This is a genomic window from Sporosarcina sp. JAI121 (assembly GCF_013408665.1).
Lineage (GTDB): Bacteria > Bacillota > Bacilli > Bacillales_A > Planococcaceae > Sporosarcina.
On the sequence record NZ_JACCCL010000001.1, the window covers coordinates 1,850,564 to 1,908,234 of the forward strand.

General features: G+C 43.8%; 59 protein-coding genes and 2 other annotated features (2 of these 61 running past the window's edge). Of the genes, 3 read left to right on the forward strand and 56 right to left on the reverse strand.

All coding sequences use genetic code 11. The features are described from left to right. The 5 genes from HDC33_RS08690 to HDC33_RS08710 form a co-directional block, all read right to left on the reverse strand. Positions 1-237, reverse strand: partial view of an adenine phosphoribosyltransferase gene (locus tag HDC33_RS08690; protein WP_179392056.1) — the beginning only. It extends 276 nt beyond the left edge of the window; the window shows 237 of its 513 coding nt (coding positions 1-237); it begins with the start codon at positions 235-237; its stop codon lies beyond the left edge, outside the window. Further along, the gene (gene recJ / locus HDC33_RS08695; protein ID WP_179392057.1) at positions 237-2,576 is read right to left on the reverse strand and encodes a single-stranded-DNA-specific exonuclease RecJ; all 2,340 of its coding nucleotides are present in this window, start codon (positions 2,574-2,576) and stop codon (positions 237-239) included. Before recJ ends, HDC33_RS08690 begins: the two co-directional genes overlap by 1 nt. Positions 2,577-3,243: 667 nt before the next feature. Continuing rightward, positions 3,244-3,588, reverse strand: a complete 345-nt coding sequence (locus HDC33_RS08700; protein WP_179392058.1) for a LapA family protein — start codon at positions 3,586-3,588, stop codon at positions 3,244-3,246. Positions 3,589-3,685: 97 nt separating this feature from the next. Then, positions 3,686-5,956, reverse strand: a complete 2,271-nt coding sequence (gene secDF, locus HDC33_RS08705; protein WP_179392059.1) for a protein translocase subunit SecDF — start codon at positions 5,954-5,956, stop codon at positions 3,686-3,688. Between the two features lie 180 nt (positions 5,957-6,136). Further along, a complete protein-coding gene (locus HDC33_RS08710; protein WP_179392060.1) occupies positions 6,137-6,457 on the reverse strand; it encodes a post-transcriptional regulator in 321 nt (106 codons plus the stop codon). Between the two features lie 96 nt (positions 6,458-6,553). On the opposite strand from HDC33_RS08710, the gene HDC33_RS08715 reads away from it, so the two are divergent. Beyond that, positions 6,554-8,074 (forward strand): putative polysaccharide biosynthesis protein, encoded by a 1,521-nt coding sequence (locus tag HDC33_RS08715; RefSeq protein ID WP_179392061.1) that lies wholly within the window; start codon positions 6,554-6,556, stop codon positions 8,072-8,074. On the opposite strand, the gene HDC33_RS08720 is transcribed toward HDC33_RS08715, so the two are convergent. From HDC33_RS08720 to HDC33_RS08915, 40 genes are all read right to left on the reverse strand, one after another. Further along, on the reverse strand, positions 8,065-8,706 hold the full coding sequence (locus HDC33_RS08720) for a DUF421 domain-containing protein (RefSeq protein WP_179392062.1): 642 nt from the start codon (positions 8,704-8,706) through the stop codon (positions 8,065-8,067). The two genes, HDC33_RS08715 and HDC33_RS08720, sit on opposite strands and share 10 nt — an antisense overlap. Positions 8,707-8,840: 134 nt before the next feature. Then, positions 8,841-9,107 (reverse strand): preprotein translocase subunit YajC, encoded by a 267-nt coding sequence (gene yajC, locus HDC33_RS08725; protein ID WP_179392063.1) that lies wholly within the window; start codon positions 9,105-9,107, stop codon positions 8,841-8,843. Between the two features lie 40 nt (positions 9,108-9,147). After that, a complete protein-coding gene (gene tgt, locus HDC33_RS08730) occupies positions 9,148-10,287 on the reverse strand; it encodes a tRNA guanosine(34) transglycosylase Tgt (RefSeq protein ID WP_179392064.1) in 1,140 nt (379 codons plus the stop codon). 1 nt (position 10,288) lies between these two features. Further along, positions 10,289-11,338 (reverse strand): tRNA preQ1(34) S-adenosylmethionine ribosyltransferase-isomerase QueA, encoded by a 1,050-nt coding sequence (gene queA, locus HDC33_RS08735; RefSeq protein ID WP_179392065.1) that lies wholly within the window; start codon positions 11,336-11,338, stop codon positions 10,289-10,291. Positions 11,339-11,367: 29 nt separating this feature from the next. Next, positions 11,368-12,378, reverse strand: a complete 1,011-nt coding sequence (gene ruvB, locus HDC33_RS08740; RefSeq protein WP_179392066.1) for a Holliday junction branch migration DNA helicase RuvB — start codon at positions 12,376-12,378, stop codon at positions 11,368-11,370. Between the two features lie 29 nt (positions 12,379-12,407). Then, positions 12,408-13,013, reverse strand: coding sequence for a Holliday junction branch migration protein RuvA (gene ruvA / locus HDC33_RS08745; protein WP_179392067.1), 606 nt, complete (start codon positions 13,011-13,013; stop codon positions 12,408-12,410). 174 nt (positions 13,014-13,187) lie between these two features. Next, positions 13,188-14,426 (reverse strand): ATP-binding protein, encoded by a 1,239-nt coding sequence (locus tag HDC33_RS08750; RefSeq protein ID WP_179392068.1) that lies wholly within the window; start codon positions 14,424-14,426, stop codon positions 13,188-13,190. Positions 14,427-14,699: 273 nt separating this feature from the next. After that, on the reverse strand, positions 14,700-15,428 hold the full coding sequence (locus HDC33_RS08755; RefSeq protein ID WP_179392069.1) for a YebC/PmpR family DNA-binding transcriptional regulator: 729 nt from the start codon (positions 15,426-15,428) through the stop codon (positions 14,700-14,702). Between the two features lie 13 nt (positions 15,429-15,441). Then, positions 15,442-16,311, reverse strand: coding sequence for an aminoglycoside phosphotransferase family protein (locus HDC33_RS08760; protein ID WP_179392070.1), 870 nt, complete (start codon positions 16,309-16,311; stop codon positions 15,442-15,444). Positions 16,312-16,318: 7 nt separating this feature from the next. After that, positions 16,319-17,458 (reverse strand): LysM peptidoglycan-binding domain-containing protein, encoded by a 1,140-nt coding sequence (locus HDC33_RS16720; protein ID WP_179392071.1) that lies wholly within the window; start codon positions 17,456-17,458, stop codon positions 16,319-16,321. A 197-nt stretch (positions 17,459-17,655) separates the two neighbouring features. Then, positions 17,656-18,546 (reverse strand): prephenate dehydratase, encoded by an 891-nt coding sequence (pheA, locus tag HDC33_RS08770; RefSeq protein WP_179392072.1) that lies wholly within the window; start codon positions 18,544-18,546, stop codon positions 17,656-17,658. Positions 18,547-18,561: 15 nt separating this feature from the next. Then, positions 18,562-19,017: an ACT domain-containing protein gene (locus HDC33_RS08775; RefSeq protein WP_304625747.1), complete on the reverse strand. Its 456-nt coding sequence runs from the start codon at positions 19,015-19,017 to the stop codon at positions 18,562-18,564. Between the two features lie 64 nt (positions 19,018-19,081). Continuing rightward, positions 19,082-20,374: a GTPase ObgE gene (obgE, locus tag HDC33_RS08780; RefSeq protein WP_179392073.1), complete on the reverse strand. Its 1,293-nt coding sequence runs from the start codon at positions 20,372-20,374 to the stop codon at positions 19,082-19,084. 11 nt (positions 20,375-20,385) lie between these two features. Next, entirely contained in the window at positions 20,386-20,904 is a 519-nt protein-coding gene (locus tag HDC33_RS08785; RefSeq protein WP_179392074.1) for a Spo0B domain-containing protein, read from the reverse strand. Positions 20,905-21,009: 105 nt separating this feature from the next. After that, on the reverse strand, positions 21,010-21,300 hold the full coding sequence (gene rpmA, locus HDC33_RS08790) for a 50S ribosomal protein L27 (protein ID WP_179392075.1): 291 nt from the start codon (positions 21,298-21,300) through the stop codon (positions 21,010-21,012). A 15-nt stretch (positions 21,301-21,315) separates the two neighbouring features. Further along, positions 21,316-21,642 (reverse strand): ribosomal-processing cysteine protease Prp, encoded by a 327-nt coding sequence (locus HDC33_RS08795; protein ID WP_179392076.1) that lies wholly within the window; start codon positions 21,640-21,642, stop codon positions 21,316-21,318. A 6-nt stretch (positions 21,643-21,648) separates the two neighbouring features. Continuing rightward, entirely contained in the window at positions 21,649-21,957 is a 309-nt protein-coding gene (gene rplU, locus HDC33_RS08800; protein WP_179392077.1) for a 50S ribosomal protein L21, read from the reverse strand. 14 nt (positions 21,958-21,971) lie between these two features. Continuing rightward, positions 21,972-22,045, reverse strand: a sequence feature (ribosomal protein L21 leader region). Between the two features lie 42 nt (positions 22,046-22,087). After that, the gene (locus HDC33_RS08805) at positions 22,088-22,699 is read right to left on the reverse strand and encodes a site-2 protease family protein (RefSeq protein WP_179392078.1); all 612 of its coding nucleotides are present in this window, start codon (positions 22,697-22,699) and stop codon (positions 22,088-22,090) included. Continuing rightward, complete coding sequence (locus tag HDC33_RS08810; protein ID WP_179392079.1) at positions 22,696-23,247, reverse strand: M23 family metallopeptidase; 552 nt, start codon at positions 23,245-23,247, stop codon at positions 22,696-22,698. The genes HDC33_RS08805 and HDC33_RS08810 overlap by 4 nt, the downstream gene beginning before the upstream one ends. Before the next feature lie 210 nt (positions 23,248-23,457). After that, the gene (gene minD / locus HDC33_RS08815; RefSeq protein ID WP_179392080.1) at positions 23,458-24,255 is read right to left on the reverse strand and encodes a septum site-determining protein MinD; all 798 of its coding nucleotides are present in this window, start codon (positions 24,253-24,255) and stop codon (positions 23,458-23,460) included. A 1-nt stretch (position 24,256) separates the two neighbouring features. Then, entirely contained in the window at positions 24,257-24,928 is a 672-nt protein-coding gene (gene minC, locus HDC33_RS08820) for a septum site-determining protein MinC (protein WP_179392081.1), read from the reverse strand. A 22-nt stretch (positions 24,929-24,950) separates the two neighbouring features. After that, positions 24,951-25,475 (reverse strand): rod shape-determining protein MreD, encoded by a 525-nt coding sequence (mreD, locus tag HDC33_RS08825; RefSeq protein WP_179392082.1) that lies wholly within the window; start codon positions 25,473-25,475, stop codon positions 24,951-24,953. Continuing rightward, positions 25,472-26,362, reverse strand: a complete 891-nt coding sequence (gene mreC / locus HDC33_RS08830; protein ID WP_179392083.1) for a rod shape-determining protein MreC — start codon at positions 26,360-26,362, stop codon at positions 25,472-25,474. The genes mreD and mreC overlap by 4 nt, the downstream gene beginning before the upstream one ends. Before the next feature lie 19 nt (positions 26,363-26,381). Then, on the reverse strand, positions 26,382-27,398 hold the full coding sequence (locus HDC33_RS08835; protein WP_179392084.1) for a rod shape-determining protein: 1,017 nt from the start codon (positions 27,396-27,398) through the stop codon (positions 26,382-26,384). 146 nt (positions 27,399-27,544) lie between these two features. Further along, complete coding sequence (radC, locus tag HDC33_RS08840; protein ID WP_179392698.1) at positions 27,545-28,216, reverse strand: RadC family protein; 672 nt, start codon at positions 28,214-28,216, stop codon at positions 27,545-27,547. A gap of 16 nt (positions 28,217-28,232) precedes the next feature. Then, positions 28,233-28,847, reverse strand: coding sequence for a Maf family protein (locus HDC33_RS08845; protein WP_255457324.1), 615 nt, complete (start codon positions 28,845-28,847; stop codon positions 28,233-28,235). A 95-nt stretch (positions 28,848-28,942) separates the two neighbouring features. Then, a complete protein-coding gene (locus HDC33_RS08850; RefSeq protein WP_179392085.1) occupies positions 28,943-29,578 on the reverse strand; it encodes a hypothetical protein in 636 nt (211 codons plus the stop codon). Positions 29,579-29,702: 124 nt separating this feature from the next. After that, the gene (locus HDC33_RS08855; RefSeq protein WP_179392086.1) at positions 29,703-30,458 is read right to left on the reverse strand and encodes a prepilin peptidase; all 756 of its coding nucleotides are present in this window, start codon (positions 30,456-30,458) and stop codon (positions 29,703-29,705) included. Next, positions 30,455-31,138, reverse strand: a complete 684-nt coding sequence (locus tag HDC33_RS08860) for a hypothetical protein (protein WP_179392087.1) — start codon at positions 31,136-31,138, stop codon at positions 30,455-30,457. Before HDC33_RS08860 ends, HDC33_RS08855 begins: the two co-directional genes overlap by 4 nt. Then, positions 31,131-31,772, reverse strand: a complete 642-nt coding sequence (locus HDC33_RS08865) for a fimbrial assembly protein (RefSeq protein WP_179392088.1) — start codon at positions 31,770-31,772, stop codon at positions 31,131-31,133. The genes HDC33_RS08860 and HDC33_RS08865 overlap by 8 nt, the downstream gene beginning before the upstream one ends. Positions 31,773-31,774: 2 nt before the next feature. Beyond that, positions 31,775-32,728, reverse strand: coding sequence for a type IV pilus biogenesis protein PilM (gene pilM / locus HDC33_RS08870; RefSeq protein WP_179392089.1), 954 nt, complete (start codon positions 32,726-32,728; stop codon positions 31,775-31,777). 62 nt (positions 32,729-32,790) lie between these two features. Further along, the gene (locus HDC33_RS08875; protein ID WP_179392090.1) at positions 32,791-33,216 is read right to left on the reverse strand and encodes a prepilin-type N-terminal cleavage/methylation domain-containing protein; all 426 of its coding nucleotides are present in this window, start codon (positions 33,214-33,216) and stop codon (positions 32,791-32,793) included. 130 nt (positions 33,217-33,346) lie between these two features. Beyond that, entirely contained in the window at positions 33,347-34,552 is a 1,206-nt protein-coding gene (locus HDC33_RS08880) for a type II secretion system F family protein (RefSeq protein ID WP_179392091.1), read from the reverse strand. Positions 34,553-34,554: 2 nt separating this feature from the next. Further along, positions 34,555-35,592: a type IV pilus twitching motility protein PilT gene (locus HDC33_RS08885; protein ID WP_179392092.1), complete on the reverse strand. Its 1,038-nt coding sequence runs from the start codon at positions 35,590-35,592 to the stop codon at positions 34,555-34,557. 11 nt (positions 35,593-35,603) lie between these two features. Further along, on the reverse strand, positions 35,604-37,262 hold the full coding sequence (locus HDC33_RS08890) for a GspE/PulE family protein (protein ID WP_179392093.1): 1,659 nt from the start codon (positions 37,260-37,262) through the stop codon (positions 35,604-35,606). A gap of 26 nt (positions 37,263-37,288) precedes the next feature. Then, positions 37,289-38,647, reverse strand: a complete 1,359-nt coding sequence (locus tag HDC33_RS16820) for a VanW family protein (RefSeq protein WP_179392094.1) — start codon at positions 38,645-38,647, stop codon at positions 37,289-37,291. Further along, positions 38,637-39,041, reverse strand: a complete 405-nt coding sequence (locus HDC33_RS08900) for a hypothetical protein (protein WP_179392095.1) — start codon at positions 39,039-39,041, stop codon at positions 38,637-38,639. Before HDC33_RS08900 ends, HDC33_RS16820 begins: the two co-directional genes overlap by 11 nt. Positions 39,042-39,271: 230 nt before the next feature. Further along, on the reverse strand, positions 39,272-40,996 hold the full coding sequence (locus HDC33_RS08905) for a GGDEF domain-containing protein (protein WP_179392096.1): 1,725 nt from the start codon (positions 40,994-40,996) through the stop codon (positions 39,272-39,274). Positions 40,997-41,017: 21 nt separating this feature from the next. After that, the gene (locus HDC33_RS08910; RefSeq protein WP_179392097.1) at positions 41,018-42,721 is read right to left on the reverse strand and encodes a sensor domain-containing diguanylate cyclase; all 1,704 of its coding nucleotides are present in this window, start codon (positions 42,719-42,721) and stop codon (positions 41,018-41,020) included. Positions 42,722-42,827: 106 nt separating this feature from the next. After that, the gene (locus tag HDC33_RS08915; protein ID WP_179392098.1) at positions 42,828-44,045 is read right to left on the reverse strand and encodes a bifunctional folylpolyglutamate synthase/dihydrofolate synthase; all 1,218 of its coding nucleotides are present in this window, start codon (positions 44,043-44,045) and stop codon (positions 42,828-42,830) included. Positions 44,046-44,107: 62 nt separating this feature from the next. On the opposite strand from HDC33_RS08915, the gene HDC33_RS08920 reads away from it, so the two are divergent. Further along, entirely contained in the window at positions 44,108-44,974 is an 867-nt protein-coding gene (locus HDC33_RS08920) for an ATP-grasp domain-containing protein (protein ID WP_179392099.1), read from the forward strand. Continuing rightward, entirely contained in the window at positions 44,971-45,765 is a 795-nt protein-coding gene (locus HDC33_RS08925; RefSeq protein WP_179392100.1) for an ATP-grasp domain-containing protein, read from the forward strand. The genes HDC33_RS08920 and HDC33_RS08925 overlap by 4 nt, the downstream gene beginning before the upstream one ends. A 414-nt stretch (positions 45,766-46,179) precedes the next feature. On the opposite strand, the gene HDC33_RS08930 is transcribed toward HDC33_RS08925, so the two are convergent. From HDC33_RS08930 to hemA, 11 genes are all read right to left on the reverse strand, one after another. After that, positions 46,180-47,391, reverse strand: a complete 1,212-nt coding sequence (locus HDC33_RS08930) for a hypothetical protein (protein WP_179392101.1) — start codon at positions 47,389-47,391, stop codon at positions 46,180-46,182. Positions 47,392-47,406: 15 nt separating this feature from the next. After that, on the reverse strand, positions 47,407-47,856 hold the full coding sequence (locus HDC33_RS08935; RefSeq protein WP_179392102.1) for a PulJ/GspJ family protein: 450 nt from the start codon (positions 47,854-47,856) through the stop codon (positions 47,407-47,409). A 28-nt stretch (positions 47,857-47,884) separates the two neighbouring features. After that, positions 47,885-48,313 (reverse strand): type IV pilus modification PilV family protein, encoded by a 429-nt coding sequence (locus HDC33_RS08940; RefSeq protein ID WP_179392103.1) that lies wholly within the window; start codon positions 48,311-48,313, stop codon positions 47,885-47,887. A gap of 242 nt (positions 48,314-48,555) precedes the next feature. After that, a complete protein-coding gene (locus tag HDC33_RS08945; RefSeq protein ID WP_179392104.1) occupies positions 48,556-51,204 on the reverse strand; it encodes a valine--tRNA ligase in 2,649 nt (882 codons plus the stop codon). A 45-nt stretch (positions 51,205-51,249) separates the two neighbouring features. Continuing rightward, positions 51,250-51,495: a binding site (T-box leader), on the reverse strand. Between the two features lie 226 nt (positions 51,496-51,721). Next, positions 51,722-52,300: a hypothetical protein gene (locus HDC33_RS08950; RefSeq protein WP_179392105.1), complete on the reverse strand. Its 579-nt coding sequence runs from the start codon at positions 52,298-52,300 to the stop codon at positions 51,722-51,724. A gap of 225 nt (positions 52,301-52,525) precedes the next feature. Beyond that, the gene (hemL, locus tag HDC33_RS08955) at positions 52,526-53,818 is read right to left on the reverse strand and encodes a glutamate-1-semialdehyde 2,1-aminomutase (RefSeq protein WP_179392106.1); all 1,293 of its coding nucleotides are present in this window, start codon (positions 53,816-53,818) and stop codon (positions 52,526-52,528) included. Then, on the reverse strand, positions 53,819-54,799 hold the full coding sequence (gene hemB / locus HDC33_RS08960) for a porphobilinogen synthase (protein WP_179392107.1): 981 nt from the start codon (positions 54,797-54,799) through the stop codon (positions 53,819-53,821). It lies immediately after the preceding gene. A gap of 5 nt (positions 54,800-54,804) precedes the next feature. Continuing rightward, positions 54,805-55,560 carry a uroporphyrinogen-III synthase gene (locus HDC33_RS08965; RefSeq protein ID WP_179392108.1) on the reverse strand — a complete coding sequence of 252 codons (756 nt, stop codon included), beginning with the start codon at positions 55,558-55,560 and terminating at the stop codon, positions 54,805-54,807. Next, a complete protein-coding gene (hemC, locus tag HDC33_RS08970) occupies positions 55,553-56,482 on the reverse strand; it encodes a hydroxymethylbilane synthase (RefSeq protein WP_179392109.1) in 930 nt (309 codons plus the stop codon). The genes HDC33_RS08965 and hemC overlap by 8 nt, the downstream gene beginning before the upstream one ends. 100 nt (positions 56,483-56,582) lie before the next feature. After that, entirely contained in the window at positions 56,583-57,413 is an 831-nt protein-coding gene (locus HDC33_RS08975; protein ID WP_179392110.1) for a cytochrome c biogenesis protein, read from the reverse strand. A gap of 91 nt (positions 57,414-57,504) precedes the next feature. Continuing rightward, a protein-coding gene (gene hemA / locus HDC33_RS08980) for a glutamyl-tRNA reductase (RefSeq protein ID WP_179392111.1) crosses the window boundary here: on the reverse strand, positions 57,505-57,671 show its end. Its footprint extends 1,198 nt past the window's final position; the window shows 167 of its 1,365 coding nt (coding positions 1,199-1,365); the start codon falls outside the window, past its right edge; it ends in the stop codon at positions 57,505-57,507.

Below are 57,671 nucleotides of genomic sequence, written 5' to 3' on the forward strand. Positions count from 1 at the left end.
TTTACGTACAGGAGCAAATCCAACTTCAAGCGCATAAGCAACCGGGCAGCCGATGATGAATCCCCGTGCTTCAGGACCTACGATGATATCAGTACCAACTTCCTTCGCGAACTTGACGATTTCATCCGTTGCGAACTTATAAGCTTTCCCATTATCCATGATTGTAGAAATATCCTTAAAGCTGATACCCTTTTTCGGATAATCCGGTACAATCGTTACATAATCTTTCAAATCCATTATTGTTCCTCCCTGTCGACAATTCCATTTCGCACTGTATCGAACCATTGTTTCAATTCTATATAAGGCGCGTATAGCAGTCTTTTTTCTAGCTCAATCTGACGCTCACGTTCTTTGTAAGATGGCGCTTCAGTCAAATCCTTTTTACCTACCGTCTCCATGACGGAAACAAAACCATCCTTAATCTTAACAAATCCAAGCTCGGAAAACACCTTTGACATGAAATAAACCGTATCTTTTTTCCACGCTTTATGTTTTGTGAGCTGTTCCCCGTTATTTACAATGTCGAATCCTCCGCGTTTTTTCAAGAAACTGTAATACCAGCCGAATTGATCACGTCCGGGAAGACCATCAAAATATCTAGATTCCATTGTATGGAAATGCGCATAGATACGATCCGGATTGACGGATGCAATCAGTTCTTCAAGTTGACGTTCTTCATCCGGGATATCCAATAGGACGAGATTATCCAGATTCGCTACTGTTCCTTGGCCGAAAAGCGAAATCGCAATCCCTTTCATGGATGATTGAAAATGTGCCACTGTCTGTTCATGGAATGCGACAAACAATGTATTTTGAGGTGGAATCGACGGTAGCCACCTTGCCGCTTCGCGTACACCACGAAGGTCGAATAACTGCCATTCATCGGATTTGATATCCCCGATCAGTAGCTGGGGCTTCTTATTTCCGTTCCATTCATTCACCTGCAAGTCACCCGTAACCGATAATTCCACTCCAGGCGTCAGCTGATCGGCGATATGACCCAGTCCGAATCCGATAGCGTCAAGTGATAAATTCCCTTCCGCTAATTCGAGCTTCATATGGTTCTTTGCCGCACCGATTTTCCGCACAGTTTTGGCTGTCAGATTTTCAAGCATATAGACAGGTTTTTCAAATGCCATTCCAAACGGACGGAGCAGTTCCAACGATTCAAGAACGGCAACATCAATTTCACTAATTGATAGCGGTACATCGATATGCACTTCCGGTGTTAATGTTTCCTGTGTCAGTACCTGCTCGGCCTGTTGATTAAGATTTTCACGCAGCGTTACAACATCGGTAATCGCAAGCGACATGCCGGCCGCCATTTGATGACCCCCAAAATGCGGGAGTATGTGGGCGTTTTTCGAAAGTTCCACAAACATATCAAAACCATCTATACTTCTCGCGGAACCTTTTGCAATTCCTGTTTCCATGTCAATTGACAACACGATTGCAGGCCTATAATATTTCTCGGTCAATCGCGAGGCGACAATACCGACAACGCCGGCATTCCAACCTTCTCCGCCAATGACGAAGACAAGCGGGACAGTATCTCCGTACATTTGCGCAATCATTTCTTCCGCCTCTTTGGTAATTTCAGAAACAATCGCTTGCCGCTCTTTATTCAACGCATCAAGTTCTTTTGCCAATGCCGCGGCAATCGCTGTATCTTCCGTCTTCAACAATTCCACTGCTGGCGAAGCGTCGCCCAGACGTCCTGCCGCGTTCAGTCGGGGGCCAATCATAAAACCAATTGACTCCTCTGTAAGTGTCGCTTGCTCAGTGCCAGCAACTCGTGTCAGCGCCTGAATCGCTGGTCGCTTCGTCACTCGCATCCGCCTGATGCCCTCTTTGACTAAATATCTGTTTTCGCCGCGCAGTGGAACTAAATCCGCCACCGTACCAATTGCAACCAGTTCAAACAACTCTTCCAAGACTTCTCCGAGTAACGCGCACGCAAGTTTAAACGCCACACCGACACCGGCAAGTTCTCCGAACGGGTAAGCCCCTTGCGGATGACGCGGATGAATAATGGCATCTGCAGGAGGCATTTCTTCACCAATTTCATGGTGATCTGTAATGATGACATCCATACCGAGGGATTTCGCATACGCTATTTCATCGATGCCAGAGATGCCGTTATCGACAGTAATAATAAGCGAAGCCCCTATTTCATAAAGGTCCAAAAAAAGTTCTTTATTCGGCCCATAACCATGCTCAAAGCGATCAGGGATAGAAAAGAATACATCTGCGCCTAAACGCTCCAATGCGGTTGTCAGAACGGACACACTAGTAACTCCGTCCGCATCGTAGTCCCCATACACAGCTATTTTTTTATCGGTAGCAATTGCTTTTTTTATAAGCGACACCGCTTTATCCATATCATATAGTAAAAAGGGGTCATGCATACTGGATGAATCCATATGTAAAAATGCTTTTGCTTCTTCGGAATCGATTATTCCCCTTGAAGCAAGTATTTTTGCCTGGACGGATGAAATGCCGAGGTCCTTCGTCAGTGAGGCTACCAGTTGTTCGTCCGGGCGTTCCACTTTCCATCTTTTCATTGATTCGATCAAATTCCTTCACATCCTCATGTTCATTATAGCGGATGAGCTTCGACTCTAAAAGAAAAGACTTTTCATATCCAGAATTGAAGGTTATTGAGAAAGTACACTATTATTGTCAGGATTAAGGTTTGCCCATCCTAGACGCTCCGGCTACTCCTTTTAAGGCGCCTCCGCTTGCTACCACTTTTGAGCTTTGCCTACAAAAAGGCGAGCGTTTCCTCAGTATCATCGAGGGAAGGTCAGCTTTTAATCTCAAAACTCTATAATGATGAGTAGTTATTATCACTATAACGAGGAATAACCAGCAAAGGCATCTTTTCTATGGTAACCGGAGGTCACTGAAAAACCTACATCATTAAAGTTGGTGAGTAAATCTGATGGAAGTAAAATCCCGCCTGTTTTCTGTATAACCTTTATAGATGAATTCGGTATATTAAGGGGAAACTAGCGTATGCGCCTTACTGGGGTAGCCGAAGTCATAAGACTGACGACGAAGTTGTCTGGCTTATGGCGGGAGGCATCTCGAAGCGTTTATTATGGGAATTCCATGGCCAGTCTCTATCAGCGGGCTTTTTCAGTAGCCTGGTTTTTCCTAAGGATATCTTCGTTTAAACTTATATGAGAAAACTTCACAAAAAATTCTCTTGGCAATACTCCCAAGAGAATCTTTTTCTAATTACACAATTTTATTTTCATTGATTGCCTCTTGATTGGAAGGCAGCGCCGTATACTTTTGCAGCTCAGCGATTTCGTTCTGTTGTGAAGCTATCGTTAGCTCCTTGCTGGTCATTTCTTTTTGTAGCTCTTTAATACGGCGGTTTGATTGAAACGAGAGAAACATCGCAATAAGACCGCTGACTGCAGCACCAAGAAGGGCTGAACAAAGAATGACGAGGACCAGTGGCCATTGTGCAATCCCAAATACATAATTAACTGGAACCGCATCTACGTTGAAAACGGCAAAAACAGCAATAATAATGGCGAATAATAGACCTAGCAGCAAATTCCATTGAAGCTTCATAGGACATTGCTCCTTTCTTGAAAAAATAAAAAAAACAGGGTATACAGTTGATTGTATACCCTGTTCCATGATTATCTGAAACTTTTCATTATGTGTTTTATACGACAGGTTCGTCTGATCCCCATTGTTTCTTCGTATCTTCCACTTTAATGGCACCTTTTTCTTTCATTTCACGTTTTTTCAAATCGAACCAGATTTGAGCTGAGATGAAAATCGAAGAATAAGTTCCTGCAAACAATCCGATCAGTAGTGCAATCGAGAATGTCCGAATGGATTCAGCGCCGAACAACATAAGTGCCACTACGACAAAGATAACAGTGAGAACCGTATTCACCGAACGCCCAAGCGTCTGCCGCAAAGACTTGTTAACGATGTCCGCCAATTCTTCTTCAGTGTCAATCCGACCACGATGGTTAATATTTTCCCGTATCCGGTCAAATGTGACAATAGTATCGTTAATGGAATAACCGACGATGGTCAATACCGCTGCAATGAAAGTGATATCGACTTCCAGACGCAGAATACTGAAAATCGCGACCATGAAGAATGCATCATGGAGAAGCCCTATTATCGATGCAACCCCCATTCGCCACTCGAATCGGAAGGCAACATAAATGACTATTCCGATCGCCGCATAGATAAGCGCGTATATTGCATTTTTTGCAAGTTCCTCACCGACTGTTGGTGAAACAGTCGAGATATTCGGTTCGGAACCGTATTCGGCAGCAAGATCCGCCTTTAACTTATTGACTTCTTCTTGCTTAAACTCATCTTTGTAGCGCATGACACCCATATTGCCCGTTTCACCGGAAATGACGATGTCATCTGTCGGGTGCCCTATTTCATCAAGATAAGTAGATATTTCATCTTTCGTCACCGGATGGTCCGCAAGCACTTCAACACGCGTACCGCTCGAGAAATCGATGCCAAGGTTCAGCTTGAAGATTCCGAGCACTATGACACCACTAATCAGCAATACCGCTGAAATAACATAGAACTTTTTACGCGTAGCTACGAAATCGAAACGGTCAAATTTCGTTGTAAGTTCCAATGTTTCAACTTTTTCTTCGGCTGGATGTACCCTCTTTTTCGAAATACCGAACAATGCTGTTTTTCCATCAAACATCCCACTATCGACAAGAAGGCCAAGGAGGATTCGTGATCCCCAAACCGCTGTCAAAAAGCTGGCTAGAATACTGATGATCAGGATTGTTGCGAACCCTTTAACTGAGCTTGTCCCGAAAATGAACAAGACAACCGCTGCAAGTAAGGTCGTGATATTAGCGTCAAGAATGGCAGTGAATGATGATTTCGCACCGGCCATGAATGATGTTTTGACGGATTTACCGACACGTAATTCTTCCCGTATCCGTTCATACATCAAGATATTCGCATCTACCGCCATTCCGACCCCAAGCATGAGTGCCGCAATACCCGGTAGCGTCAGTACACCATTAATGAGCGTAAAGACGAGCAGGATAATGAAAATATAAATCGATAATGTAATAACAGCCACAAAACCTGGCAAGCGGTAATACACGAGCATGAAGATGAAAATGAGTGCGATACCGATAATTCCCGCGTAGATTGTTTTGTTGAGGGCTTGTTCACCAAACTGTGCGCCTATAGATGTGGAATAGACCTCTTCAAGATGAACCGGTAGAGCCCCTGCATTCAAAATCCCCGCAAGATTCTTCGTCTCTTCCACAGTGAAAGAACCCGAAATTTCAACATCAGAAGAGTTGATTGGATTTTTCACATAAGGGGCAGAAACGAATTTCGGCTTCTCTTTGCCTATTTCCTCTCTGAAGGAGTCTTCACCTTCTATGAAATCAAGCCAGATGACCATGACGTTTTCTGGTGCTTTCTGTGCAATCTGTGTTGTCACTTCGCCGAATTTAGTCGGCGACTTCATCTCAAGCGTAACAACGGGATTGTTATTCTCCCCAAAGTTCGCTTTCGCTTTTCCTTCCTTCAAGTCGTTTCCGTCGAGAAGAAGATTGTCATCAGCATCTCTGAAAGTCAGATTCGCCTGTGTAGAAAGGAGTTCCCGTGCTGATTCCTGATCCTCTACCCCAGCAAGCTGGACCCGAATCCGGTTACCCGATTCAATTTGGATACTCGGTTCACTTACCCCGAGTACGTCGATCCGGTTGGAAAGAGCATTCGCTGTATCTTTCACCATTTCTTCTGTTACTTTTGGACCGTCTTTTTTCAAAGGTTCAACTTGGTAAAGGACCTCAAAACCGCCTTGAAGGTCAAGACCCAATTTCACGTCTTTCACTATCGGATTTGCGGTTTTCCCAATCGTTAAGCCTAGTACAACGATCAATAAGAAGAACGCAATAATCCGTCCACTTCTTTTCATAATTCTATTTCCCCCTCTAAATATGGAGTGTAGCTGTACGGCCTTTTTCTATGTACATACTCCGAGAATAGCTGCAGCGCCCGTTCAACAACTTGGCGCTGAAGACTACACAATCAAAAACACATTACATCCATTATGAAACACGGTCATTCATGTGTCAAATGGACATGTATCAATCTATCATACCTCATCTTTCGATTTGTGTGGTGTCAGTAAGGTTTGAAGTTCTTCTCTATTTAGATTGGAAAACCAGTTTGAGCCGCGCTGTTCTTCAATTTGTGTAAATGTCATAAATTCTGCGGGTGAGATTTTAAGGATTCCATTCGCAATTTCATGCATCCCCATTGTATCGACATCTTTCTTACGCCATTTTTTCCGGACACAAAATGTCCAAATGTCCTCTTCGGTCACTGTCGTATAGCCGTACAGATGAAATTCGGTCTTTTTGCTTTCAATTGCAGGCAGCATCTGGTTGAACAGTTGTCCGAATTGTATAACCATCGTTTTTCTTCCCTTCCTGGACAGTCGTAAGTACGTTTCTTTCCGCATACGTTTAGTGTATATGAAATGACCGGAATTGAGAAGGAGTTGTTTAATTTGTCTTCATTCATCCGCGGAACTGTCGTCTTGATGGTTGCTGTTTTCCTATCCAAACTTTTAGGATTCGTCTTCCGGATCCAATTCATGCGGATTGCAGGTGAAGAGGCGGTCGGTATCTATATGACCGCTTATCCCGCTTTCATCTTCTTTCTGTCACTTGTCCAGCTAGGTGTACCGATTGCCGTTGCAAAAGTAATTGCTGAACTTGAAGCGAAAGGGCAATCCGTAAAAATCCCTTCTCTCATGAAGACCGCTACCTTCATCACCATTTTGACAGGGGTAGTTTTCCTCCCATCCGCAATCTTATTTGTTCCTTATTTATCAGAGACACTACTTGGTAATGCTGCGTCTTCGATGACGCTATATGTAGGAATTGCAATCGTCCCCATCGCTGCCATTGGCGGCTTGATCCGCGGATACTTTCAAGGTATCGCACGAATCGAGGAAACAGCATGGTCGCAAATCATTGAACAATTATGTCGGATCATGCTTATTACATGGCTTCTGCCTTATCTTCTCGTCTCCGATAATACAGCTATGAACGCCGCTTACGCGATGGGTATTACGCTAATCGCAGAAATGCTATCTGTCCTTTATTTACTATTCAAATATAGACAACAGAAGAAACGTGGACCTAAACAGAAGGAAAAACAAAAGCGCTATCCGATGGAGCCTCTTCTGGCCATCGCTCTACCGTCATCAGGCAGTCGGTTATTCGGTACATTCACTTGGTTTCTTGAACCTATTATTTTTCTTCGTGCTCTTGCATTTTCCGGAATTTCAGCTATGGCCGCCACATCGTTATATGGAATAATATCCGGGGTGCTCGTGCCGTTGCTTCTATTTCCCTCATTCATTCCGTATGCATTATCTGTTGTCTTGGTTCCCGCTGTCAGCGGGGCGGTTGCATCGAATAATACGAGCAAGCTTAAAGAGCGGATTCATCTGTCCCTCCGCTTATCCGCTTTGACAGGAACGTTTGCGGCGGCAGTATTTTTCGTCCATGGAGAAGAACTTGCCGAAAAGCTTTTCCACGTTAGCCAGGGTGCGTCATATATGACTTTGTTGGCCCCCGTTTTCTTCTTTTATTATATCCAGGGCCCGCTCTACTCTATTTTACAGGCGACGGGAGACGCCAAGGCGGGAATGATGAACTCCGTCTACGGTGGTATAGCCAAACTGGGAGTCATGTTCGTCCTGGCTTCCCAGCCCGGGCTACAGGTGACAGGGGCTGTCCTGGCAATAGGCTTTGGTGTGCTTGTGACGTCTTTCCTTCATATTGCGACGCTTCGGAAAAACAAGTCGACGGCTACCGGTTTCACTATATTCGCTTTGCCATATGCCTCCTTTATCATGACTTGTATCATGCGACCGATTTTCATTCCTATCGGTGATTTTGGATTATTGATGGAATGTACGATCACAACCCTCTTCCTATTCGTTATCCTAATTTTGACGGGTCAAGTGAAAAAAAGCGATTTATTCCTGTTCAAGAAACTTCTGAAAAGTTATAAATAGTCATTTTTCAGCTGAAACTTCAGTTCATCATTTTCAAATGAACAATAGAAAATTTGTTCAATTTCATTCACTCCGAGTTGCTGCAATCCTTTTATCAGCCATTCATCCGTTTTTCCAATGAGTTCCAAATGCCTGGTTTGAATAATACCATCGGAAATAAGTGAAAGTACCGGTTGGACATCATCGTGTTTGAAGACGGACAAATTTCCCGATGGTTCCAAATAGGCAAAAGAGACTTCATGGACTGAGCCAATCTGCTGCTCACGGAGTTGCTGGAACAAATCATCGAGATTGTAACGCTGTTTCCGCATTTCTTGCTCCAATATTACACCGTTCCTAATGATAAGTGCCGGTTCACCGTCGACTATGTCTCTGAACCTCTTGGATTTCAATGAAAAATAAGAAGAAATCACTTGAATAACGAGTAAGATAAGCATCGGTACGACGGATTGAATTAATTTTTTATCAGGGGAATCGAGTGCAAATGCTGCAACTTCCGCCATGATGACGAAGACTACAATGTCAATAACCCCAAGCTCGCCGACTTCCCGTTTCCCCATAATCCGCAAGATGATTAAAATGAGTATGTAAAGAAACACAGTTCGGAAACTGATGATAAGCAAGTCAGTCACAAAGATTCACCCCTTTTTAAATTAGGATGCCCTTTACGGTTCTGCTTATATACATTTTCAATAGAGAAAAGAGGCGATTGGCTGAACGGGAAAATTCCCGCCTAGCCAATCGCCTCTTCTTCTTTCTTCAATACTTAAATTGATTGCGTTACACGTCCTACTGCTTGTCTGTCGAACTGTAGCGTTGTACCTTCAGAAACTTTAAGGAAAACTGATGAATCATCGACAGCATCAATTGTGCCATGAATTCCACCGATTGTAATGACCTTATCTCCACGTTTCAAATCTGATTGCATCTGTCTCGTCGCTTTCTGTTTCTTTTGCGCCGGTCTGATAAGTAAGAACCACATCACTGCGAACATCGCAACGAAAGGTAATAGTTGAACTAATCCACCACTCATTTATATATCCCCCCTTCAATCAAGATTCATTATACAAGATTTAAAAGTTTTTTGCATTCGGTTTATTAAATCCATAGCTCTCAAAAAACTCTTCACGGAAATCGCCTAGCCGGTCTTGGCGTATTGCATCTCTCACTTGCTCCATTAAATTGAGAAGGAAGTGAAGATTATGATAAGACGTCAACCTGATCCCGAATGTTTCTTCTGCTCTAATTAGGTGACGAATATACGCTCGGCTGTATGTTTTACATACATGACAGCTGCATTTTTCATCAAGAGGCCTGAAATCCCGTTCGAATTTCGCATTACGAATATTCAAGCGTCCCTCACTCGTCATGAGCGTACCATTTCGCGCTATTCGGGTCGGCAGGACACAGTCGAACATATCAACGCCGCGGATAGCGCCGTCAATGAGTGAGTCAGGCGAACCGACTCCCATCAAATAGCGGGGCTTGTCTTGCGGCAGAAGTGGTGTCGTATGTTCCAGAATACGGTTCATAATGTCTTTCGGCTCTCCAACGGACAGACCGCCGATTGCATAACCCGGGAAATCAAGGGAAATGAGATCTTTTGCACTTTGCGCGCGCAAATCCTCGAATTCGCCGCCCTGTACGATACCGAATAGAGCTTGGTCTGCCGGGCGCGCATGTGCCCCAAGGCATCTTTCAGCCCATCTGGATGTCCGTTCGACACTGGCCTTCATATATTCACGCGTTGCAGGAAATGGCGGGCACTCATCAAATGCCATCATGATATCTGCACCTAAAGAATTCTGGATTTCCATCGCTTTCTCGGGACTCAGGAACAATTTACTCCCATTCAGATGATGCCTGAAATGGACTCCTTCTTCTTTGATTTTGCGGAATTCACTCAATGAAAACACTTGGAAACCGCCTGAATCCGTCAGTATCGGTCTGTCCCAGTTCATGAACTTATGCAGTCCGCCTGCTTCCTCAACGATGTCTTGACCAGGGCGAAGCCATAGGTGGTACGTGTTGCTTAATATGATACCCGATCCGACTTCCTTCAGTTCTTCGGGTGACATCGTCTTGACGGTCGCCTGTGTACCTACTGGCATGAACGCCGGTGTTTCGAATGAGCCATGAGGTGTATGGACGATTCCAAGACGCGCTCCGGTTTGTTTACATGTTTTTATATGTTCGTAAGTGACTGCTGGCATTTTATGATTCCTTCCTTTGTGACGATTTGATGAACATTGCATCTCCAAAACTGAAGAAGCGATATTTCTCCTCCACCGCCCGTTTATATGCTGCTAAAATATGCTCCCGTGTCGACAATGCTGAAATTAGCATGATCAACGTCGATTTAGGTAAATGAAAATTGGTCAATAGACTATCTACAATACTGAATTCATATCCTGGGTAGATGAATATGGAAGTCCATCCACTTGTAGGGACAATTTTCCCGTCATTTGCCGAAGCGATTGTCTCTAGCGTCCTTGCCGATGTTGTTCCGACCGCGATGATACGTCCGCCTCGTTCTTTCACCTTGTTTATCGCATCAGCTGTCTGTTCGGTGACATGATAGTATTCGGAATGCATTGCATGATCTTCTATCACATCTGCACTGACCGGCCGGAAAGTGCCAAGACCGACATGCAATGTGACGAATGCAATGTCGATTCCTCTATTACGTATACTCTCCAAGATTTCATCCGTGAAATGAAGCCCTGCTGTCGGCGCTGCCGCTGAACCCCGTTCTTTCGCAAACACCGTCTGGTAACGTGCCTGATCATCGAGCGTTTCAGTAATATAAGGCGGCAACGGCATTTCACCGAGTGCGTCTAGGATTTCATAAAAAATCCCTTCATAGATGAATTTGAATATACGTCCGCCTTGTTCCAGAATACCGGTGCACTCCGCTTTGAGACGCCCATCGCCAAATGTAACAATGGTTCCAAGCTTCACACGCTTCGCTGGTTTTGCAAGCGTTTCCCACTCGTCATCGCCTGTCTCTTTCAAGAGCAATACTTCAATCATGGCGCCGGTATCGTCTTTCACGCCCATCAGACGTGCGGGCAGGACACGCGTATCATTCAGAACAAGCATATCCCCCGCCTCGAGTTCATCAATCAGGTCCCGAAAATGACGGTGTTGCACTTCCCCCGTTTCTTTGTCGAGTACCATCAGGCGGCTTGCCGTCCGATCCAGCAGCGGCGTTTGTGCAATTAAATTATCCGGTAAATCGAAATCAAAATCATTTACATCCATTGTTCATATATTCTCCCTTTATAAGTAAGTTAGAAATCATTATGCTTAGGCATCTCATATCCGAAATGTCCGTACGCGAGATGTGTCGCAATACGTCCGCGTGGTGTCCGCTGGATAAAACCGATTTGGAGAAGATATGGCTCATAGACATCCTCAATCGTCACCGACTCTTCGCCAATGCTAGCGGAGATCGTATCAATTCCAACAGGTCCGCCACGAAAGCGTTCGATCATCCCGGTAATCAGCTTATGGTCAATATGATCGAGGCCATGTGAATCGACTTGTAGCATTTCCAGTGCTTCATTAGCCATGTCCATCGTAATGCTGCCGTTGCCCCTAACTTGCGCGTAATCACGAACACGCCGTAGCAGTCGGTTCGCAATACGCGGTGTCCCCCGGGAACGGCGTGCGATTTCCACTGCAGCCTGATGGTCGATTGCCACTTCGAAGAGACCTGCACTACGAACGACGATTTCCTTTAGCGGTTCTACATCGTAGTACTCAAGCCGAAGCGGAACACCGAACCTATCCCGTAGCGGCGCTGATAATGCCCCTGCGCGAGTTGTCGCGCCAATCAATGTGAATGGCGGCAAATCAAGCCGGATGGACCGTGCAGAAGGACCTTTTCCAACAACGATATCAAGACAGAAATCTTCCATTGCCGGATACAGCACTTCTTCTATCGCACGGTTCAGTCTGTGGATTTCATCGATGAACAGCACATCTCCCGGTTCCAAAGAGGATACTACCGCAGCAAGATCGCCGGGACGTTCAATCGCAGGCCCGCTGGTCATACGAATGTTGACGTCCATTTCGTTGGCAATAACAGTTGCAAGTGTCGTCTTCCCGAGACCCGGTGGCCCGTATAATAAGACATGATCTAAACTTTCGTTGCGCCCTTTCGCCGCTTCGATGAAAATACCGAGGTTTTCCTTCACTTTTTCCTGTCCGATATACTGGTTCAGGAATTGCGGTCTGAGCGATTGTTCGAAGCGCTCATCGAAATCCGATACTTCACCTGAAATCACACGTTCCTCCATCGTCCGCCCCCCTCTCCGTTATCAAATGATCAATTCTGTTTCAACAATAACTTAAGTGCCATTTTCATGTAACCTTCAGTATCATGTTCTTCTTTTTCCAATTTAGGCTTTACCTTTGTCAATTCCCGCTGTGAATAGCCAAGCGCTTCCAGAGCTAGAACCGCTTCGTCAAGCGCGCCATTTTCAGCCATTGTCAGAAGGTTGGCATCATCTTCCGGCATATCCATTGCATTGAATAAATCATACAATTTGCCTTTCAAATCGAGGATCATCTGACGCGCCGTCTTTTTCCCGACACCCGGGAATTGGACAAGAAACGTCTCATCCTCCCGTTCGATTGCACCGATCACTTGCGAAGGAATTCCGCTTGCAAGTATGGCTAGCGCACCTTTTGGACCGATACCTGATACAGTGATCAGCTTTTTAAACAGTTCCCGCTGTTCAAGTGATTTGAAGCCAAGAAGCAATTGGATATCTTCACGGACATGCAAATAAGTGAACACTTGCTGAATGTGTTCCGTTTTATGAAAAGCATATGGATTCGGCGTCATGATAAGCCAGCCGATACCCCCCTGCTCGAGTGTGATGTGTTCAGGTGTCACACGTGTGACTTGCCCTTTTATGTAATCGTACACAGTTCTCTCCCCCTATATATAGTACCGATTATACCATACGAACGCATTTTCCACCTTATGAGGAGGTGGCCAACAAAGAAAAGATGGCCGCTTTATCGGCGGCCACCGGTCATTTCCTCGTTATTGAGTGCATGCTATGTATCATAGCAACTACCCCTCAATTTTTCAATGGAGTTATACAGGGATGGTAATTAGAAATGTCGTTCCTTTCCCTACAATACTTTCCACCTTAATATCCCCTTTAACATTTCGGATTGTACTATAAATCATGAGCATGCCAAGACCCGTCCCCTCTTTTTTCGTGGAGTAATAAGGTTTTCCCAATTGTGAGATCTCTTCGCTTGTCATGCCGATTCCACTATCTTTAATCACTATTGCGATATGGTCTTTTTGTTCGGATACATCTACGTAAAGGGAACCTCCCCCGTTTTCCTTCATAGCTTCAATACCGTTCTTAAATAGATTGATGAAGCATTGCTGTATTTGATTTTCATCATAGCTTTTCTTTAATGTATTCGTAAAACTTACCTGTATCTCGACTTGATTCATCTTCGCATATGGCTTCATGATATTTTCCACATACTCTATTTCTTTTTTGAAATCGGAGTAAACCATATTTGCACATTGAGGTTTGGAGAAAGTCAGAAAATCACTGACAATTTTTTCCGCACGCTCTAATTCTTGCAACGAAAATTCAATATATGTTTTTTCATCGGGACTGATCGTTTTTGAACCTTTTAAAAGCTGAAGAAATCCACTTGTTACCGTTAGCGGGTTTCTGATTTCATGAGCAATGCTTGCCGATAAGTCACTTATATCATTCAGCCTTTCCGATCGTAAATAAATTTCGCGGGTTTTTACATTAGTAATGATTTTTTCAATCAAAGACATAATAATAAAAATCGCAATTATGTTTACGACAAAAGAAGAGAATGTCAATAGCCAAAATTCACTCGTCAACTTTTGGTAATTGAAGCCCAACGCGAAATAGTAGAGCGACGTTGTAAAAACACCGGCGAATAGAGCATATAAAATTCTTCCTCTCGAGCTTTGTTGACTAAACTTTTTACTCAATAAAGGAACTAAAATAAAAATAACTGTCGAGAAGATAAGAGATTGATAAGTCCCTTCTCCCCCAATAATAAATCGATATCCATTTAGAACTAGGTAAAGAGGAAACACCATTTTGTAACCACCGAAAAGCGCAATGATGATAAAAGGAATAAACCTCAAATCAATTATAAATCCCAAATCCAACTTAATCGGAAATGCCATGCAAAGAACGAGGGTGACAGCGGATAATACTACAATCAAATACTTGTTTAAACTCGTTAACTTATCTTCAAAAAATACCAAAGCTATTATAACCGGAAAAAGTAAAAACAGGAAATTTAACAGTATTGTTTCAATCATGCCGAACTTCCTTCCCGTAACTTTCATTTCGCTATTACTTTTTAGAAATGCGCAAACACCTAGTAAAAGTGTACACTATTTCTTGATGCAATATGTATATTATTTTTTCCACCAAAATAAATACCCATCCACCATTCTTACCTGGCGGATGGATATTAGTATGATTCCAAATTTAAATCTTACTATATAAATCGAACAATAGAATAACAATACAGACTAAGCGTAGGCGCACGGGTTATACACCTTATTTAACACTTCTACTCACTATAGTAATCAATCCCGCACTTCTGCATTATGATAGATGTCTTGCACGTCTTCATTATCTTCCAACACATCGAGCATTTTTTCAAATAGCTCTTCATCCTCTTCGCTTAAGGCTGTGTACATCGAAGGAATCATCTCTATGTCTGCTGAGATGAATTCAATTCCTTCTCCCTCAAGCGTCTCTTTTACCGTTAAAAAGTCGGACGGCGGAGTGACGACTTCAAAGCCATCTTCCGTCGACTCGATATCATCCGCACCAGCTTCAAGCGCCGCCATCATAACCATGTCTTCGTCGGTGCTGTCCGTCCGTTCGATGAAAAGGCGCCCCTTCCGGTCAAACATATAGCCGACCGAACCGCTTTCCCCTAAATTGCCGCCATTTTTGCTGAAAGCGACACGGACATTCGGTGCGGTCCTGTTCCGGTTTTCTGTCAGACAGTATACAAGTACTGCCACTCCACCCGGACCATATCCTTCATAGATTACTTCTTCATAGTTTTCATCTGAACCAGCGCCTGTCACTTTATCGATTGCACGTTTAATGACATCGTTCGGCACGTTGACGCCTTTCGCTTTTTCGACAGCGAGACGAAGAGCCGCATTCGATTCCATATCAGGACCGCCTGCCTTTGCGGCTACAAAAATCTCTTTTGACATTTTCTGAAAAATCTTGCCCCGTTTCGCATCTTGTGCACCTTTACGGTTCTGTATATTTTTCCATTTCGAATGTCCTGCCATATGACATTACCCCCTATATATTAATCCGCTCTACATCATACCATAATTTCGGCCAATGCGAGAGCGCGGACTCAGTAAAGGGGATCAGTTGTTTCGCCTGCCTTTCCCTGCTGAATGGTGACAGGGTGAAAAAGTGAAGCCATTCGCGGAGCACTTCATTCGGAAATAAAAGCAGTGTCTTTGAGGCCAGATCGAGCTTTTGCAGTGAAGGCTGTTCATCAAACAGATAGTCGATATCATAATCGATTTGCGGAAGCACACGGTGTATCCAAAGAGCAATTTCAGTACCCGCAGGTCCCGTACTTGCCAAATCGAAATCGATGAAACGGATTTTACCATCTTTATCGCGCAGGATATTATGGTGGACGACATCCCCATGAAGCAATGTGCCGTCCAAATTATCTTTATATGTTTTCTTTACAGCACCAATCGCATTCAATGCATAAAACAAGATTTCATCGACATGGCCTTTTCCGATATACGCCTCACACTCTCCACCAATTTCACGGAACTTTCTGATCCGGTCTTCCCACTTCGCGATGAGTGGATACGGATGCAGATAAGGGGAGGCGTGCCAGTCGAGTTGTGCTTTCGTATTGTGAAGTGCATGAAGGGCGGCCAATGAATCTGTTCGATCCGCCCTCTTCTTGAAATTGACCGCTTTCGCGCCATCCAGCCACGGCTGTACGAACGTCAGCTGATTCTCTTGGGCTATTACATCCACGATATGCGGAAATGATACAGAGCGTAGCGCTTGATGAATACGATGCACTTTCATGACAGTGGAGTTGGAATGATAACGTTTCACTGAAAACCGATTGCCGTCTTTTTCCAACTTCCACACATTATCTTTTATTTTTTCTAATTTCCCGTCCGGCACCATAGGCCGTTCAATACGCTCCGTACCAGTTAGATCCTGGGTAAGGAGCAGGCATTCCAGGATGAGGTGCTTGCTGCATATGTCCATGGCAATTGCATGGCTGGCCATAGAAAAGCGGAACCATCATCGGCTGATGTTGAAAATGCGGGTGTGGATGCTGTCCGCTACAACCGCATCCGCAATCCTGTTGCTGTCCACTACACCCGCATCCACATCCACAACCTGGATGATGACCTGGGTGCGGCATGACAGGATAACCGAATTGTGCAGGGTTCCATTCTTCTTGCATAGCTGGCGATATTTGTTGCGGTATATAGCCTTGCGGCGGCGGACATGGCTGCAAATCGAAGTCGGGTGATTCATCAAACGTAAAATCAGGTAAAACGGCTTGCTCTGGCGGACATTCCATTGATGGCTGCAAGGTGATCCCAGGCGATTCTGTATACATGAATTCTGGAGATTCGACTAACTTCCAACCTTCAATCAGCTGATTTTCTTCTTGGATCATTGCAGGTCCTTGGCCGGAAAAGATTGGTGATTCCGGTTGTTGTTCTTGTATCGGAAATTGTGTTGATGGGCATGGCATTGGTTGAGGTGCTTGTTGCATAGGCGCTTGCGGTCTCGGCATCGCCTGGATTTGACCCGAATGCATAAACGGATAGCAATCTGCATCGTAAATCGGCATCCAGCCACATGGAATGCCTATAATCGGCTGTACAAACGGAGGCATAGGAATCGATTGTGTCGGCGGCGGTGCTGGCATTGGTGCTGGCATTGGAGCTGGTAACGGCGGCTGTACTTGCACTGGCGGCAACGTCATCGGAATTGGTGGCGGAGCCGGCGTCGGCGGCAATGGTATTGGCGGCTTAGACGGTTTTACCTCTGCTTTTGGAGGCGGCGTCACCGGTGCTTTCCCTTTTTCGGGTTGTTTGACGCGTTCCGGTTGCTTCACATTCTCTTTCTTTTCACCTTTCGTTCCGTGCTGCTCAGTTTTGTGCTGTTTTTTGGGCAGGAAGATTTTCATCCCGGGCACTATATAGTCCGGATTGGCAAGATGTGCATTCACCCGCTTCAAATCATCGAACGGGATACCATGTTGCCGCGCAATCTTCCACAACGTATCCCCTTTTACAACAATATGGACTTCCACTAAAAAACTTCCCCCTTCCGTCAACTCATCGTATGAACGGACGCCCGTCTGTGTGACGCTCTTTCACACGAGATGTCCTCTCTAGCCATGTATATGCGGAAGCGGGAGTATTATTCTAAAGATTATATGGAAAGCGCTCTTAGTACGTTGTGTTCTGCGAGACTAGATACATGACCAGCTCCAAGCAGACTTCAAGGTCAAATCGAACGACTTGATGGCTGTTGATCGTATGTATAATAAGATCCAAAAGAACGGACGGAACAATGCAATGCAGCGAGTTCTTCCATCGCGCCTTTCATCATCGGGTGTTCATCGGATTCCATTACATCTATGATGAAGAAATAGTTTCCAAGCCCTGTTTTCATTGGCCTAGATTCAATTTTACTTAAATTGAGCCTACGCCATGCAAAAACGGATAGTATTTGATGCAATCCCCCTGAACGATCATCTTCAGGCAGTTTTACCATAAATGTAGTTTTAAGTTTTTCAGAATGGCCCTCAATTTCCAAAAGACCTTTTCGCAATGACAATACGACAAACCGTGTATGATTAAAATGAAAATCGTGTATATTTTCCTCTGCGATATGTAGGCCGTATTTTTCCGCTGCCAGCTTGTTTCCGATTGCGGCAATCTTTTCTCCGGGATTCTCGGAAATATATTTGGCGGCAGCCGCTGTTGAAGTTGTCTGGATTAACGGGATACGGCGATAATTATATTGTAAATACTTATGGCACTGTGCAAGTGCATGAGGGTGGGAATTAATGGATTCTATTTCATTCATAAATGGGACCTGCTCTATATTGACCATTAGATGCTGTTCAACCGGTATTGAGGTTTCGGCATTGATGAATAGATCACTGCCATGGAACAAGTAATCAATTGTCATCGGTACGGACCCTTCCAATGCGTTTTCAAGCGGGACAATCGCGTAGGCGACACGCCCTTCCACCACAGCTTCAATGCAATCCGGTATCGTCGGTTGCGGAATCAGTCCCGACGACCCGAAAAGATTGTTTGCTGCAACATGTGTGAACGATGCTTCCGGCCCTAAATAGGCTACACTCGGCGTATATTTTCCATTCTCCATTCTATGATTCCCCCATTAGAGCGCTCCTGAACTGATCAATATGACTGAATCGACAAAGTCAGGCGATTTTAACCGTTGCAGGAACTCCTCCATTTTTATAGTCATTTCCGTCACATCGAGTGACAAGGTGATATTAGCCCGCGCTTGTACAGGAATCGTCTGGTGAATTGTCAAGACATTGCATTTTGACTCCGAGACAATCCCCAACAATGTCGCAAGCGATCCTTTCCGGTCTTCAAGCTGAATGAATATCGTGAGAATACGCTCACGCGCAATTGATTCGAACGGGTAAACAGTGTCGCGGTATTTGTAAAATGCACTACGGGATAGACCTACTCTTTTCGTAGCATCTTGTATCGTCGATTCCTCTCCGCTCGCCAAAAGCCTTTTCGCTTCAAGCATTTTCAGCATCGATTCTGTCAGTACGTCTTCCCTTACAAGATAAAACTGACCTTCCCCCAACTGTTTCATGAGTTGTCCCCCCTTCGTGCGTACCGCACCTTTTATAATTGCATTCAGTCAATCTTTCCTGTAATCAGTCCATGAATTCGAATTCGAAATCAAGAAGTCGTACAGTATCTCCATCTTTCGCACCGCGTTCACGAAGTGCATCATCTACACCCATACCACGCAATTGTCTCGAGAATTTACGGACGGATTGGTCGAAGTTGAAATCGGTCATAACAAACAGACGCTCGATTGTATAACCTTTTAGCACGAATGCTCCATCGTCATCACGTGAAATTTCAAAATCAGGTGCTTCCGCTTCATGTTTGTAAAGAACAGACGTCTCTTTATCTTCCTCTTCAATTTCATGCATCGGGAATTCTGCTGTAATTTCAAGTAAATCCATAACCGCATGAAGTAGTTCGTCTAGCCCTTTTCTCGTAAGAGCGGAGACTGGGAAAATGAGTGCATTGTCATCATTCAGTTTTTCCTTGAATATTTTAAGTTTCTCTTCAGCTTCGGGCATGTCCATTTTGTTCGCTACAATAATCTGTGGACGCTCTGTCAAACGCAAATTGTATTGTTCCAACTCTTCATTTATTGTCAAGAAATCCTCGTACGGATCGCGGCCTTCAAGCCCCGACATATCAATGACATGAATGATGACGCGTGTCCGTTCGATATGGCGCAGGAACTGGTGACCGAGACCGACACCTTCGTGCGCTCCCTCAATCAATCCCGGAAGATCGGCCAATACGAAACCGCGGTGATCATCCGTCTCAACCATTCCTAAATTCGGCACAAGTGTCGTAAAATGATAATCCGCGATTTTCGGTTTCGCTGATGATACGACAGATAATAATGTTGATTTTCCTACGCTTGGGAATCCGACAAGACCTGCATCCGCCAGCACTTTCAATTCAAGATTGATTTCCCGATCGACACCCGGTTCACCTTTTTCAGACAGTTCAGGTGCAGGGTTTTGCGGTGTCGCGAATCTGCTGTTCCCGCGTCCTCCACGGCCGCCTTTTGCAATAACGGCTTTTTGACCATGCTCAACGAGGTCTGCGATGATTCTACCGTCTTCAGCGTCTGTCACAATCGTACCCGGAGGAACTTTGACAACTACATCAACTGCGTTTTTACCATGCATATTCTTACTTCCGCCATGCTCTCCGCGCGGGGCCTTAAAGTGTCGCTGATAACGGAAATCCATCAGTGTGCGCAATCCTTCATCCACGATGAAAACAACATCAGCACCTTTTCCTCCATCTCCGCCTGCTGGGCCACCGTATGCAATATACTTTTCCCGACGGAAGGCAACCATCCCATCACCACCATCGCCGCCTTTTACATAAATCTTAACGTGATCGACAAACATGTAATTTCCTCCTATTGTCCACTTACTGTGAACGTCCATTGATTGTGTGAAATTGTTTCTTTAGTGAAAAATTTTCCTGTTGTTACCGGTATTGGATTTTTATTTCCCATTTCTCCATATACAGTGATTGCAATAGACCAGCTTGTTGAAGATGCCTGCACGACGATTTTTGTTTCATATTCGAAAGCCGGGTCCAGCGTTTTTTCCGCTTCACTGAATACATGTTCTAAAAAGGCTGCGACTGACGCATCATCCGCCTCCCGGTTCCCCTTCACAATCGTGCATGACATCGTTGAAGGAAATGCCGCATATAACCAGTCGAATGTTGTGAGCCATGTTTCAACGGCCGGGAGACCAAGTCTTTCCAGCATCGCGATCTGACGCATATGATCCGTCGTCTCCAATATCTTCTGTTTGGCCTCTGGTAGTTTTTCGAGATCGATATAGAGCAGGATCAGTTGCAGTTCATTCAAAAAATCATGTCTAGCAAATTTCAGCGCTTGCGCCGTCGTTAGCTTTTTGTTCCCCATTTCCATTCACCGCCAACCATTATCATGTATACAGTATAGCATCTGTGGCTAAAAAAAAGAAAAAGGACTGCACATTTGTATGCAGTCCTTTCTGTCGTACGTATATTATGCTTCCTGAACTTCAGGGTATACGCTAACTTTCTTTTTGTCACGACCGAAACGTTCAAAACGAACGACGCCGTCAACTTTTGCGAAAAGAGTATCGTCACCACCGCGACCGACGTTTTCACCTGGGTGAATTTTCGTTCCGCGCTGACGATAAAGGATTGAGCCGCCAGAAACAAACTGTCCGTCCGCGCGTTTTGCGCCAAGACGTTTCGAGTGTGAGTCACGACCGTTCCGAGTAGAACCTACCCCTTTTTTCGATGCGAAAAACTGGAGATCTAAACGTAGCATGTATGCCACCTCCTACTATTTAATGATAATTTTTATATGTTGCCCATAGTCATTTTCAATCGTCTGCAATGAAACAATCATCGCCTTCACAATCAACTGTATGTCGTGATCGTTTTCTTCGGTTTCCGGAAGTACGACTTTCAAGTAACCACCTTCAGATCCTTGTTGAATATCAGGTGTATTGCCTGTTAGTGCAATAATGGCATTGACAGCACCAAATGATACTGCGGATGCACCTGCACAGACTAGGTCTTTTCCATGTTCCGCGAAATCGGCGTGGCCCGTCATCTCAAAAGAGGTGATCCGACCGGAAGATTGTTTCTTGATGATGATTTTAATCATGCCGGCTTACAGGTTGATACCGTCAATGACGATTTTCGTGTATGGCTGACGATGACCTTGTTTTTTGTGATAGTTCTTTTTCGGCTTGTATTTGAAAACAGTGATTTTTTTAGCACGGCCCTGTTTAACAACAGTTCCTGTTACTGTAGCACCTTCCACGAATGGAACGCCTACTTTCACGTCTTCTCCACCTACGAATAGAACTTTGTCGAAAGTGACGACTTCGTCAGCTTCACCAGCTACTTTTTCAATGTAGATTTCCTGGCCTTTTTCAACTTTGATCTGTTTTCCACCAGTTTGAATAATTGCGTACATACTTGCACCTCCTCTTATAAATACAGACTCGCCTTCCAAGGTGATCCGTACGGATACTTGTACCTTATCAGTGCGGTTGTAGCACGGGTGCTACAAACATTAACAGTTGAATATTACCACGTATATTCAGTTACGTCAATCTATTTAATTTCATATCAGCAAATGCTTTTTCATATTTTCGGAAACGGAATACGGAAATATTTTGGAACAAGAGGAATAATGCGAGCAGTATGTAAGGCAGTGTGTCAGGAATAGCGGAAAACAACAGGATAACAACTACGGAAATGAAGATGATGGAATGAAGTAAATAGAACGACCTTGTACGATATTCGGAACCTTCCTTCTCAAGCAGGGCACAGATTGCCTGTCCACCGTCGAGCGGCAAAACAGGCAGTAAGTTAAGTAACAGCAATGCCACCTGGATCCGGACGACCAAATCGTCACCCGGGAACGAAATAGTCATCCCGGCCAAGAGTAATGCAAGCGTCGCCAGTGGTCCGCTAAGCGCAACGATGATACGGTCTTTTTTAGGCGCGGAATGACGGTCTTTTATAACAATCTCTCCGCCATACGGCATGATTGTACACGATCGGATACGCATTCCCGTGAGATAGGCAGCGATGAGGTGACCCGCCTCATGGATAAGAAGTGATAAAAAAATGATTGCATAAACCGAAATACTTCCGGTGACGATGAGAAATATGAAAAAAGGCAGGAGAACGGGATGGAGCCTGAATTTCATTGTTCCCCGCCAGAGAGATAAGTAGGCAATAACGAAGCGTCAAGTTTCACTCCATCACGTTTCACCTTGAGATAAATCGCCCCTTCGTCCATCAGTGCTAGCGTGTCCCCTTTTTTCACAGTCGTGTAAGGCAGTTTAGCAAACTTCCCGACATATCCGTACGTCACTTCGTCACCGTCGTCATACAACACAGCAATCGTCTTGCCGGATTCGCGTGTAAATCCTGTAAAGATGACAAGCCCATTCTGTGTTGCGTCAATCGCCAGCGGTTTCGTGTAGGAAACTATTACTCCATCTTTGTATGGCTGCATCGATTCGTATGCTGAGAAGGGCGCTAGCTGTTGTGAATCTCCCATGACCGCGATTTTGTCCGGTGCGGATTCATTAATCATTGTCGCCACCCATTTCTTCATCGCTATGAAATCTTTACCCGATGTGACGTATTGTGTTATAGGTTCTTTGATGACGCCTCTATCTTCCAGTTTCGCCACACCAATCACGCTGAGCGTCAGCACTACTGCCATCATCCATTTTGTTCTCCATTTCAACCTGGAAACACCACCCGTTTTTTTTAGTATATGACGGAGGTGGCGGGAATATTTTGGGCTAGGTTGGATTTTTGTGAATTAAGGCTGTAAAACCGACTCTTGGAATATAATCACGACTTTAGAAACGTGATGTCAATTTGCGTTTCACAAGCTGATACCTCAAAAATCTCACAAAAACCCCCGACACTGAATATGTGTCGGGGGTCTAGGTTACCTCGAGAATATAGCTTTCAGCTTACCGAAGAATCCGGTTTTGCCCTTGTCGACCGACATGAGCGGTACGGATTCGCCAAGGATACGGCGTGCGATGTTGCGGTAGCCGATTGCGGCGGGGTTCGATGGATCCATGACGACCGGTTCTCCCTTATTGGAGGATGAAATAACGTTTTCATCGTCGAGAATGATACCAAGCAAATCAATCGACAAGTGTGTTGTGATGTCATTGACGTCGAGCGAATCCCCATTATTCATGAGATGACGTCTGATGCGATTGATGATCAGTTTCGGCGGTTCGATGTCTTCATTTTCCAACAATCCGATGATACGATCGGCGTCCCGAACGGCCGATATTTCAGGAGTCGTGACAACGATTGCACGATCAGCACCCGATATGGCATTTTTGAAGCCTTGTTCGATTCCGGCAGGACAGTCAATCAATATATAATCGTAATCCCTCTTCAGTTCGGTGATCAATGTTTTCATCTGTTCAGGATTGACAGCATTCTTATCCGTTGTTTGTGCAGCCGGCAATAAAAAGAGCCCGTCATCAAAACGTTTATCTTTTACAAGCGCCTGCTGAACTTTACAGCGGCCTTCTATGACATCGACAAGATCGTAGATAATACGATTTTCCAGACCGAGAATGACGTCAAGATTCCGAAGGCCGATATCCGTGTCGATCAGACACACTTTTTTACCTTGCAGGGCCAATGCGGTTCCAAGGTTTGCAGATGTCGTCGTCTTGCCGACGCCGCCTTTACCAGATGTTATTACGATTGCTTCTCCCACACTAGCTTCCTCCTTTGAATGATGACAGACCCGGCCGAAGTATCCGGAGTTCCTGCAGACGATCAATGGCGATGAAGCCGTTCGGATGCAAATAAGCGCATTCCATCTCTGGTTGTTCAGACAATATCGTCAATTCATCCGTCATCGTTTCCATTTTGTCCGCAATAATTAGATGAGTTGCTTCAAGCCACGATGCAGCAATGACAGCCTTCGTATTGCCATTCGAACCGGCGTGGGCGATCCCTTTCAACCTGCCGAGAACATAAATGCTGCCGGCAGCTACGACGCGGCCATTAGGATTCACATCCCCGACAACAACCAGATCCCCTTCCGCTTTCACGACCTGGCCCGATCGCACGATGCCGATATAGGTTTCGGATTGGTTTTCAAGCACTTTTCTGTTGCATTCTTCCATCGTGATGACATCACTTTGGATTTTCGAGACACGTAAATTCGGGGAGCCATGAATCGTGTTCATGATTTCCTTTAATTCTTCCTCATTACAATAGCGGCTACCTGTATGGATTTGCACTTCCGCAAGCCCTTCCAAACCGTCATCTTCAACTTTTCTACGGAGTTCGGCAATCATTTCCGAGTAAGCGCATTTGTCGTCAAGCCGAAGAACAAGACCTTCCTTTGTCCCTTTTATTGTTACATATTGCTGTTTCGTCATTTGCGTCACCCCGCATTTTCTTTTACAAAGTTTCGCCTTGTCGCTGTACTACTCTTTTGTATATAAGGTTTTTGAATAACCAGCCGAACATTCCGACGAAAATTGAATTGGCGATAATCGTCGGTACAAGCCTGGCTGCGATGAATTCATCCAGTCCGATTGATGTCAATGAAATAAGACTTGCAAAAAAGTATGATAATAGTTCAAGAATCATAACCAGGAATAGCGCCAAGAACATCACCGTGACAATATGACGATGGATTTGGCGAATAATCAAGGTAGCGATATAACAAATTAAGGGATATAGGAACGCGTATAGTCCAATAATATCAATATGATACATATCATACAAGAGTCCGAGAATAATTCCGTAAACAATTGCACGCTGACGGCTGTAATAGACTGCTATAAAGATAAGATACACGATGACAAACCGTGGGACAAGCGTATAACCATCACCGCCTATATCAATCGGCGAAAACAAACTGAACACTGGCTCCAAGAAAAACAGAAACACGGCAATAAGAGGGATGATGGACCGGATCATGATCCTTCCTCCCCCTCAGTATCCGCAGTGCCTTCTCCGTCCGTCCCATCAACGCTAGTTGATGAGCGCTTTGCAATGATAACGTGATCCAGCATCGAGAACTCTGCGGCTGGACGGATATATGCCAACTTCGTCAATCCATAATCATCTGTCGATACTTCTGTCACTTCCCCAATCAAAAGCCCTTTCGGAAAAATACCGCCGAGCCCGGATGAGATGACTTTCTGACCGACTTTCACTTCAAAACTGGAGTCGATTCGTTTCATGATAAGTTCACTGCGTTTCCGGTCATACCCTTCGATGAGTCCAAATGTCTTTTCACCTGAAATGACAGCAGCTACACGAAAATTGCGGTTTTCTGTCGATAAGAGTTCAACTGTAGAAGTGAAAGGCGTAACGAGTACAATTTTACCGATCAATCCGCCAGCTGTTACGACTGCCATATTTTTCTTTATGCCGTGTTCTTCACCTTTATCAATGATGATTTTCTCCTCCCATTGATCCGGATTACGGGAGATGACTGTTGCCTGTACCGGGGCGAAAGCACGCAAATCGTCTTTCTTGCCGAGAAGTTCGAGTAGACGTTTATTTTCTGACTTAATATCGGTCAGTTCCGCTTGCCCAGAAGCGTATTCACTTAATCTCACTTTTAAATGTTTGTTTTCTTCATATGTATTCAAAATCCCATCAACATTCCCAATGAGGTTCGTTATGTAATGCGCCGGCTTCGAGAATAACGATTGCCCGAAACCGACGACGTCTTTCACAACTTGTTCTGGAAGGGAGGCATTCTGCCGGTCTTTGAGGGAGAATGAAATTAATGCCACTAGGACGATGACGCCCACTAGCAGTAAAATCAAACGTTTATTTGAAAAAAATCGCGGCATTGCCCTTATCCTCCCTCACTTATCTACCTTGCATCTTTTTGATCAGTTCAAAATTATCCAGTGCTTTACCTGTACCGATTGCCACACAATCAAGTGGATCTTCAGCTATGAAAACAGGCATATTCGTTTCGTCGGAAATGACTTTTTCCAGATTTTGGAGTAGAGCTCCGCCGCCCGTCAAAACAATTCCGCGTTCCATGACATCCGAAGATAATTCAGGCGGTGTCGTTTCAAGCGTCTTTTTGACGCCATCGATGATTTGTAAAATCGATTCGCGCAATGCATCCGCGATTTCGTCCGAAGAGATTTCGATTGTTTTCGGCAGACCTGTCAAAAGATCGCGTCCACGTATTTCCATCTTCTCCGTTTCTTCAGTCACTTTTGCAGACCCAATTTCAATTTTGATGGCTTCTGCAGTCCGTTCACCAATCGTCAAGTTATACGTTTTTCGGATATAACTGATAATCGCGCCGTCCATCGTGTCTCCACCGACACGGATTGATTCGCTTGTTACGATGCCGCCGAGTGAAATGACTGCAACTTCCGTCGTTCCGCCACCTATATCGACGACCATGCTACCAGTAGGTTCCCAGACAGGCAGATTTGCACCGATTGCTGCCGCAAACGGTTCTTCGATTGTAAATGCTTCTTTCGCACCGGCTTGACGTGACGCATCAATAACTGCGCGTTGTTCAACTGATGTAATCCCGTAAGGCACACAAATAAGGGCGTTAGGCTTTTTCCAAGCTCCGCCTGACACCTTTGTTGCTTCCTTCAAATAATGTTCGATCATTGCTGTTGTAATTTCAAAATCAGCGATGACGCCATCTTTCATCGGGCGTGTCGCAACGATAGATCCAGGCGTACGACCTATCATATTTCTTGCAGCGCTTCCGACTGCGACAATTTCACCTGTATGTGTATTTTTCGCTACTACTGAAGGCTCTCTGAGGACAATCCCCTTACCTTTGATAAAAACTAATGTATTTGCTGTGCCGAGGTCAATCCCGACATCTCTTGATCCAAGTCCAAACAATTGTGTTCTTCCTTTCTCCTTAACCGTTAATTACGGCATTCATGAAATCATACACCATAGTATAACGGATAGAAGTATAAATTTACAGTGTAACATGTACCCTCATTCTTATTTCGTGCCATTCGACCGATAATATCAGAATATATTCACATGTATCCCTTCTCTTTAAGACTGAGAAACTTGTGGTCTCCAATGATGATATGATCGATTACTTCGATGCCCATAATCGATCCCGCTTCCATTAATCGCTTCGTCACTTCAATATCCTCCGGCGAAGGTGAGGGATTGCCACTAGGATGATTATGTGCCGCGATGATGGAGGCTGCGGACCGCTTTACCGCCTCCCGAAAAATCTCGCGCGGATGTACGATGCTAGAGTTCAAACTGCCTATGAAAATAGTCTGTTTATGAAGCACTTCGTTTTTGACGTTTAAAAACAGAACAACAAAATGTTCCTGGTTGAGCGAAGACATGTCGGTCATTAAATAGGCCGCCGCGTCTTCCGGCGACCTTATTGTGTAGCGACCCTCGGAATGCTTCCTGTACAGTCGCTTGCCTATTTCAGCGGCTGCAAGTAACTGAACAGCCTTCGCTTTGCCAACCCCTTTTACCTGCATCATTTCCTCAATCGTAGCATATTTCAAGTCCTGAATTTTATCGAAAGAGGAGAGTATCCGGTTGGCTAGAACGAGCACCGATTCTTGTTTCGTGCCCGTCCTCAGCAGGATTGCGATTAGCTCTTGATTGGATAAACTATCCGCGCCTTGTCTGATTAGACGCTCACGCGGCCTGTCCGCTATATGTACATCACGGATCATCATTTTCGGCTCAAGATCAAAAGTCAATGTAGGGATCACCAACCTTCAATGCCATCAAACCAAGCCTTCGCATATGTTCCGTCAACTTAGAAATGGGCAATCCCATGACATTGTAATAATCACCGTCAATTTTTTCGACAAGCAAAGACCCGGCCGTTTGAATGCCATAACCACCGGCCTTGTCCATCGGGTCACCCGACTCAACATATGCATCAATCAATACATCGTCCAGCTGACGGAAAGTAACTTTCGTTTCGACAGAAAAAGTGCGTATCACTCCGTCGATAGATAAACCAACGCCCGTAATGACTGTATGCGTCTCCCCTGAAAGTTCCTTCAAAAATGCTGTCGCCTGTTCTTTACTTTCAGGTTTTGAATACAGTTTCCCTTCATGAACAACAATCGTATCCGCGCCAATAACAATTGAACCAGGTTCATCATCAGCAACCGCACTCGTTTTCAATGCAGCAAGTTTTCGTGCATATTCTTTAAAATCGCCATTTTCTACGTCCATCACTTCAGACACATTACTAGGTACAACTCTGAATGGAAAGCCTAATAAATTCAGGATCTCCTTCCTCCTTGGTGAAGCTGAAGCTAGAATAACCGGTTTATTAATCATAAATTTCATTAGTAATTCCCCCTTTGCCCAATCATACTGGAAAAAAGGAAATCTGAAAATTGTTTAAAAATCCCCATAATTTAAATTTGACCTATATTTCGCTTTTAAAATGTAATTTTAATACACTTATCCTTCTGTGAATAATGGGACAGGAGATGCAATCTCACTACTTGTAAATCCTTTGAATAGGCCGTAATGGCGGCAATTTTCTTATGAAATTCTTTCGTTTTTGCATCCTCTTTCCCTTCAATCAAATTTTTAATTTTGGCCATTTCCGTCTGTGCAAGCACTTCATCCAATTTCCCCGCTCCAATCGCTCCGCAGGCCGAGGTCTCTACCTTGAAAGCCTTCAGGTATGTCCCTTCAGCCGCATTCGTAACCACCTCATTTTCAGCCAAGCCGACAGCTGTCCAGACGTAGAATTTATCATTCCCATGGATGACTGCCGCTTTCGTAAGCGATGGATCTTCTGCAATAAACAAGGTCGCGGATTCCGCTGAAGAAAATGCTCCATGCTGTTTCGCAAATAATTGTAACGGTTTTTCAGAAGCCGGCGCAGTCGTTTCAACAGGCGCCGGACCGGATGTAGCAGTTTCTTTTTCCGTCTTGTCGTCATTGTCTTTCCCTTTTGACCCGGCTAGCAGTAATCCGATCACCGCAACTGCCGCGACACCTATAAGGACGCCGTGAAGCATTGCCATGAAGACTGTCACCTTCGAATAGCGTTTTCCGAATTTCATTGCTGACCACCCCGTTTTTTATCACGCTTCAGCGCCTGAGCGCCTACGTTTTAATACAACCGTATCAGAGTGGACATGAAAAAGAACAAGACGTTTGTCGCCTTGTTCCAATAAACTTATCGACTTAACTAAACAGGTTTCCATACCAACTGACAAAATCGGCTCCCCAAAAATAGGCGATAACAGCAGCGAATGCAATTGAAGGCCCAAACGGGATTGGCGTCTTTCGTCCTTTGCCAGTCTTTTTCAAAAACACGATACCGACGACGGACCCGATGAGTGCGGCCAAAAACAGCGTCACAAGCGAATTCAACGTGCCAAGCACGAGACCAATGACGAAGAATAATTTGATGTCTCCGCCTCCCATGCCCCCTTTCGACACGACAGCAATGAGGAAAAGGATCCCGAAGCCCACTAGTGCACCTGCTACGCTATCCCACCATGGCGACAGCGGGATGAACAACCGGGCGACGAACAAGGCTATAGCGAACGGCAACAGCACTTTGTCGGGGATCAGCATATACGCAATATCGGATACTGTAATGATGACAAGAAGCGACATGAACAATATTGCGACGATAAGTTCTCCGCTAAAACCTAGAACGTAAAACGATAACGCAAACAAAACCCCCGTCACGAATTCCATAAATGGATAGATCGGGCTGATTTGAGAGCCGCAACCCCTGCACTTCCCTTTTAAGATTAGATAGGATAAAACCGGTACTAGGTCAAGAATCCCCAGTTTCCGGTCACATGTCGGGCAATGGGAAGACGGTGATACGATAGATTCTTTTTTGGGGACACGCAATCCGACGACGTTGAAGAATGATCCGAAAACGATACCGTAAATAAAGAACAGGATTGTAATGGTGATCGTCATTTGGATACCCCCGCTTTCTGTACTTCATTGAATGGGGTGGGATCTATTTTTTCACTAGGAGGAGGTGCATCGATCTTCGGCGCTTCATGCTGCAGACTTGTTAAATCGGGGCGATAGAAAGCTGAAAACGACACCGTCATCTCAACAAGCTCTTTTGCCGATTCCTGCTCACGTATTTCCGTAGGCATGGTGAAGTTTATCGAATCCATGATAAAAACCCGTTCCATCTTCTCGATTTCATCTACGAACTTTTCGACTTCTATGTATGAATCGGCTTGAAGAACCACTTCTGTTAACAGCTGGTTGACGTTTTCAACCATTTCGGGTGGGTTTGCGATGATGAATTCCCCTTGCGAAAACGATACGTCCCGTATGGTAATGCCTGACTTAATTTCCGCTTTACCAAGTTGGAGCAGCACGGCGTCTTCCAACGGCTTGGTTGGGACTTTGCGTTGCAACGGCTGTGAGCTAGCGGTATCGGTCCTGCCTTGGGCTGCCGCCTGTTTACGAAGTGCAAATAACACATCCCGTTCGTTCGAGGTGGTCATCTTCACTTGATCATTTGCTTCTTTGGCGGGCATATACACCATAAAATATGAATAAACGCCAATTGCGATGAAGAGCAAAACGGACAGGACGACAAGGGCAATTTCCTTTTGACGTTTTGTCAAATCAGTCATTCGTTTCATCCCCTTCATCCGTAGTCGGCACATCTCCATTTTCTTCGGTTGTTTCCGCAGTCCCTTCCGCAACAATCCGATTATCAACGAACTGGAGTGAATACGTAGCCAAATAACGCGGCAGAACCTTAGCTGAATCGCTGACATCCTCCCCCGAATCATCGACAACCACCGAATCAAGATGGATTTCGGAAACGGTTGGAGACATCTTCAATCTCGTGAAATAATAGGCGCTGTCCTGTTTTGTATCGAATTGGACAGTGACTGTCGCCAAATTGGGGCCCGTAAAATCGAATGAGTGGAAAAACCCGCGTGCCGGTAATAGATTAATAAGTTCATGCAACAAAGGAACAGTATCAAACTGGTACCCTTCCGCCCAGCCTACAGTTGCAACAAGTAATTTCTTCTCATCACCAAATTCGAATTGCTGGAGTTCAGAACGGATTTCTTCCTGGCTTGCCTGAAGTGAAACGAGCTGACCTTCAAGCGTTTCCGTCTCATTTTCAAGGGCATTTGATAGCATGAATAAAATAAGCCACAAAAGAACAGCCGCACCGATAATAGCCAGTGCAGCGATGAGAAGCTGTGATCTATCCCTCTCTTTTTCAGGCAATAGATTGATATCGACTAACATGCCTACACCTCTTTCAATGCCAACCCGATTATCCGGTTGAAACGTGCTGGTACTTCTTCACCGGTCGCCAGTTGCATGGGCTGCTTCACCACTACATCCGTTTTAACGTTGAGCCGGTCAGTGATGATGGCTACTAACTCGTCCATTCGGGAGTACTCCCCATTCACAAGAATGTGTGTAATGGAAGCCGCTCCATTTCCCATATTATAACGGTAAAAATTGATGATTTTCTCGAGCTCCATCACAATGGTCGATGGCGTGACAATACCCGTTTCTCCATTCACATCTTTGACGACGGACATATCTGTCATGTTTTCCAAATCGACCGGACGCATAAAGAGCGGGTAATGTTGATGAAAAATAGAAACCGTCAGTTTACCAAGTTTCAGGTCGGCCAACAGAATATGCTCGTCCCCAGTGAACGAATGCTGTTGGTACACAAGTCGATACAATGCAAGCGGCGTAATGTCCGCCTTTATTGGATTGAGCTTAACATCTTTCAAAACTTCTTCATAACGGTCGAGGACACTTTCTTTTGAGGCGATGATAATGGCCTCGTTCGTTTCGGTATTCGGTATGTATGACACGACATCGAAGACGGGATCATCGAAAGGCAGATAAAGCGTCGAGCCGATTTCGATGAAGAAATGACCTTTCAATTCATCTGTCATAATATCGTCGGGGTATGGAACTTTGCGGATAATGACGTATTGATCCGGGGCGAGGAATTGGACGGATCGTTTGGAGATTCCCCACTGTCCGATAGCCCCGTCCAAAATCGTCGCAAGCGTTTCCGAATCGATAATCTTCCCGTCGACAACGACGTTCGAAGGAAGTAAAAATTCCTCCGCAACATCGATAACGAGCGGATCAATGGATTTCAGCCGGACAAACCGGACTGCATCTTCTTCAATTGTCATGGATTCCGTGCGCTTGCGGCGGGTGAATATGGACATGAGAACAGCTCCTTGAGGTTTTCAATTTGCTTGTTTAATATTATTTAATCATTTCTATTCACTTATTTAAACTCCTTATATATTTCTTTATTACTTAGGTCAGTCTTAGATGCATTAGTAACAGTGATTGTTTTATTACCTGCACTACCCGTAAAACTAATAGTGGTAGCACCATTAGATGTTTTATTCACTGTTGCAGAACTTAATGTTCCTTGATTATCTACATAAACAGGAATCAGACTATCTCCCGCACCTGAAGATAGAGTTGCTGATGTTTTATCGGTATTTTCCAAGAAATACAAATTCCCTGCCGCCAAAACGTTTTGGGCATCGACGATAACTGCTTTCTCTCTTGAACTCTGAACAACATTACCAATCGAAGGAATCGCAATCGCCGCAATAATCCCCAAAATAACAATAACCGCCAATAGCTCGACCAACGTCAAACCTTTTTCATTCCCCAATCGTTTCTGTAAAAATTTCTTCATGTGTATTTCCTCCTTTTTCATCTTCTTATTACACTTACATCTTAATTATACCTATTAATGCAAAATATGAAACTAGTAAATCATGAATAACCGTAATATTTTCCCTAATTATTGAATTTACCCCTTACATTTAGTCTATGTTATTAAATATCTCAAACATCGGCATCATAATCGCAAGGACTATAGTCCCGACTAATCCAGCTAATAGCACAATCATTAAAGGTTCGATCAACGCTTTCAGACGATCTGTCGCGGCCTCCACTTCTTTCTCGTAGAAATCAGCAACCTTCGCCAACATCGCGTCCAATGACCCTGTTTGCTCACCAATAGCAATCATATGTGGAATCAAAGGCGGAAATGCCCAATGTCCGTTCATTGGCTCCGTCAACGATCCGCCACGTTCCAATGAATCTCTCGATTTTGCAATCACCCTGGAAATAACTTCGTTTTCCACTACCTTTTCCGTCATCGACATCGCTTGTAAAATAGGGACGGAGCTTGCGAATAACGAACTTAACGTTCGCGTCATTGTCGCGAGAACGGACTTCTTCATGATGTCGCCAAATATCGGCATCCTCAAAAGGAAGGTGTCCAATAGAAGTTTGCCTTCTATATTACGTCTCATCATCCAAATCCCAACCACGACAATCACTGCGAATAAAACTAGCAAGTACCAATAAGCAGTCACGAAATGGCTTGCGTTCATAACGAAACGTGTTATCCAAGGCAACTCGCCTCCGAAACTGGCAAACATATCAACAAACATAGGAACGATTGTCGTCAGTAAAAAGATGACGACTCCGATTGCTAAAACAGCCACGATCAGTGGATAGGACATGGCCGATACAACTTTCTGTCTCAACTGATGCGATTTTTCGAAGTGATCGGCGAGTCGGTCTAGCGAGTCATCGATTGTCCCGGACATTTCTCCGGCTCGGATCATATTCACAACGATCGGTTCGAACGCTTTCGGATGTTTTGCAAACGCCGTTGATAATGAACCGCCTCCACGTAAATCATCGTTTATCGTAATAAGTATTTTTTTAAACGGTTTCGACTCGATTTGCAGTGACAGTATCCGGATTGCATCGATAATTGTAACGCCAGCTCTGAGAAGCGTTGAGAATTGACGGAGGAACATGATGAAATGTTCTCGTTTCACAGGTTTTCCGATGACGATTTCTTTTGTCAATGCAGTTTCTGCTTGAACAGTTATGTTCGTCACACGGATTCCCTGGCTTTTCAGTTTTATGGCGGCTTCTCGCTTGTCCGCCGCCACAATCACGCCAGATCGGATTGATTTTGCATCGCGACCTTCATATTTGAAGCGCGCCATCGTTATTCATCACCGCCCAAGTATTGCATGGCGGTATCATAAGAAATGATTCCTTGATCAAAGAAGCTACGGACGGATGATTCCATCATATGCATCCCTGAAGCACGATTTGTCTGAATGATAGATGGAATCTGATGGACTTTCTCGGTTCTTATCAAGTTTGCGATTGCAGAATTGTTGATCATCAATTCCGTTGCCGCCCTTCTCCCTTTTCGGTCCGCTGTTCGAAATAACCTCTGCGAAATAACGGACGTCAAGACACCGGCAAGTTGCACACGGATTTGAGACTGCTGTCCATGCGGAAATACATCAATGATCCGATCGATTGTCGATGCTGCACTCCATGTATGGAGCGTTGCAAGGACGAGATGACCTGTTTCCGCCGCAGTTATCGCTGTCGAAATCGTTTCCAAGTCACGCATTTCCCCGACAAGGATAACATCAGGATCTTGCCGCAGTGCTGCGCGTAACCCTGACGTAAATGAAGCCGTATCGAATCCGACTTCCCGCTGATCAATGATCGATGTTCCATGCGAATGCATATACTCAATCGGATCTTCGAGCGTAATGATATGCTTGCGCATCGTTTCATTCATATACTTGATCATCGCTGCTAGCGTCGTAGATTTACCTGACCCCGTTGGACCTGTCACAAGAATAAGTCCTTGAGTCGTCTCCGCCAACGTCTTCAACGTTTCAGGCAATTGTAAGTCATCTATCGTAGGGATTTTTGTTGGAATCGTTCGGAAAGCGAGCGACACGGAACCGCGCTGCTGAAATGCATTAACACGAAATCGCGCCGCTCCCGGAACTTCATAGGAATAATCGATTTGACCGTGTTCCATGAAATCCGCATACATCTTATGCGGAACTGTCAATTGTGCAACCGTTTCAGTAAAATGATTATCAATACTCAATTCTCCGTACCGCTTCAAATCCCCATGAACCCTGAATATCGGTGGTACGCCGACCGTAAGATGGACATCTGAAGCATTATATTCATACGCTTTCCTAAGCAGTTCATCAATTTTCTGTTTCATTCACAAAACTCCTATTCGATCAATGCGACGCGCAACACTTCTTCTGTCGTCGTGATCCCTTGTTTCACTTTCAATAAACCGTCATCCATTAAAAACACAGTCTTATTGCGAGTTGCAATTTCCCGTAAAGCCGCTGACGAACGGCCGGTATTAATAACTTCCCGCATTTCGTCGTCCAAAACGAGCACTTCATGGATAGCGATCCTTCCGCGATAGCCAGTCATATTGCACACCGCACAGCCCGACCCCCTCATCACTTTCTCTATCGAAATGCCGCGCTTTTCAAAAATTTCGACTTCGCGATTTGTCGCGTCCATTTCCCGGCCGCAATCCCGGCACACCCGACGGATAAGTCGTTGGGCGATAACCGCATTTAGCGATGACGTTACGAGAAACGGTTCAACCCCCATATCCAGCATTCTAGTAATAGTAGCGATTGAATCATTTGTATGAATCGTACTGAGGACCAAATGTCCTGTCAGTGATGCCCTGATAGCAATTTCAACCGTTTCACGATCCCGAATTTCCCCGACCATGACAATATCGGGATCTTGCCTCAAGATTGATCTGAGTCCTGCTGCAAACGTCAATCCAACATTTGGATTGACTTGTATTTGGTTTACCCCTTCGAGCTGATATTCAACCGGATCTTCAACCGTAATGATGTTCACTTCTTCTTTATTCAATTTATTAAGCGCGGCGTAAAGCGTCGATGACTTCCCCGATCCCGTAGGCCCGGAAATTAGTACGATGCCACTGGGCTTTTCGATTTGTTCAAGGAACCGTTCCAAATTCAGCCTGTTAAAACCGAGTTTCGTCAAATCATTTAACGAACTGCTGAGATCCAGGATCCGCATGACGATTTTTTCACCATAGACTGTCGGGAGTGTGGAAACACGAAGATCGATCGGGCGGAAATCCACATTTGTCTTGATGCGGCCGTCCTGTGGTATCCGATGTTCCGTTATATCGAGATTCGCCATGATTTTAATCCGTGCGCTGACCATCGCTTGCATATACTTCGGCAAAAAACGTTCTGACTTCAACATGCCGTCAATCCGGAAACGTATGGCGACCTGATGTTCCTGGGGATCAAAATGAATATCACTGGCTTTTTGCGTGATAGCGGAAGACATGAGTTGATTGACAAGCCGGACGATGGGCGAGTCCAAATCGGTCAACTCATCTTGCTGCTCCAGCTGTTCGGGCGTTTGCTCGATGAACAACTCGTCGAACGACTCTTCATCGTAATACTTCGAGATGGTGCGCATAATATCATCTTTAGATGCAATGGCAGTTTCTATTTGAAAACCGGTCGACAACCGTAAATCGTCGACCGTAATATAATCCATCGGATCGGACATCGCTACAAAAAGCCTGTCTCCTTCCGCTTTCAACGGAACTATCAGGTTTCGTTTGGCGAATTCTTTCGGTACGACATTGAATAGTTTCGGATCAAAAGGATATCTGAATAAATTGACGTGCGGAATTCCGAGTTGAAACTCCAACACTTCGATCAGTTGCTGTTCCGTAATGAAACCATGTTGGAGCAGTGAATCGCCGAGTTTCTGATCACGCGGCTTTTCATTCAACGTCGTTTGTAGTTGTTCATCTGTCAGTAGACCGGACTCAACGAGCAGGTCGCCAAGTCGTTTGCGTGTAGTCGCCATGCTGTTCCCGCCTTTCGTTCAATCGCTTACTCAATGACATTTCCGCCTTTATCATACTGGACGGGTTCTTCATCTTCTTCCGTATTTCCTCCGCCTTGCACGTTAGACGGATTTTTTCCACTTGAAGTGCTCGATCCATTATTCGAACCGCTTGAACTAGAAGGGATTGGATTTCCTTGTGAATCAACCGTTTCGCCGTCTGTTTTCCCATCCGTTGTTTCTTCATTTACATCATTAGTAGTTTCGGTTGTATCCTTTTTTAATGGTAGGATTTCAGTTTTAGGGCTTGGAGCATAAAAATCCGATGAAATCAGTTCATCTAGTACTACCGCTCCTTCATACGAAACGGTTCGATGGACGTCTACTTCCATCCCCTTTCGTCCTTCATCGGCAACTTGTACTTGTCCATAGGGCACGAATGCGCTGAATTGCTGGACTGTCTTTGGCTCGAAGGTTTCTATCTGTCCAATATAAGGTTCATAGGAATAGAGCAAAGGCATCCCCGTAATTGACGAATGAATCGTTCCGTCTGTATATGCGGTATGCAAAGTGAATGTTGACTTATTCGGGTTCGTGAAAATGAAATTAAGCCCGATTTCCTCATTGATCGCAGCTTCAAAACCCGGCTTTGCACTTGGTACTAATATATTGCCGATATTCCTCTCATCCACCACAAAATTTGTTTGCAAAATCGTTGTGTACAGAACAGTGGCCAATACTGTCAATTGTTCATCAGAAACATGGCCGATTTCATTATTTCGGATGAAATCAAATAATGAAAATGTCGCAAAAGGTTCAATTTCCATACCGTTCAATGAAGTAATTAAATCCTTAGCAGAAACCGACAGTCCCTCAGCATCAATGGCCGAAGATGCGATCTCCGCCTCTGTGAAGTCCGAGTAGTCGGTAATATGGACAGATAGCGGCATAATTCCTGTCCCCAACTCCATTTCGACTCCGGATGCGATGGATTGAATACTTTCTTCACTGAAATCGATCGTTGGGAACTGCTGTGTCAGTACCGTTCGCAGACCATCGATCGATACTGTCGCTACAATCAAGTTCTCTTTTCCTGAATTCGCTTGTTGAACCGTTTTATCCACATCATAAGTGACTGTTTCAGCCGGTAATTCAACAGTAACGTCCTGATATGTCAAATCGACGGCTACGTCCTCTTGGAGTGAAGTGAAGTCGGAAGCAAGTTTTTCTTTGACTGCTTGTTCTTTTTGTCGTGAAACATCAAATGGTCCAATATAAGTTTGGTCTTCAAAGTTTTTCGATGTCACACTCGAGATAGCAAGAGCGCCGACAGAAGAAAAGCCGTAAAAAACGAGCGTCGCAGCCAAGACCGTTATAAATGTATTTAAAAATCCTTTATTCCCCACCTGGACGCCCCTTTTCTTTGCGGATTTCACTTTGTTGAATTGTAAAATCCTCTTCTATTTCCAATGACGACGCAACTTCATTACTAGTGTCTTCCCGATAAGGTTCAAGCGTTGTGGGTAATCTATCCATTTTCTGCCTTTTCATCTTATCTTCTTCAACTTGTCGAGGCTGCCTATCCAATAAAACCGCTATCGCAAATGCAAGCCCGAACATGACCAGTACTACATGTAGAGGATTAAATGCCCCTTGCATGAGAAGCCCTATAATAGAAATAAATAATCCAGCAAGAGCACCGAAGATAATCCAATTCCCTAACCTTTTTCGTCGAACAATAAAAATGAGTATAGGAAAAACTAGAATTGCGACCGCTAGCAGAATAACATATTTTAACATTAGACCCCTCCTAACTTGGCTACAATTAATACGCTTTACAAACTGGAATGTTTATCCTATTGAAATTCAGTTGTGATTGTCTCGTCTCCTATTTATTACTATTATCATAGAATCTAATTAGATTGTCACGAGATTAATATAGTAAAGGGCAGAAAGATAGAAAAAAGACCGGTTTCCCGGCCTTTACTTAAAAATTAAATTATAAAATGATGATAATTAATATTTCGCCTTTATAAAGTCTCAACATATTCCTTTCCGTAAACACCAACCCTATTCCTACCAGCCTGCTTTCCGCCAATGTATAGTGCTCGATCAGCATTGCGCAGTAGTTCTTTTGCGTCTCCGGAATCTTCCGGTACACTCGCAACCCCGATGCTAACCGTCATGTGAACATCGATAGGCTCCCTTTTTTCAGTTAAATCCGGCTTGATACGAAACGCGGAAAACGCCACTTCTTTTCTAATCTTTTCTGCGAGCCGAACCGTTTCATTTTTATTATAATTGGGCAGTGCGATGACAAATTCTTCCCCGCCGAAACGCGCCAATGTAGCCTCTTCAGGCACGAAGGTTTCGAGAAGTTTAGCTAGTGCAACAAGCAAATCATTTCCACACTGATGTCCATATGTATCATTAATGACTTTGAAATGATCAATATCCATCATAAGTAAGGTAAGGGCTGTAATTTCGCCCGTATGGAAACGGATAATTTCTTCGTCTAATTTTGCGTCAAGATAGCGAAAGTTATGTAATTTGGTTAAACCACATCGTTCACTTTGCTCAACTGTTTTCTCATAGTAGCGTGCTTTGACCAACGATATGGCAAAGTAACCTGTCAACACATCGACAATTTTCATTTCAAGTGCTTGAAATCCGTTTTTCTGTTTGGACGTCAAAATGAGGAACCCTTCTGTTTTCTGATTCCGTTTAATGGGAGCTGTCATAATGCTTCCCAACTGCCCTGTGAACTTGAAGTGTTTAAGTTCACTCGCTTCTTTTTTCGTTGAATATATTTTTGGTCTATCCATATTTAATCCATCATCCTCAGACTTTTTTGGGTTGAATGAAAGCCCGCTAATGTCTTTAGTAAGAATGCCGTCCTCAGACCCCATCAACGTGATCAAATGCTCCCCAGCCCTTAAATCCAGCACATATGCACTTTCATAAGGCACAACATTTTTCAATTCCTTGATGAAAGTTCTGATAACGTCTTCAAAGCCGATCCGATCTGCAAGCTCATGCCCGATAATACTCGCTGAATATAACTTATCATTCATATTGTTAGATTGGTTGTACCTTCTCACGATTAATAAAACGAGAAGAAATGGAATACCGATTAAGAGAATTGCTTTATTTCCAAATAAATCACTCAAAAAATAAAGGGCGATACTGAAAGGGAACAATAGCATTGTAACGGCAAAATCCCAAACAATGTATTTTTCTTTTACAGTTAACATACCTGTTTCGAAATATAAATAGAGTTGCATAATTGCGCTATTTATGACCGAATAACTGATGGCATAAAGAAGCCCGAATAGTATCAAGTTCATGAAATCCGACGTCCCGATGACTCCGCCTGCATAATGAAAAAAAGCACCACTTACCAATGAGACAAGAGTGAAGATCAGTGAGTTCACACAAAAACGATACATGGGCGGCAGATCCGATTTTCTAGTAAAAAGTAAAATGAACATCGCAATCTGCGTGAAAAGCAACTCCACAAATACACCGTATTGAAAGAACGCAGTAAAGGTAATCCAACGTTCCAACGAAACTGACATGTTGTTCAATTTTAATGGCATCGTCATCGTCACTACTAAAAGTGCGAATAGAACAGCAAGATTCAACCAATCAATTTTTAACGCAGGGAAAAGATTGTAGGCTAAAAGGAGGCCTGAAGGAAGAACGAATAACCAAATGATGAATATAATGTACTTTTGCCTTTTAGTTATTACCATTTCTCTTCCCCCTCACCCTATTCACTTTACATATTCCGCAACCCTGTTCCGCCCCGCTTGTTTAGCCCCTAAATAGAGCGCGCGGTCCGCATTGCGTAGCAATGTCATCGCATCATCCGTATCCGCAGGCGCCGAGGATACACCGATACTGGATGTAATGAGGACGATAAGCGGATGTCTATTGCTGTCTAGATCCGGGAGAATCTCAAAACTATGTCCACCGATTTCAGCACGCAGATTTTCCGCAAATTCAACTGCATCCTCTTTCGACATTCCAGGCAAAATATAGACGAACTCTTCTCCCCCGTAACGGCCAAGTGTCCCACCTACCGGAACCGCAGATTCAAGTTTTTTTGCGAACTGAGATAGAATATCGTTACCGCTTTGATGTCCATATCGATCATTTACTTTTTTGAAATGATCGATGTCGAGCATCACGACGGAAAGATTATCAATGGCATTGTTTTTCAGCCTGTCCATTTCATAAGCTAATTGTTCCTCAAGATACCTATAATTATAAAGTTTTGTTAGTGCACATCGTTCACTTCTCATAACTGCCTCTTGCATGTACCGTGCTTTTTCAACTGAAACCGTGAAATATGAACATAACAAGTCCAATATATTCAACTGATAATCTGCAAATGATGACTTCTTTTCTGAGGCTAATAGCATAACCGCTTCAATTTTCTGATTTCTCGAAATAGGGACGCATAGCACGCTTTGCATTTCATCGGGGGAATAATCTTTTGAAATCGCTTTCCACTCTTCCCTTTCCGAATAGATAGCAGGCTTATTCTGCTGGAGAACCAATCCAGCAATTCCTTGCCCGGAAGACAAATGGGCTAAATCGAGGTTGATGTATTTTCCCTGCTCGAAAGAACGGACAAGTTCAAGCCAACCATCTTTATTGTCAAAAAGATACACAAATTCCGCTTCAAACAAATCCGCAACTTTTTCGACAAACTGGTCAATCACTTCGTTTTCCGTCAAGAGTCCTGCTAGACCGTGACCGATATCACCCACTTGCTGCAAATTGTCATTTACTTTTTCCGAATTATTATAGAGGCGAATGACTAATGAAATAAAGAAGAATGGGATACCGAGTAATAGGAAAGTACCCGCCCCCACAAACTGCAATAAGTAATATAACGAAAGTGACAAAGGTAGCATGACAAGGATCATGGCATAATCGACCCATAAATCTTTTGAAAAAAACGGTGAATCGATTTTTTTATAAGTTGTATATAACTTCAACAAAATGTCATTGAAAAAGGTATGGACAAATTGATAGCAAAATACAGCAAAGATAACAGACCAAAATTCAAGCGATCCGATTTCACCGCCAACGATATCAAAAACAATAGCCGCGATAATCGACAATAAAAAATAGATGATGGAGTTTATGAAAAAGCGTTGCATGAATGGCATCTTACTTGGCAATGAAAATAGGAGTGCAAAGATTGAGATTTGCATAATGATCATTTCAACAAAAAGACCGTACAGTAAAAATACAGGCACTGTCACCCATAAGACTAGGAAAACCGGAGTGCCATTTCTCACTATCGGATAATAGACTGTCAAAAAACCGAACAATGTAAAAACAGCCGCATACATCCAGTTCACCTGCACGGGCGGATAGTTCATATATACATAGAACACGCCCGGTGGAACAATAAATAACCACAAAAAGAAGTAACGTATAGTGGATCTATTTGCAGCCTTCATAACAAAATCCACTCCCAAATGAGTAAGTCAGAAAAGAAAGATCTTAGTGAAAACTTTATCAAACCAATCAACATTTGTCACTATTATCCAAAAATAAAGTAAGGTGTCATATCCTTTTTGAGTTCATAAGACCTGAAATCAAATAGAGCGAACCTGTGACTATTTTCTTTTTATCCGCTTCCACACCTAGTATTATAGACTCACTTTCCCAATTTGTCACCCTTTTATCTCTATGATGGCAATATTCCATTAACTGTTCCCCTGTAGCCGCTTGAGGATGGGAAAACGTCAGGAATGTGAATGATGCGGCTACCGGAACAAGCTCATCAAGTGTTTTTTCGATATCTTTTCCTTTTAGCATCCCGATGACGAAGTCAACTTTTTCACCAGGAAATTCAAATCGGATTGTATCGGCAAGAACTTTTGCGGCGGCTGGGTTATGAGCCCCGTCCACATAAACACCAGGCGAAATTTCATGGAAACGATAGGCAAGCTGGGCTGTAGAAATCGCTTTAGCTACTAAGTCCTCCATGAGTGGAATCCCCGCTGTTAAAAGAGATTGAATTGCAACCGCTGCGTTTTCGCCTTGATGCGCCCCTTTCATCTTTCGCTCTCCCAAGTGGAATTTATTCGTTCCGCTAAAGTCATTATTGTTCAGGACAAACTGTTCTCCGTACATGAACAACGGACTGTCTTGTTGATTTGAAATATTCCGCACGACATGAATCGCTTCGTCAGGTAAAGATCCGATGACGACGGGAATCCCCTTTTTTATGATGCCCGCTTTATGCCCTGCCACTTCTGATATCGTTGTTCCAAGAAATGCAGTATGATCGAGCGCAATTGAAGTAATAACTGATACGAGCGGTATTACAACATTGGTACTGTCCAACTTTCCACCCATCCCTGTTTCCAGTAATACGTAATCGGGTGCCAGCCTTCCGAAAGTGACAAAAGCTGCAACGGTCAGCAGTTCAAAATCCGTCAACTTCCCGCTTAAACCTGCTTCTTTCATTGCACGGAATGATTTATCCAATTCCACTTTCGTTACCGCTTCGCCATTGATGCGTATCTGATCGTGCAGATCGATAATTGCTGGCGAAGAGAAGACCCCCGTCGAAAAACCATGTTCCTTTAAAATTGCTTCCATAAACGCAATCGTCGAACCTTTTCCGTTCGTCCCTGCTACATGAATGACGTCAACTTTCACTTCAGGATTGCCTATCTCAGCAAGCGCTTCTTTCACTGCTTTCAAACCAGGTTTAATCGAATCGTCACTGTCGATTCCCCATCGTTCTTTATATACATTCATATTTGGAATCAAAACTATCCCTCCGTATGTTAGAATCTAGTTAGAAAAAGTATATCATTTCCGGAGGGTACGTAATGCATAGTTGTTGGGTAATTTATAATGGCAGTCTGACGAGCGATAAATTCAAGGATCAGGCTGAGCTGCTGAAAGAGGCGGCTGAACGCGCTGGCGTACGCACTGAACTTAAAAAGAATTATGAAGTGATGATGAATTTAGATACGAATCTGGAGAATCGTCCGGATTTTGTTGTCTTTCTTGATAAAGATATTCTTCTTGCAACATTCTTGAAGAATGCAGGAATCCCCGTATTCAATGACCCCGACGTCATCGAGACATGCGATAACAAAGCGAAACAATATCTCGAACTATCGAAACAAGGCATTCAGATGCCTGAAACAATCATTGCACCGAAAGTGTATCCGAATTTTACAATCAAAGATTCAGGCTACTATGAACAAGTGCTGGAACGTCTCGGACTGCCGATGATTATTAAAGAAGGACACGGATCATTTGGCATGAAGGTGTACTTGATTGAAACGGAAGAACAGTTCTTTGAAAAGACGGATGAATTGCGCGGCGTTGACTATGTGTTCCAGAAATTCATTGCAACGAGCAGAGGACGTGATATCCGCGTGAACATCGTCGGAGGTGAAATCGTTGCGGCGATGTACCGTCATTCTGAAACCGATTTCAGGGCGAACATTACGAACGGAGGTGTCGCTACAGTAATTGAACTGACAGAACGCCAAAAAATGTTGGCGATACAAGCGGCTCACGCGGTCGGGGCAGAGTTTGCAGGTGTCGACCTACTATTCGGTGCCAATGAAGAACCGCTCGTCTGTGAAGTGAACGCAGCCGCCCACATCCGTAATATTTACAACGTCACGGGTATTAATGTTGCAGATGCGATGATCGCCTATATTTTGAGGAAGTTGTCATGAAGGGCTATGTGTATTATTCAAAAGGCGAATCGAAGAGGAATCGTGCTTTTATTGATGATTTAATGGAGGAATCTAGGAAGTTCGGGATTGAACTCCTATTACTAGTCGATGATGAACAGCCAGAGCCCGATGCAAATTTCATTCTTTTCAGGGATCGCGATACTAAACGTGCAAAAAAGTTTGAGATGGAAGGTTTCCGGCTATTCAACCGAGCAGAAGTTAATCGCATTGCAAATGACAAACTGCGTACGTTTGAGCTGGCTACTTTACTCGGTATTCCCGCTGTTCCGACGAAAGCGATTCGTGCTGTTGAAGAAATCGATACGTACCCCTGCGTATTGAAAACGGTCGATGGACATGGTGGTGACGAGGTATTTCTATGTACGGTGGAGGCCGATGCCGAAACGTTCTTTACCCAGTTCCACAATCGAAAACTGATTGTACAACCTTTCATCGAATCGGGCGCTCGGGACGTTAGGGTTTTCATGATTGGCAAAGAAGTTGTCGGTGCTGTGAAACGCACCGGTAATGACTCTTTCAAATCGAACTATACCCTTGGTGGCTCAGTTGAAAAATACACACTTTCCAGTTGGCAAGAAAAAGATGCAACAACAATCGCACAGGCTATAAAAAGCGATTATGTAGGGATTGATTTTCTTTTGTTGCCGGATGGCAGATGGTTGTTGAATGAGATTGAAGATCCAGTTGGAGCTAGATCGCTGTATGTGACGCATGATTTTTCGGTGGCGGGGAAATTGATGGGGTATATCAATGGAAAAATTTCAGAGTAAGAGTAAAAGATCAGCTAGGAATTGTGATTCCTTGACTGATCTTTTTTCATGAATTCCTTTATTAGTTATCAAATAAATGTCAGTAATATATCCCCCATTTTTATAGATTATTCCAAAAACCCAACCTACTTTAACTAGCCTTTTTCAATTCCCATATGTTTTTCTTGTCTAACCCGAATATACTCAGCAGAAGTCATTACATTTGTAATTTAGCCGTCCAGGAATTCATTAATTATTTTCAACGGTGCTTCGTTTGCCGTTTCCGTTCTACCTAACTCCATCTTGAAAATTAAAGGTGGATAGACGAAAGTAACATATAAATGAAAATTTCATTTGATATGGACTGTCTTCTTTTTATTAAATTGGTTTGTGTTTACCGATTAGTAGTGCGTCATCAAGGAACTTTTAATTAGTTCAATGGTAATTCACGTCAGTTAAACTTCCAAATAAGTATGGGGTAATATATGGATCAGTTGTATTGGTACCTTCCTTAATATTCAAACCGGTACATACATTCAAAAAATTAACAAGTGACCCTGAATATTTTGGACTAGACGTTGCATTTGTTGGCCATACTGGATTGATTGCGCTTGAATAAAATAACACTCTCTCTTTATTAATACTACTAAACTTAATTTTTTCGATATCTTCTTTACGATAACCATCAATATTTATGCATACTTTACCATTTGATTTAAATCCTATCTCAATATTACTTTCGATACTACCTGACCTGTCATTTCCCCCCATTAAGATTAAACTTCCGTTTAAATTATTCATGTTGTTTTCTATTTTAAGTGATTTCACGATTAGTATAGAATCCATATTGTTCATATTGTTTCCTGCGTTCAACATTCCATCGTGAATCCATATGAGGCCAATAAGTTGATTTGGATTTTTAGTGTTAATTAACCCATTAGTGTAATAATTACCTGCTATACACTTCCCATTTGAAGAACAAGGAATAATATTCTTTTTAAAATCTTTTTCGTTTAAGAAGTAATCATACATTTCTTTCGACTTTGTTATCAGCCCTTTGGGAGTAGATTGGTCTTGTAGAATAAAGTCATCAAGAGTAAATGTGATATTAGCTCTTAAACTTTTTTTCATTTCAGTAGAAGACGTCCCTTTGATTTCTAGATTAACGCCAACTTGATTTTTGTTTTCAACTTCATTTACTGTATTTAATTCTATAAGCTCAAATGTTATTGATTTATCATTTATATTAATATCATCTCTTTTGGTAGCACTATTTTTAATAGCCGTAATTTCATTACCCAAACTTTTTTTATACTCTAATTTCGCTTCATTATTTATCTCATTAATCGACTTTGACTGCGTACAATTAGGGGTTTTTGAACACGTAATATATAAATCCAATTTAGGCTCTGTCTTTTTTTTTATATCATTAAAAACAACTCGTTCGGCATTCCATATCTTCTGAAGATAATAATCCATTCCCATCTCAGCGACAACAAAAGCTAGATTACTTTTATCCACTATCTTCTCTTGTTTCATATTACCTATAGCTCCCCGCATAAAGACGGTACTTAGAATCATGATGAAAATAATTAATAGAAGGACAAATATTAGGGCGTAACCTTGTTGTTTTTTATGAGTTTCCATTTACATTCCCCTTTTTCATTGAATGCTCTTATAACGGGAAATCGTTGTTTGTACTTCAACTTTTAGTTTCTTGTTTTGAATATCTTGGACGGTAAGTTTTAAGTCAATGGTTGAATCATAAATCTTCGCTTCAATTACTTCTTCTTTATATTCAGGCAACGCAATGTAATGATAAATATTACTAACAATTTCATCTGGAATTTGATTTCCACCTACACATTTTTTCATAGAAACTTCGCTGCCTGTAATTGTTAATTGATAGCTATCACATTGTCTATGTATCCGTTGAATTTCGGTTATAATGTAATTTGCCTCTTGTTGCAAATGTAGTTTTTTTGTTTCCGCTAAATTATACTTCATACTAATTGAAATCGTATTCCAAATCAAAACCATTACTATGGAAACCAAAACTATTGTTGCTAATAATTCAACGAGCGTAATCCCTCTCTCATCAACTTTTTTCAATTCGGTTCCCCCGATTCATAGTAACCAATTATTTTTTCAGATAACCGTAAATCTCACTAATAACAGGACCGTCCTTGATAGCATCCTTAGCTTTCACTTTTATATGGATTTTATATAATGCTTTTGAATCTGTTGCATTTGGATCTTTTAACAAGTCCGGGGTATCAAAGTAGTCAACTTCAAATTGATAGCCATCTTGAGAATAAATATATCTCTTAAAAGGACCCTTCTGGGGGGAGGGTGATATGTTCAATAATTTATTGGTAGTCATCTGCAATTCAACAAGCTCCTGTTTGGCTAAATTCATCGTTACTAACTTGTCTTGTGTTTTAGCATTAAACAATGTCATTTGTGGAAAGACATTCATAAATCCAATGAACACAATTCCAAGAATAACAAGCGCCGCAAGTATTTCAACAAGTGTCAGCCCTTTTTCATTATGGATATATTTTTTCATGGCTGCCTCCATTTTAAAAGCATAATCTTATAGGTTCATTTTTCCTATATCCTATATTAAACATCATGATTAGTTACAATCTTGAATCAATATTACCATATTTATAATCAATTGAAAAAGTTGTTCTATTTAGCTATAGGCATGAAAAATTCTTAAATCTGCGGAGTAGATGGTTTCCAACACTTTCTACAGTCTAAAAAGACCCCGTTCGCAAATTCGCGGCGAGGTCTTTCCTTCTCAAATCAAATTTCCTTCAATTCCTGCATACGACGTTCAACCGCCGCGTATTTTTCTAGATAGTCACTTTCTTTTGCACGTTCTTCTTCCACTACTGCTTCAGGTGCTTTGGACATGAAGCGTTCATTCGATAATTTGCCTTGAACGCGCTTTACTTCGCTTTGCCATTTCGCGAGCTCTTTTGTCAGACGCGCGATTTCTTCGTCGATATTGAGCAGGCCTTCTAGTGGCAAGAACAGTTCTGCTCCTGTAACGACTGCTGACATCGATTTGCCTGGGGCCGCGATGCCGTTGCCGACTGTCATTGTCTCTGGGTTGCAGAAACGTTCGATGTAGCTGCGGTTTTCCTCCAGTACGGCTACAGTCGCATCGTCTTTTGCCGAGATGTATAAAGGAACTTTTTTACTCAGTGGTGTATTCACTTCAGCTCGGATATTCCGTACTGCGCGGATAATATCCATAAGCAATTTCATATCTGTTGCACGAGTTTTATCAGTCAGTGTTGCATCCGCAACCGGCCATGCAGCGACTGTGATTGAATCGCCTTCATGCGGTAGGTTCTGCCAGATTTCTTCCGTGATGAACGGCATGAACGGATGTAGCAGACGCATCGTGTTATCGAGCACATACGCAAGAACGGAACGCGTCATTTTCTTCGCTGTTTCGTCTTCACCGTACAATGGCAGTTTCGCCATTTCAATGTACCAGTCACAGAAATCATCCCAGATGAAGTTGTAAAGCGCACGGCCAACTTCACCGAACTCATAGCGGTCAGCAAGCTTTGTCACTTGTTCGATCGTTTCATTCAATCGAGTCAGAATCCATGCATCTGCAACGGATTTTTCACCTGATAAATCGATTTCATCGTATGTCATGCCATCCATGTTCATGAGCGCAAAACGGGAGGCATTCCAGATTTTATTGGCAAAGTTCCAAATCGCTTCAACTTTCTCAGTCGAGTAGCGAAGGTCCTGCCCTGGCGATGAGCCTGTCGATAAGAAGTAGCGCAATGCATCCGCGCCGTATTTGTCGATGACATCCATCGGGTCGACACCATTGCCGAGTGATTTGGACATTTTACGGCCATCTTCTGCACGTACGAGTCCGTGTATTAAGACGTCTTTGAATGGACGTTGTTCCGTAAATTCAATTCCTTGGAATATCATCCGTGATACCCAGAAGAAGATGATGTCATAGCCTGTTACAAGGGCGTCTGTCGGGTAGTAACGCTTGAATTCCTCGTTGTCGACATCTGGCCAGCCTAAAGTAGAGAACGGCCATAGCGCGGATGAGAACCACGTATCGAGAACGTCATTGTCCTGGATCCAGTTTTCACTATCCGCGGGTGCTTCATGACCAACATACACTTCGCCCGTTTCATTATGGTACCAAGCCGGAATGCGATGGCCCCACCAAAGTTGGCGCGAGATACACCAGTCATGGATATTTTCCATCCAGCCTAAATAGGTTTTTTCGAAACGGTCCGGTACGAAGTTCACTTTCCCTTCTTCTTGTTGCAATTTGATCGCTTCATCAGCTAGCGGCTGCATTTTGACGAACCATTGTGTTGATAAATATGGTTCGACGACAGCACCGCTGCGCTCTGAGTGACCGACGGAATGTAGATGCTCTTCGATGTTGAATAAAACGCCCATTTCCTGCAAATCTTTGACGATTTCTTTACGGCATTCGAAGCGGTCCATTCCTTCGTATTTGCCGGCAAGGTTGTTCATGGAACCGTCTTCGTTCATAACGAGGACACGTGGAAGATTGTGACGGTTGCCGATTTCAAAGTCATTTGGGTCATGCGCTGGTGTAATTTTCACCGCACCGCTTCCAAATTCCATGTCGACATAGTCATCTGCGATAATCGGGATTTCGCGACCGACAATCGGCAATTTAACCGTTTTACCGATTAAATGTTTATAGCGGTCGTCTTCCGGATGGACTGCGACTGCGGTATCACCAAGCATTGTTTCAGGGCGTGTTGTCGCAATTTCGATGCTGTCCGTTCCGTCCGCCAGTGGGTAGCGCATATGATAGAATGCACCCTGCACATCTTTATGAATAACTTCGATATCAGAGATAGCCGTTTTTGTTGCCGGATCCCAGTTGATGATATATTCACCGCGGTAGATGAGACCTTTGTTGTAGAGCTTGACGAATACTTCCTGTACTGCTTTCGACAGACTTTCATCTAGCGTGAATCGTTCACGTGAATAATCCAGACCGAGACCAAGTTTCGCCCACTGCTCACGGATATGACCGGCGTATTCATCTTTCCATTTCCATGTTTCTTCAACGAATTTTTCACGGCCTAAATCATAGCGTGAAATCCCGCTTTCACGAAGTTTTGCTTCAACGCGTGCCTGTGTCGCAATTCCTGCGTGGTCCATTCCAGGCAGCCATAATGCGTCATAGCCTTGCATCCGTTTCATGCGTGTCATGATGTCTTGCAACGTTGTATCCCAGGCGTGGCCTAGGTGAAGTTTGCCTGTGACGTTCGGGGGCGGGATGACAATCGTATACGGTTTTTTATCGCTCTCTGGTTGTGCTTCAAAGTACTTTCCTTTAAGCCACCATTCATAACGGCCTGATTCAATCGTCTGCGGATCGTATTTCGTCGGCATTGATGTGTTGTTTTCAATTGACATGTTGTTTCCTCCTTTATTTTTGGGTACAAAAAAACTCCTATCGCCTTAAAGGACGAAGGAGCTATTCGCGGTACCACCTTTATTCGTGCACATAAAAGAACAGTGCACCTTAAACTTCGATAACGGCTTCAAACCGGCTTCCGCTATTACGAATGTTTTCATTTTGAAAACAGCCTCTTCACGGAAACTGCTCATGGGTGACATTCAGTGAATTTTTGACAGGCCCTTTCACCACCGGAACCCTCTCTTCAGTCCAAACAATACACGTACTATCCCAATCATCGCATCCATATGCAGTTACCATGATTGTAACGGAACAGCTTATCAAACGTCAAGTATATTACGAAAGGATTGTGTCATGCGAAGATCATATAACCCTTATCTATTGCCGCCCTGGCTTCGGAAATGCAGGTTTTATTGCAAAGGGATCATAATTCCGATTTGCATCTTTCAATTGATTCGTTTATTGATCGTTCCGACTACCGGCGATTTTCTTCTGTTATGTTTGCTCTGCGGATTAGCTTTCGTTCTTTACAAAAACATCATTTGAACGGAATTGCGTCGTCGATAGGCCGTCTGTAAGATCAGCTATGAATGATAGCACTTCATCCGTTTCGATGAATGGAGTGCTTTCAATTGTTGCAACAGGTGTCGCAGCTACTAGTTGCACTTCCTCTGGCTCTTCCACTATTGCAACCTTCTTTGTGTACGTACATTCTACCTTCCAAGTCACTTCGTAAGTACCTTGTCCGTCCGGTTTACCTGTCGCCTGTGTCACCGCAATGTCCAGTGGGCTCTCCGCTTCCGACGGCAGGTCAATATTGAGCGGTACCGCGTATTCAAAATATCCGTCTTTGCCATCCAGTTCAACATCGTCAATGAGGATGTACGAATCGTTGAATTCCCCCGAGCGAAGGACCCCTTCATCAAATTCGACATTCGCCGCAATATGATAAATGCCTGTCAGCCGGACCGCATCTTCTGATCGTTCTTCGGTGAATATGGGCGTTACTGTCACCGATTGTACCCCCGTCGGTACACCTGCATGTTCCGGGAAATAAAAGTTTTCCTGCATAGGCCATTGTTTTTTCTCCATTACTATTCCCTCCCTCTATTCCTTCACAAACAATTGTATGCTTGGTACGGTTGGGATAGAAGAAAAAATAAGGGAACGTAAATATCCCCCGATCGGAAAACCGATCGGGGGATATTTCTATTGTATTAATTATTAAAACAAACATGAATTTCACGTTTGTTTTTGAATTGACTTGGTGACTGTCACTCGCACTACTCGCACCGCACCTAGACGGCACTGCAAGCATTACGCACGCAGTTTGGCAAATACGGTATGGAACGCTTCGACCGTTTTTGCAATATGCTCTTCGGTATGAGCGGTCGATAGGAACATGCCTTCGAACTGGGATGGCGGAAGGAAGATGCCTTCTTCTGCCATCAAGCGGTAGTAATCAGCGAACAATGCTAGATCGGATGTTTTTGCCTTGTCATAATTCAACACTTTTTCATTGGTGAAGAAAAAGCCGATCATTGAGCCTGCGCGGTTTACAGTGTGAGGAATATCATACTTTTCCGCAGCTGCACGGAAACCGGCTTCGAGCTGATCACCGAGTTTCATGAAATGATTGTACGAATCAGGTGTCAGTTTTTTCAACGTTTCGATACCGGCAGTCATTGCAAGCGGATTACCTGATAACGTGCCTGCTTGATAAATCGTCCCTGCAGGAGCCATATTTTCTAAGATTTCACGTTTCCCACCGTATGCGCCGACCGGTAAACCGCCGCCGATTACTTTTCCAAGACAAGTAATGTCAGGCGTCACACCATAATGGCCTTGTGCACAATTGTAACCTACGCGGAAGCCCGTCATCACTTCATCGAAAATGAGAAGTGAACCGTTTTTCTCTGTCAGTTCACGCAGTCCTTCAAGGAAACTAGGTTCAGGAGGCACAACTCCCATATTACCTGCGACAGGCTCGACGATGATAGCCGCTAAGTCATCACCGAATTCGTCGATGGCGACTTTCACACTGTTCAAATCGTTATAGGCAACGGTAATCGTGTTTACCGCTACTGATTCAGGTACTCCCGGGCTATCCGGAAGACCGAGTGTAGCGACACCGGAGCCCGCTTTAATGAGGAGCGAGTCGGCATGACCATGGTAGCATCCTTCAAATTTCAAAATCTTATTGCGACCCGTATAACCACGTGCCAGACGCAATGCACTCATCGTTGCTTCCGTACCTGATGACACCATGCGAATCATCTCGATTGAAGGAACGCGCTCGATAACAAGTTGCGCAAGTTCATTTTCCGCCAATGTAGGTGCACCGAAACTTGCCCCGGTTTCCGCGACACGTTTGATGCCCTCTACAACATCGGGATCGGAATGGCCATGAATTAGCGGCCCCCATGACAGGACGTAATCGATGTATTCATTGCCATCGATATCCGTAATCATGGCGCCTTTTCCGCTTTGCATGAAAATCGGGTCCATATTGACAGATTTAAATGCGCGTACAGGAGAGTTTACTCCCCCCGGCATAAGATTTACAGCTTCCGCAAATGCTTGTTTCGACTTTTCATAGTTTTTTTCCAATTACTTCTCCTCCAGCCAGCGTGCCGCATCTTTTGCATGGTACGTCATAACGAGATCCGCACCCGCACGCTTCATACTTGTCAACGTTTCAAGAACGATTTCTTTTTCATTAACCCAGCCATTTTGTGCCGCCGCTTTGACCATGGCGTATTCACCGCTCACATTATAAGCGACAACCGGCAATGTGAAATTGTCTTTGACATCACGCATGATGTCTAAATACGAAAGTGCCGGTTTAACGATCAGGAAGTCCGCGCCTTCAGCAACGTCAGATTCCGCTTCACGCATTGCTTCCAGTCGGTTTGCAGGATCCATCTGGTATGTTTTGCGGTCACCTGATTGTGGCGTGGATTCCGCTGCGTCACGGAATGGTCCGTAATAAGCGGATGCATATTTCACCGCATACGACATAATCGGGATATGTTCAAAACCAGACGCGTCTAAACCTTGGCGAATGGCCGCCACAAAACCGTCCATCATATTCGACGGCGCGATGATGTCCGCGCCCGCCTTCGCTTGGCTAACTGCAGTACGCGCAAGCAATTCCAACGATGGATCGTTTAATACGTTCCCGCCTTCCAGGACACCGCAATGACCATGGTCCGTATATTGGCACAGGCAGGTATCCGCAATGACAATAAGGTCAGGATAACGTTCTTTTGCAAAGCGGGTCGCTTTTTGGACAATTCCTTGATCCGAATAAGCTTCTGATCCCAATTCGTCCTTTGTTGCTGGAAGGCCGAATAGAATGATTGATGGAATTCCAAGTGAAACAACTTCGTCAAGTTCAGTTGCGAAATGGTCAAGCGACTTTTGGAAAACGCCCGGCATAGAAGCGATCGGATTATTGATATCTTCCCCATCAATGACAAAAATGGGATAGATGAAATCCTCTTTTCTCAAAACAGTTTCCTTTACCATTGAACGTAATGTTTTCGACGTGCGTAAACGTCTGTTACGTCTGAAATGTAGTGTATCCAATGTTATCATTCCTTCCGTCCCGCCAACTTTTCGACGAGATCCAATAGTGTGTATGTATCTGGCCTGACATGTACAACCGCGCCAGCTTCAATAAGCGCCTTTTCTGTTACATGCCCAATGGCCCCGATTGTATAATCGGTCCAACCTGTCCGTGGAGCAATTTCCTCAGCAAAAACGGCTACTGCAGAAGGACTTGCGAACAAGACATTCAAATGCTGCTTTTGCTGTAATAAATCAATTAGAGAATCGATGGAGCCATATGCACGCTCTGTCGTATAAACTGTCCATTCATCCACTTCAAAAGGGAGTTCCTCTTTTATGGTGACCCCGGCAATCGATCCGCGCAGGAACAATATACGGCGTATATCTGTTTCAACCGGATTAAACTCCTTGACGAATGTATCCGCACTGAACACGGTCGGAATGAACTCCACAGTAAACCCGAGCCTTTCGAGCGCTTCGGCCGTACGGGTTCCAACCGCAGCTATTTTCGCTGGAATCGATTCCGGAGAAACATTGTGGCGAACAAGTTTAGCATCAAACGCAGCAACCGCACTTTGACTTGTGAAGATCAACCAGTCATAGGTAGGACATGCATTCAAACGGAGTTCATCGGTCTGTTCCACTAACTCCGCCACTTGAATAAGAGGTAAGGAAACTGGCGTGCCACCGTAGCGCTCCACCAGTTCAAATACATCTTCCGACTTCGGCGTTCCTGTAAAGATGATTGTTTCTCCTAGCAGTGGTTGACTGTCACGCATCCATATCCGCCTTCACTTTCTCAATCACTTCTGAAGCCCCTTCGGCACGTAGTGTCTTCGCAACTTCCATGCCGGCTTCAACGGGATCCGTACCAGTGTAAGTCTTTTTAAATACTTGTGTCGCATCGGGAGAAGCAATATAGCCAGTCAATTCAACTTCACTGCCATTATAATTTGCAAAGCCGGCAATCGGAACTTGGCATGAACCATCCATCTCGCTAAGGAAAGTGCGCTCCGCTTCGATTTCTTTCCACGTTTTTTCATCTGTCAATTTCGCAAGTTCTGCAAGTAATTCTTTATCGTCTGCGCGGCATTCAATTGCAAGCGCACCTTGACCGACAGCAGGAATGCAATCCTCGACGGACATGTATTCCGTCGTGATGTCTTCATTCCACCCCATCCGTTTCATGCCTGCAGCAGCCAGTAGAATCGCATCGTATTCACCATCGTACATTTTTTTCAGGCGCGTATCGATATTGCCGCGAATCCATTTGATGTCAAGATCCGGACGGAGAAGGAGCAATTGTGAACTCCGGCGTAAACTGGATGTTCCCACGACTGCGCCTACAGGCAAGTCCATGAATTTTACATGATTTTTGGAAATGAATGCGTCTCGAGCGTCTTCGCGCGGTGGGATACAGCCGATCACTAGCCCTTCTGGAAGAACCGCAGGCATGTCTTTCATGCTATGTACAGCGAAATCGATTTCTTTATCGAACAGCGCTTGCTCGATTTCTTTCACGAAAAGCCCTTTACCGCCGACTTTTGATAACATCACATCAAGGATTTGATCGCCTTTTGTAACAATTTCTTTCACTTCGAATTCAAATGGAGCGCCTGCAGCTTTCATCTGTTCGATGAACCAGTTCGTTTGTGTTATTGCAAGTTTACTTCTTCTTGAACCTACTATTATTTTTCTCATTTTAATTAATCCAACCTTTCATTTTGTATAGACTCCAGCGCCTAGCCTCTCGACTACCTTCTGTCTTGTCGGGGCTGAACTGGCGCTGGCGCTTTTCTTCTTATATCCAAAAATGGAATTCAGATAATTTGCTTCCGAGGAAAAAATTGATGATGACAAATAGGAACGCGAATACGTTCGCCCATGCAAAGTCATTCCCCGTTAGCTTACCACTCCGCTTTAAGAATAATACAGAACCGTAAACGGCGAGCAGGAAAAACGATCCGATAATTTTCATATCAAAAAAAGACCACGTCTCCAGCGCGACAATTGCCCACTGCACACCAAGAACCAGACTGACAAACAAGAATGGGATACCCGTATATAGTGCAGCTTTCATCCCGATATCCGTCTGATGCAAGGAAGGAAGCCTGCCGAATTGTTTTGACCATTTCTTTTTCTTTAAAATCTTATACACAAGAAGATAGAGAATCGAAAAGACGAATGACATCGCAAATGCGGCATAGGACAAAATTGCAAATGTAATATGAATGAATAAAAGTTCCGAGATAAGGGCTTCCCCTATTGGTGATTGTTCTATTTGCAAAGGTGCGAATGTATGAATCGTCATGAAAATGAAACCAATCACGTTTAAGAAAAAGACGGCGTGACCGACTTTGTAAAACAAATGCAAGACAATCGATAAAGTAATCAAAAGCCAGGCGTAAAAATAAATTCCCTCAAAAAGAGTGAGAACGGGAAACCTTTTCCATTCAATTATATACATCGCGAGAAAGAATGTTTGAAGCAAGTAGACGACGGATAATATCCAGAAAGCGCTTCGATGTGCAAATGTATCTTTATTCAAGTAATCTATAAAATAAAATACGAGGCTCATTGCATATAGCACGACCATCACTTCATGCAGCCTCGCCATCATCATTTCAGCCATGATAACTTCTCTGCCTTTCCGAACTAATAGAGGCGTTTCCGCATCTATAGTGTATCACACACTGATGCGAAAACGCCCCTTTGACAAACCTTCAAAATGTCAAATCCGGTTGTGCCGTAGCATGTCTTTCCGCTCTGACTTTTAACCGTTCCCTCGCCTGTTTTGCAAGTGATTCCTTCTCTTTCACTACATCTTCGTCGATGCCGAAAATTTGCTGAAATAGTTCCAACTTCTCGGTTGCCTTCGAATCCATTGAAA

Excerpts from the sequence above, each read along its gene's own strand:
- HDC33_RS08700 (WP_179392058.1), bottom strand. The coding sequence starts at position 3,588 with ATGAAGCTTCAATGGAATTTGCTGCTAGGTCTATTATTCGCCATTATT.
- secDF (WP_179392059.1), bottom strand. The coding sequence starts at position 5,956 with ATGAAAAGAAGTGGACGGATTATTGCGTTCTTCTTATTGATCGTTGTA.
- HDC33_RS08710 (WP_179392060.1), bottom strand. The coding sequence starts at position 6,457 with ATGGTTATACAATTCGGACAACTGTTCAACCAGATGCTGCCTGCAATT.
- yajC (WP_179392063.1), bottom strand. The coding sequence starts at position 9,107 with ATGAGTGGTGGATTAGTTCAACTATTACCTTTCGTTGCGATGTTCGCA.
- tgt (WP_179392064.1), bottom strand. The coding sequence starts at position 10,287 with ATGCCAGCAGTCACTTACGAACATATAAAAACATGTAAACAAACCGGA.
- queA (WP_179392065.1), bottom strand. The coding sequence starts at position 11,338 with ATGGATGTAAATGATTTTGATTTCGATTTACCGGATAATTTAATTGCA.
- ruvB (WP_179392066.1), bottom strand. The coding sequence starts at position 12,378 with ATGGAGGAACGTGTGATTTCAGGTGAAGTATCGGATTTCGATGAGCGC.
- HDC33_RS08750 (WP_179392068.1), bottom strand. The coding sequence starts at position 14,426 with ATGATTGAAACAATACTGTTAAATTTCCTGTTTTTACTTTTTCCGGTT.
- HDC33_RS08755 (WP_179392069.1), bottom strand. The coding sequence starts at position 15,428 with ATGGCAGGACATTCGAAATGGAAAAATATACAGAACCGTAAAGGTGCA.
- HDC33_RS08760 (WP_179392070.1), bottom strand. The coding sequence starts at position 16,311 with ATGGTGCCGGACGGGAAATTAGAAAAAATAAAAGATAATGTGTGGAAG.
- pheA (WP_179392072.1), bottom strand. The coding sequence starts at position 18,546 with ATGGAGAATGGAAAATATACGCCGAGTGTAGCCTATTTAGGGCCGGAA.
- HDC33_RS08775 (WP_304625747.1), bottom strand. The coding sequence starts at position 19,017 with ATGAAACAGTTGGGGGAAGGTCAGTTTTATCTTGTAAGGGAAGACGTA.
- obgE (WP_179392073.1), bottom strand. The coding sequence starts at position 20,374 with ATGTTTGTCGATCACGTTAAGATTTATGTAAAAGGCGGCGATGGTGGT.
- HDC33_RS08785 (WP_179392074.1), bottom strand. The coding sequence starts at position 20,904 with ATGGGGAACAAAAAGCTAACGACGGCGCAAGCGCTGAAATTTGCTAGA.
- rpmA (WP_179392075.1), bottom strand. The coding sequence starts at position 21,300 with ATGCTACGTTTAGATCTCCAGTTTTTCGCATCGAAAAAAGGGGTAGGT.
- HDC33_RS08795 (WP_179392076.1), bottom strand. The coding sequence starts at position 21,642 with ATGATTAAAATCATCATCAAGAAACAATCTTCCGGTCGGATCACCTCT.
- rplU (WP_179392077.1), bottom strand. The coding sequence starts at position 21,957 with ATGTACGCAATTATTCAAACTGGTGGAAAACAGATCAAAGTTGAAAAA.
- HDC33_RS08805 (WP_179392078.1), bottom strand. The coding sequence starts at position 22,699 with ATGAAATTCAGGCTCCATCCCGTTCTCCTGCCTTTTTTCATATTTCTC.
- minC (WP_179392081.1), bottom strand. The coding sequence starts at position 24,928 with ATGACGAAACAGCAATATGTAACAATAAAAGGGACAAAGGAAGGTCTT.
- mreD (WP_179392082.1), bottom strand. The coding sequence starts at position 25,475 with ATGATCCGGTCCATCATCCCTCTTATTGCCGTGTTTCTGTTTTTCTTG.
- mreC (WP_179392083.1), bottom strand. The coding sequence starts at position 26,362 with ATGCCGCGATTTTTTTCAAATAAACGTTTGATTTTACTGCTAGTGGGC.
- radC (WP_179392698.1), bottom strand. The coding sequence starts at position 28,216 with ATGATCCGTGATGTACATATAGCGGACAGGCCGCGTGAGCGTCTAATC.
- HDC33_RS08845 (WP_255457324.1), bottom strand. The coding sequence starts at position 28,847 with ATGAAATTTATGATTAATAAACCGGTTATTCTAGCTTCAGCTTCACCA.
- HDC33_RS08850 (WP_179392085.1), bottom strand. The coding sequence starts at position 29,578 with ATGAAATTCGGAAAACGCTATTCGAAGGTGACAGTCTTCATGGCAATG.
- HDC33_RS08855 (WP_179392086.1), bottom strand. The coding sequence starts at position 30,458 with ATGACGATCACCATTACAATCCTGTTCTTTATTTACGGTATCGTTTTC.
- HDC33_RS08860 (WP_179392087.1), bottom strand. The coding sequence starts at position 31,138 with ATGACTGATTTGACAAAACGTCAAAAGGAAATTGCCCTTGTCGTCCTG.
- HDC33_RS08865 (WP_179392088.1), bottom strand. The coding sequence starts at position 31,772 with ATGTTAGTCGATATCAATCTATTGCCTGAAAAAGAGAGGGATAGATCA.
- pilM (WP_179392089.1), bottom strand. The coding sequence starts at position 32,728 with ATGTCCATATTCACCCGCCGCAAGCGCACGGAATCCATGACAATTGAA.
- HDC33_RS08875 (WP_179392090.1), bottom strand. The coding sequence starts at position 33,216 with ATGAAGAAATTTTTACAGAAACGATTGGGGAATGAAAAAGGTTTGACG.
- HDC33_RS08880 (WP_179392091.1), bottom strand. The coding sequence starts at position 34,552 with ATGGCGCGCTTCAAATATGAAGGTCGCGATGCAAAATCAATCCGATCT.
- HDC33_RS08885 (WP_179392092.1), bottom strand. The coding sequence starts at position 35,592 with ATGAAACAGAAAATTGATGAACTGCTTAGGAAAGCGTATGAATATAAT.
- HDC33_RS08890 (WP_179392093.1), bottom strand. The coding sequence starts at position 37,262 with ATGGCGACTACACGCAAACGACTTGGCGACCTGCTCGTTGAGTCCGGT.
- HDC33_RS08900 (WP_179392095.1), bottom strand. The coding sequence starts at position 39,041 with ATGTTAAAATATGTTATTCTGCTAGCGGTCGCAATTCTAGTTTTTCCT.
- HDC33_RS08905 (WP_179392096.1), bottom strand. The coding sequence starts at position 40,996 with ATGGTAATAACTAAAAGGCAAAAGTACATTATATTCATCATTTGGTTA.
- HDC33_RS08910 (WP_179392097.1), bottom strand. The coding sequence starts at position 42,721 with ATGAAGGCTGCAAATAGATCCACTATACGTTACTTCTTTTTGTGGTTA.
- HDC33_RS08920 (WP_179392099.1), top strand. The coding sequence starts at position 44,108 with ATGCATAGTTGTTGGGTAATTTATAATGGCAGTCTGACGAGCGATAAA.
- HDC33_RS08925 (WP_179392100.1), top strand. The coding sequence starts at position 44,971 with ATGAAGGGCTATGTGTATTATTCAAAAGGCGAATCGAAGAGGAATCGT.
- HDC33_RS08930 (WP_179392101.1), bottom strand. The coding sequence starts at position 47,391 with ATGGAAACTCATAAAAAACAACAAGGTTACGCCCTAATATTTGTCCTT.
- HDC33_RS08940 (WP_179392103.1), bottom strand. The coding sequence starts at position 48,313 with ATGAAAAAATATATCCATAATGAAAAAGGGCTGACACTTGTTGAAATA.
- HDC33_RS08945 (WP_179392104.1), bottom strand. The coding sequence starts at position 51,204 with ATGTCAATTGAAAACAACACATCAATGCCGACGAAATACGATCCGCAG.
- HDC33_RS08950 (WP_179392105.1), bottom strand. The coding sequence starts at position 52,300 with ATGGAGAAAAAACAATGGCCTATGCAGGAAAACTTTTATTTCCCGGAA.
- HDC33_RS08965 (WP_179392108.1), bottom strand. The coding sequence starts at position 55,560 with ATGCGTGACAGTCAACCACTGCTAGGAGAAACAATCATCTTTACAGGA.
- hemC (WP_179392109.1), bottom strand. The coding sequence starts at position 56,482 with ATGAGAAAAATAATAGTAGGTTCAAGAAGAAGTAAACTTGCAATAACA.
- HDC33_RS08975 (WP_179392110.1), bottom strand. The coding sequence starts at position 57,413 with ATGGCTGAAATGATGATGGCGAGGCTGCATGAAGTGATGGTCGTGCTA.